This window comes from Mesorhizobium sp. LCM 4576, from assembly GCF_001854815.1.
Lineage (GTDB): Bacteria > Pseudomonadota > Alphaproteobacteria > Rhizobiales > Rhizobiaceae > Mesorhizobium > Mesorhizobium plurifarium.
The window spans coordinates 1-57,671 of record NZ_MDDT01000039.1 but is presented as its reverse complement, the minus strand read 5'-3'; the positions used below and the strand labels follow the sequence as shown (position 1 = coordinate 57,671).

The 57,671-nt window shown below is 64.0% G+C and carries 48 protein-coding genes and 1 pseudogene (1 of these 49 running past the window's edge); 22 read left to right on the top strand and 27 right to left on the bottom strand.

All coding sequences use genetic code 11. From position 1 onward, the window contains the following. Positions 1-851: the 3' portion of a LysR family transcriptional regulator gene (locus tag LCM4576_RS21665; protein ID WP_071034560.1), read on the top strand. 76 nt of this gene lie to the left of the window's left edge; 851 of the gene's 927 nt are visible here — the last part of the coding sequence; its start codon lies off the left edge, out of view; its stop codon occupies positions 849-851. Between the two features lie 6 nt (positions 852-857). On the opposite strand, the gene LCM4576_RS36565 is transcribed toward LCM4576_RS21665, so the two are convergent. After that, entirely contained in the window at positions 858-1,460 is a 603-nt protein-coding gene (locus LCM4576_RS36565) for a hypothetical protein (RefSeq protein WP_071034558.1), read from the bottom strand. A 115-nt stretch (positions 1,461-1,575) separates the two neighbouring features. On the opposite strand from LCM4576_RS36565, the gene LCM4576_RS21655 reads away from it, so the two are divergent. Together LCM4576_RS21655 and LCM4576_RS21650 are read left to right on the top strand one after the other, a co-directional pair. Beyond that, complete coding sequence (locus LCM4576_RS21655) at positions 1,576-1,809, top strand: DUF2093 domain-containing protein (protein ID WP_040986608.1); 234 nt, start codon at positions 1,576-1,578, stop codon at positions 1,807-1,809. A gap of 134 nt (positions 1,810-1,943) precedes the next feature. After that, positions 1,944-2,708, top strand: a complete 765-nt coding sequence (locus tag LCM4576_RS21650) for a glycosyltransferase family 92 protein (protein ID WP_157900524.1) — start codon at positions 1,944-1,946, stop codon at positions 2,706-2,708. A gap of 58 nt (positions 2,709-2,766) precedes the next feature. On the opposite strand, the gene lpxK is transcribed toward LCM4576_RS21650, so the two are convergent. The 7 genes from lpxK to epmA form a co-directional block, all read right to left on the bottom strand. Further along, positions 2,767-3,795, bottom strand: a complete 1,029-nt coding sequence (lpxK, locus tag LCM4576_RS21645; protein WP_071034556.1) for a tetraacyldisaccharide 4'-kinase — start codon at positions 3,793-3,795, stop codon at positions 2,767-2,769. Positions 3,796-3,869: 74 nt separating this feature from the next. Further along, on the bottom strand, positions 3,870-5,186 hold the full coding sequence (waaA, locus tag LCM4576_RS21640; RefSeq protein ID WP_071034554.1) for a lipid IV(A) 3-deoxy-D-manno-octulosonic acid transferase: 1,317 nt from the start codon (positions 5,184-5,186) through the stop codon (positions 3,870-3,872). After that, complete coding sequence (locus tag LCM4576_RS21635; protein ID WP_071034552.1) at positions 5,183-5,962, bottom strand: lysophospholipid acyltransferase family protein; 780 nt, start codon at positions 5,960-5,962, stop codon at positions 5,183-5,185. The genes waaA and LCM4576_RS21635 overlap by 4 nt, the downstream gene beginning before the upstream one ends. A gap of 5 nt (positions 5,963-5,967) precedes the next feature. After that, positions 5,968-6,213: a DUF4170 domain-containing protein gene (locus tag LCM4576_RS21630; RefSeq protein WP_071034551.1), complete on the bottom strand. Its 246-nt coding sequence runs from the start codon at positions 6,211-6,213 to the stop codon at positions 5,968-5,970. A 75-nt stretch (positions 6,214-6,288) separates the two neighbouring features. Continuing rightward, complete coding sequence (locus LCM4576_RS21625; protein WP_071034549.1) at positions 6,289-7,098, bottom strand: 3'(2'),5'-bisphosphate nucleotidase CysQ; 810 nt, start codon at positions 7,096-7,098, stop codon at positions 6,289-6,291. After that, a complete protein-coding gene (locus LCM4576_RS21620; protein ID WP_071034547.1) occupies positions 7,085-8,428 on the bottom strand; it encodes a TldD/PmbA family protein in 1,344 nt (447 codons plus the stop codon). Before LCM4576_RS21620 ends, LCM4576_RS21625 begins: the two co-directional genes overlap by 14 nt. Positions 8,429-8,617: 189 nt before the next feature. After that, on the bottom strand, positions 8,618-9,661 hold the full coding sequence (gene epmA, locus LCM4576_RS21615; protein ID WP_071034545.1) for an EF-P lysine aminoacylase EpmA: 1,044 nt from the start codon (positions 9,659-9,661) through the stop codon (positions 8,618-8,620). Between the two features lie 129 nt (positions 9,662-9,790). Here epmA and efp point away from each other — a divergent pair, with 129 nt between their 5' ends. Further along, a complete protein-coding gene (gene efp / locus LCM4576_RS21610; RefSeq protein WP_071034617.1) occupies positions 9,791-10,360 on the top strand; it encodes an elongation factor P in 570 nt (189 codons plus the stop codon). 254 nt (positions 10,361-10,614) lie between these two features. Next, entirely contained in the window at positions 10,615-11,043 is a 429-nt protein-coding gene (locus tag LCM4576_RS21605) for a hypothetical protein (protein WP_071034543.1), read from the top strand. Positions 11,044-11,273: 230 nt separating this feature from the next. On the opposite strand, the gene LCM4576_RS21600 is transcribed toward LCM4576_RS21605, so the two are convergent. The 4 genes from LCM4576_RS21600 to LCM4576_RS21585 form a co-directional block, all read right to left on the bottom strand. Further along, a complete protein-coding gene (locus LCM4576_RS21600; RefSeq protein ID WP_040986622.1) occupies positions 11,274-11,561 on the bottom strand; it encodes a hypothetical protein in 288 nt (95 codons plus the stop codon). 114 nt (positions 11,562-11,675) lie between these two features. After that, entirely contained in the window at positions 11,676-13,256 is a 1,581-nt protein-coding gene (locus LCM4576_RS21595; protein ID WP_157901224.1) for a PAS domain S-box protein, read from the bottom strand. 272 nt (positions 13,257-13,528) lie between these two features. Then, complete coding sequence (locus LCM4576_RS21590) at positions 13,529-14,281, bottom strand: phytochelatin synthase family protein (protein WP_244510865.1); 753 nt, start codon at positions 14,279-14,281, stop codon at positions 13,529-13,531. A 113-nt stretch (positions 14,282-14,394) separates the two neighbouring features. Further along, complete coding sequence (locus LCM4576_RS21585) at positions 14,395-14,625, bottom strand: DUF1127 domain-containing protein (protein WP_071034539.1); 231 nt, start codon at positions 14,623-14,625, stop codon at positions 14,395-14,397. A 173-nt stretch (positions 14,626-14,798) separates the two neighbouring features. Here LCM4576_RS21585 and LCM4576_RS21580 point away from each other — a divergent pair, with 173 nt between their 5' ends. Both LCM4576_RS21580 and LCM4576_RS21575 read left to right on the top strand, forming a co-directional pair. Then, on the top strand, positions 14,799-16,793 hold the full coding sequence (locus tag LCM4576_RS21580) for a BTAD domain-containing putative transcriptional regulator (protein ID WP_071034538.1): 1,995 nt from the start codon (positions 14,799-14,801) through the stop codon (positions 16,791-16,793). Between the two features lie 73 nt (positions 16,794-16,866). Beyond that, positions 16,867-18,471: a winged helix-turn-helix domain-containing protein gene (locus tag LCM4576_RS21575; RefSeq protein WP_244510864.1), complete on the top strand. Its 1,605-nt coding sequence runs from the start codon at positions 16,867-16,869 to the stop codon at positions 18,469-18,471. Positions 18,472-18,548: 77 nt separating this feature from the next. Here LCM4576_RS21575 and LCM4576_RS21570 read toward each other — a convergent pair whose 3' ends face one another. Then, positions 18,549-19,214 carry a metalloregulator ArsR/SmtB family transcription factor gene (locus LCM4576_RS21570; protein ID WP_071034537.1) on the bottom strand — a complete coding sequence of 222 codons (666 nt, stop codon included), beginning with the start codon at positions 19,212-19,214 and terminating at the stop codon, positions 18,549-18,551. Positions 19,215-19,251: 37 nt separating this feature from the next. Between LCM4576_RS21570 and LCM4576_RS21565 the strand changes: the two genes are divergently transcribed. From LCM4576_RS21565 to LCM4576_RS21555, 3 genes are all read left to right on the top strand, one after another. Beyond that, positions 19,252-20,058 (top strand): MBL fold metallo-hydrolase, encoded by an 807-nt coding sequence (locus tag LCM4576_RS21565; RefSeq protein ID WP_244510863.1) that lies wholly within the window; start codon positions 19,252-19,254, stop codon positions 20,056-20,058. Then, positions 20,055-21,317 carry an MFS transporter gene (locus LCM4576_RS21560; protein ID WP_071034535.1) on the top strand — a complete coding sequence of 421 codons (1,263 nt, stop codon included), beginning with the start codon at positions 20,055-20,057 and terminating at the stop codon, positions 21,315-21,317. The genes LCM4576_RS21565 and LCM4576_RS21560 overlap by 4 nt, the downstream gene beginning before the upstream one ends. 106 nt (positions 21,318-21,423) lie before the next feature. Beyond that, positions 21,424-22,512 carry an acyltransferase family protein gene (locus LCM4576_RS21555; RefSeq protein WP_071034533.1) on the top strand — a complete coding sequence of 363 codons (1,089 nt, stop codon included), beginning with the start codon at positions 21,424-21,426 and terminating at the stop codon, positions 22,510-22,512. A gap of 25 nt (positions 22,513-22,537) precedes the next feature. Here the strand turns inward: LCM4576_RS21555 and LCM4576_RS21550 are convergent, their stop codons facing one another. After that, the gene (locus LCM4576_RS21550; protein WP_071034531.1) at positions 22,538-23,179 is read right to left on the bottom strand and encodes a DUF6923 family protein; all 642 of its coding nucleotides are present in this window, start codon (positions 23,177-23,179) and stop codon (positions 22,538-22,540) included. Between the two features lie 31 nt (positions 23,180-23,210). Beyond that, the gene (locus tag LCM4576_RS21545) at positions 23,211-24,431 is read right to left on the bottom strand and encodes a DNA-binding protein (protein ID WP_071034529.1); all 1,221 of its coding nucleotides are present in this window, start codon (positions 24,429-24,431) and stop codon (positions 23,211-23,213) included. A 121-nt stretch (positions 24,432-24,552) separates the two neighbouring features. Between LCM4576_RS21545 and LCM4576_RS21540 the strand changes: the two genes are divergently transcribed. After that, on the top strand, positions 24,553-25,302 hold the full coding sequence (locus LCM4576_RS21540) for a DUF899 family protein (RefSeq protein ID WP_071034527.1): 750 nt from the start codon (positions 24,553-24,555) through the stop codon (positions 25,300-25,302). Positions 25,303-25,446: 144 nt separating this feature from the next. Further along, positions 25,447-25,638, top strand: a pseudogene (locus LCM4576_RS34985) (hypothetical protein); the annotation flags it as partial. On the opposite strand, the gene LCM4576_RS21535 reads toward LCM4576_RS34985, so the two are convergent. Together LCM4576_RS21535 and LCM4576_RS21530 are read right to left on the bottom strand one after the other, a co-directional pair. Further along, on the bottom strand, positions 25,571-27,706 hold the full coding sequence (locus LCM4576_RS21535) for a response regulator (RefSeq protein WP_244510862.1): 2,136 nt from the start codon (positions 27,704-27,706) through the stop codon (positions 25,571-25,573). The pseudogene LCM4576_RS34985 and the gene LCM4576_RS21535 overlap by 68 nt on opposite strands. Positions 27,707-27,725: 19 nt before the next feature. Continuing rightward, the gene (locus tag LCM4576_RS21530; RefSeq protein ID WP_071034525.1) at positions 27,726-33,422 is read right to left on the bottom strand and encodes a HAMP domain-containing protein; all 5,697 of its coding nucleotides are present in this window, start codon (positions 33,420-33,422) and stop codon (positions 27,726-27,728) included. Positions 33,423-33,753: 331 nt separating this feature from the next. On the opposite strand from LCM4576_RS21530, the gene LCM4576_RS21525 reads away from it, so the two are divergent. Together LCM4576_RS21525 and LCM4576_RS21520 are read left to right on the top strand one after the other, a co-directional pair. Further along, positions 33,754-34,773 (top strand): aminopeptidase, encoded by a 1,020-nt coding sequence (locus LCM4576_RS21525; RefSeq protein ID WP_071034523.1) that lies wholly within the window; start codon positions 33,754-33,756, stop codon positions 34,771-34,773. A gap of 49 nt (positions 34,774-34,822) precedes the next feature. Beyond that, a complete protein-coding gene (locus LCM4576_RS21520; RefSeq protein ID WP_244510861.1) occupies positions 34,823-35,452 on the top strand; it encodes a class I SAM-dependent methyltransferase in 630 nt (209 codons plus the stop codon). A 25-nt stretch (positions 35,453-35,477) separates the two neighbouring features. Here LCM4576_RS21520 and LCM4576_RS21515 read toward each other — a convergent pair whose 3' ends face one another. Further along, on the bottom strand, positions 35,478-36,695 hold the full coding sequence (locus LCM4576_RS21515) for a cyanate transporter (protein WP_071034519.1): 1,218 nt from the start codon (positions 36,693-36,695) through the stop codon (positions 35,478-35,480). Positions 36,696-36,712: 17 nt separating this feature from the next. Next, positions 36,713-37,378 carry an ankyrin repeat domain-containing protein gene (locus LCM4576_RS21510; protein WP_083361457.1) on the bottom strand — a complete coding sequence of 222 codons (666 nt, stop codon included), beginning with the start codon at positions 37,376-37,378 and terminating at the stop codon, positions 36,713-36,715. Positions 37,379-37,523: 145 nt separating this feature from the next. On the opposite strand from LCM4576_RS21510, the gene LCM4576_RS21505 reads away from it, so the two are divergent. From LCM4576_RS21505 to LCM4576_RS21475, 7 genes are all read left to right on the top strand, one after another. After that, a complete protein-coding gene (locus LCM4576_RS21505; RefSeq protein WP_071034611.1) occupies positions 37,524-38,366 on the top strand; it encodes a LysR family transcriptional regulator in 843 nt (280 codons plus the stop codon). A 227-nt stretch (positions 38,367-38,593) separates the two neighbouring features. Beyond that, positions 38,594-39,604: a taurine ABC transporter substrate-binding protein gene (tauA, locus tag LCM4576_RS21500; RefSeq protein ID WP_041009698.1), complete on the top strand. Its 1,011-nt coding sequence runs from the start codon at positions 38,594-38,596 to the stop codon at positions 39,602-39,604. 58 nt (positions 39,605-39,662) lie between these two features. Further along, positions 39,663-40,457 carry a taurine ABC transporter ATP-binding protein gene (locus LCM4576_RS21495; RefSeq protein ID WP_040986655.1) on the top strand — a complete coding sequence of 265 codons (795 nt, stop codon included), beginning with the start codon at positions 39,663-39,665 and terminating at the stop codon, positions 40,455-40,457. Continuing rightward, positions 40,454-41,302: an ABC transporter permease subunit gene (locus LCM4576_RS21490; RefSeq protein WP_071034517.1), complete on the top strand. Its 849-nt coding sequence runs from the start codon at positions 40,454-40,456 to the stop codon at positions 41,300-41,302. Before LCM4576_RS21495 ends, LCM4576_RS21490 begins: the two co-directional genes overlap by 4 nt. A gap of 42 nt (positions 41,303-41,344) precedes the next feature. Then, the gene (ssuD, locus tag LCM4576_RS21485) at positions 41,345-42,505 is read left to right on the top strand and encodes an FMNH2-dependent alkanesulfonate monooxygenase (protein ID WP_040986659.1); all 1,161 of its coding nucleotides are present in this window, start codon (positions 41,345-41,347) and stop codon (positions 42,503-42,505) included. Positions 42,506-42,645: 140 nt separating this feature from the next. Then, complete coding sequence (locus LCM4576_RS21480; protein ID WP_071034515.1) at positions 42,646-44,106, top strand: phospholipase D-like domain-containing protein; 1,461 nt, start codon at positions 42,646-42,648, stop codon at positions 44,104-44,106. Positions 44,107-44,130: 24 nt separating this feature from the next. Further along, on the top strand, positions 44,131-44,940 hold the full coding sequence (locus LCM4576_RS21475) for an endonuclease/exonuclease/phosphatase family protein (protein ID WP_071034513.1): 810 nt from the start codon (positions 44,131-44,133) through the stop codon (positions 44,938-44,940). Between the two features lie 8 nt (positions 44,941-44,948). Here LCM4576_RS21475 and LCM4576_RS21470 read toward each other — a convergent pair whose 3' ends face one another. From LCM4576_RS21470 to LCM4576_RS21450, 5 genes are all read right to left on the bottom strand, one after another. Next, entirely contained in the window at positions 44,949-46,940 is a 1,992-nt protein-coding gene (locus LCM4576_RS21470; protein WP_071034511.1) for a glycoside hydrolase family 127 protein, read from the bottom strand. 19 nt (positions 46,941-46,959) lie between these two features. After that, positions 46,960-47,817: a carbohydrate ABC transporter permease gene (locus LCM4576_RS21465; protein WP_071034509.1), complete on the bottom strand. Its 858-nt coding sequence runs from the start codon at positions 47,815-47,817 to the stop codon at positions 46,960-46,962. Continuing rightward, entirely contained in the window at positions 47,817-48,737 is a 921-nt protein-coding gene (locus LCM4576_RS21460; RefSeq protein WP_071034507.1) for a carbohydrate ABC transporter permease, read from the bottom strand. The genes LCM4576_RS21465 and LCM4576_RS21460 overlap by 1 nt, the downstream gene beginning before the upstream one ends. A gap of 181 nt (positions 48,738-48,918) precedes the next feature. Beyond that, the gene (locus tag LCM4576_RS21455; RefSeq protein ID WP_071034506.1) at positions 48,919-50,166 is read right to left on the bottom strand and encodes a sugar ABC transporter substrate-binding protein; all 1,248 of its coding nucleotides are present in this window, start codon (positions 50,164-50,166) and stop codon (positions 48,919-48,921) included. Between the two features lie 69 nt (positions 50,167-50,235). Then, positions 50,236-51,285, bottom strand: a complete 1,050-nt coding sequence (locus LCM4576_RS21450; RefSeq protein WP_071034504.1) for a LacI family DNA-binding transcriptional regulator — start codon at positions 51,283-51,285, stop codon at positions 50,236-50,238. Positions 51,286-51,634: 349 nt separating this feature from the next. Here LCM4576_RS21450 and LCM4576_RS21445 point away from each other — a divergent pair, with 349 nt between their 5' ends. Then, positions 51,635-52,948 (top strand): outer membrane protein, encoded by a 1,314-nt coding sequence (locus LCM4576_RS21445; protein WP_071034502.1) that lies wholly within the window; start codon positions 51,635-51,637, stop codon positions 52,946-52,948. A gap of 134 nt (positions 52,949-53,082) precedes the next feature. Here the strand turns inward: LCM4576_RS21445 and LCM4576_RS21440 are convergent, their stop codons facing one another. From LCM4576_RS21440 to LCM4576_RS36560, 3 genes are all read right to left on the bottom strand, one after another. Then, entirely contained in the window at positions 53,083-54,384 is a 1,302-nt protein-coding gene (locus tag LCM4576_RS21440; protein ID WP_071034500.1) for an HlyD family type I secretion periplasmic adaptor subunit, read from the bottom strand. Between the two features lies 1 nt (position 54,385). Further along, complete coding sequence (locus LCM4576_RS21435) at positions 54,386-56,194, bottom strand: type I secretion system permease/ATPase (protein ID WP_071034609.1); 1,809 nt, start codon at positions 56,192-56,194, stop codon at positions 54,386-54,388. A gap of 330 nt (positions 56,195-56,524) precedes the next feature. Beyond that, on the bottom strand, positions 56,525-57,671 hold a 1,147-nt coding region (locus LCM4576_RS36560; RefSeq protein ID WP_198540289.1), incomplete at its 5' end, for a hypothetical protein.

Here is a 57,671-nt window from a genome sequence, read left to right as displayed (position 1 = left end):
TTTCGGCGGCGGCCGAAAAACTCAACCTCACGCATGGCGCGGTGAGCCGCCAGATCGCCAAGCTGGAGGACTGGCTTGGCTTGAAAGTGTTCGAGCGCAACGCGCGCGGCGTCACGCTGACGATCGAGGGCAACCGCCTGCATTTGCGGACCGCCGAGGCCTTCGCGCTGATCTCGTTCAACTCCGACCGCTGGGTCGAGCCGCGCGGCACCGCCGTGGTGCGGCTGGCCTCGATCCCGTCGGTCAGCGGGCTTTGGCTGATGCCGCGCATGGCAACGCTCGAGAACAGCCCGACCAAGCTGCGCATCGTGCTCGACGTCGACAACCGCCAGGCCGATCTCGCCGAYGAAGGCATCGATCTTTCGGTGCGCTGCGGACGCGGCCGCATCCCCGRCCGGGTCTCGGTGCAGCTTTTTGAGGAGCAGGTTTTTCCCATCGCCTCGCCGGAGCTCGCCAAGGAGATCGGGCGTGGCGATCCTGCCCGGCTGCTGAAGTTCCCGCTGATCAACGATTCCGACGCGTCCGCATGGCGCGCGTGGTTCGCCGCGCAAGACGTCGATTACCGTCCTCGTCCGCAGGACAGGCGTTTCGAGGACTATAATCTGGTGTTGGACGCGGCGGCGCACGGGTTGGGTGTCGCGCTGGCGCGCCCGCCGCTGACCGCAGACCAGCTTCAATCCGGGCGTATCGTCGGCGTCGATGAGCGCGTTGCGCTCAATCCGGTGTCCTATTGGATGGACCGCCCGGTCGGCCGGCCGCGCGCGGCCGCGGCGGACCTTGCCAGGCGCATTGCCGAACAGGCTGGGCTTGCTCCGGAAAAGCTCGAAGCTTTCCTTCAGGACGACGTCTAAACGCGATCAGCGGAGCAACAGAACCATGATCGTCGCGGTCACGGCCGAGACGATGGCCGTGACGACCGATATCGTCCAGAGCGATACCGCGACGGAATCGGAGCGCGGCGCATGGCCGGCCGGACGGACAGCGGCACCGCGCGGCTGCGGCGCATTGGCGTTGGCCGCGACCAGCATCGCGGCGGAAGCGACGGCCGGCGAAAATGTGGACAATGCCGGCGCAACCGCAGGCCTTGGCGTATTGTCGACGACCGCTGCCTGTTGTGAGGCAAAGCCGCGCCGAGCCTGATCGGTATCCGTCGCCGCCCTGCCCGTCGGGGGTCTAGCCGGCGCATCGTCGGCGGCGGCATCGGGCTCCATGATAGCCCGGTAAGCATCCTCGGCCTCGGAGGACGACAGGCGTTGCGATGCCAGGGCGGCAGGGCGCGGCTGCGCGCTTTGCAGCGACTGGGCCGCGATTTGCGCCGCCTGCCCCGTCGAGGGCGCCTGCGGCTGGACCAGCGTCTTGATCAAGGCCGCCACCGCCGGATCGGCCTTGGGCGACGGCACCGGCTGCGGGGTGAGCGCTTCACCGATCAGGGCGTTCAAGCGGGTCGAGGTGATGTCCATACCGGCTTCCGGAAACCATTTCGCAGCTCAGCCATACCGGATGAGCATTGCGTCAAGCTTGACGTTGCTTGCGATTTGTGGCGATTGAAACCCCGATGAACGCAAGCGTCCTTTCATGATGAACCGTTTCGAAGGCCCGGGCGGCAGGGAAGCCCGGATCCGCTATCTCGACGGCGACTTCCAGGTCACCAGTCCCGGCTCATTCGTGCGCTGCGCGGTAACGGGCGAGAACATTCCCCTCGACGAGCTCAAATATTGGAGCGTCGCCCGGCAGGAGCCCTATGTGAACGCGGCGGTCTCGCTTGCCCGCGAGATCGAGATGCACCCGGAATTGCGCAAGCGGGGATAGGCCATGCGAGCCCATGCGCCGTGGCAATCAAGCTTGTCAGCGCTTAGGGTACCGCATTGAAAAACTTCAGGAAATCTCTCAAGGCCTTTGTCCGCATGCCGCTAACCATGCGTGCGAGTTGGCGCGAGCGGGCAGTGTCTAAAGCCCCACGATTCAACCTGACGGCCTGCGCCATCTTCCGCGAGGAAGCGCCTTTCCTCGCCGAATGGATCAGATTCCACCAGAGCGTGGGATTTGAGCATTTCTATCTCTACAACAATTTCTCGACCGACGACTTCACGACCGTGTTGGAGCCGTTCATCCAGCAAGGGYTGGTCACGCTGGTCGATTGGCCCCGGCCGGTGGGGCAGTTGTCGGCCTATAAGGACTGTATCCGCAGGCACTGGCGTGAAGCACTGTGGATCGGGCTGTTCGATATCGACGAGTTTCTGTTCGCGCCCGATGGGCGTGACGTGCGCTCCGTCCTTGATGCTTATCGCGACCTGCCGGGCGTCTGTGTCTGGCAGGCCTTTTACGGCTCCTCCGGCCATGTCGAAAGGCCTGACGGTCCGCTGGTCGAAGCTTACACGATGCGAGCTGGACCCGACATCACGACAGCCAAGACAATCGTCAACCCGCGCATGGTCTACAAGCCGGGCGTCCATCTGTCGAAATTCCTGTCCGGCGAAGCGATGGATACCCATCGACGGATCATCGTCCCCGGCATGCCTCCCAAGCTCGATATATTGAGGATCAATCACTATTGGTCACGATCGCTCGCCGACCTCGACCAGAAAATCCGGCGCGGCGACGCCTCGACGTCCGCGCCGCGCGACAGGGATTGGCATTTCGATTTCGAAAGCAAGCTCAATGTCGAGCGCGACGAGGCGATCCTGAAAGCGATGCGGCGCGCGGGATAGGCGCGACCGCCTCGGGGAGCGGGACCGCCTCACACTTTTTGGCAGGCGTATCCGAAGCTCAGCCCCGCATCTTGCGCTGGCGCCAGGCGTCGAGCGTCTCGTCGACGATGCGTTCGGGCACATGATCGAGCTCGAACACGGCCTCGATGTCGAGCACGTCCAGTCGATCGAGGAAACCGGCAGGCGTGTCGCCATGACGCAGCCRCGCGGCGTCCTTTGCCGTGGTGACGAGGCGCAGCCCCTCCTGCCGGGCAAGCGTCAAGAGGTCGGCAAGCTCGTCCTGGGCGTAGACATGATGATCCGGAAAGGCACGCGACAGCGCGACTTCGCCGCCCGCGCCGCGCACCGTGTCGAAGAATTTCTCTGGATGGCCGATGCCGGCGAAGGCAAGGAAGCGGCCGCCCGCAAAGCGCGAGGGGTCAGCCGGCTCGACATGCGCCAGGAAGATCGGCCGCCCGGCGCGCGCCGCCTGGCGCACGACGCCGTCGGCAGCGGCCCCCTCGCCCATCTTCAGCAAGCCGCTGGTGAACACCAGTTGGTCGACGACCTTGGCGCGGAGCGGCCCGCCCGGGATGACACGACCGTTGCCGATGCCGAAGCGGGCGTCGACCACCACCAGCRCATAGTCGATATGGATGCGCGCCGACTGGAACCCGTCATCCATGATCAGGAAATCGCAGCCATGTTGCTCGATAAGCAGCTTCGCGCCGGCGGCGCGGTTCGCCGTCACCGCGACAGGCGCATGTTCGGCGAGCAACAGCGGCTCGTCGCCGACATGCTTGGCGGCGTCGTGATGCGCATCGACAACATGCGGCCTGGCGAACGAACCACCATGGCCGCGCGACAGGAAGCCTGGCGTAAGCTGCATGCGCCTGGCCTGCTTGGCCAAAGCGATGGCGACCGGCGTCTTGCCGCTGCCGCCGACGGTGAAATTGCCGACGCACAGCACGGGTGCTGCGACCTTCTCGCGCGGAGCATGGCGCATGCGGCGGCCGGCGACCAGCCCATAGACCGCCGAGGCCGGAGACAGCGCAAGCACGCGCCAGTCCGGCCTTTCCCACCAGAAGGGCGGCGCTTCGCTGGTCATCGCGTGGGTACCGCGCAACTGGATTTCGCGCATGGTCCTTTCCAAAAATCGGATCCGACTTTTGGGATCATGACCTAGCGCCCGTTTGCGCCTTTCAGGCGCGCCTTGACGACCAGCGGCTGGATATAGGGCTCCAGCGATTTCAGCGTGCGAGCGAGCGCGCCGCGCATCTCGTCGACGGTGGCAGCACCCGCCGCCATCATTTCGTGGCGCGCCGCCTCGTTGGTCAAAAGGAAATTGACGGCTCCGGTCAGCATATCGCGGTCGCGCACCAGCTTGGCGCCGCCGCTGTCGAGCAGGCGCTGATAGGCCTCGCGGAAGTTCTGCACGTTGCGGCCGGCCAGCACGGCGGTTTCGAGCATCGCCGGCTCGAGCGGGTTCTGGCCGCCTTCCGAGGTCAGCGAGCGGCCGACGAAAGCGATCTCGGTCAACCTCAGGTAAAGGCCCATTTCGCCGATCGTGTCGCCCAGAAGGATATCGGTATCGGCCGAGATGCGGTCGCCCTTGCTACGCCTTGCCACCGAAAGGCCCATGCCGGAAATCTGCGCGGCAAGCGCATCGGCGCGGTCGGGGTGGCGCGGCACGATGATGGTCAGGAGCCCATGATGGCGCCTGTGCAGGCTGGCATGGACCTCGGCGGCCACGACCTCCTCTCCGTCATGGGTCGAGATCGYCGCCCAGGTCGGGCGCTCGCCGACCTGGCGCTGCAAGGTGGCCAAGGCCCGCTCGTCGGCCGGCGGCGGGTTGGTGTCGACCTTGAGRTTGCCGGATACGGTGACCGGCCGGGCGCCGAGCGCGCGGAACCGCTCGCCGTCGACATCCGATTGGGCGATGACATGGGCAAGGTTTTCGAACAGCGCCTCGGCGACGCTAGAACGCTTCTTCCAGGACATGAAGGAGCGGTCCGACAGCCGGCCGTTGACCAGAACCTGCGGCACGTTGCGGGCGCCAAGCTCCAGGATGGTCATCGGCCAGATCTCCGATTCGGCGATGATTGCCAGTTCCGGCCGCCAGTGATCGAGGAAACGGCTAACCGCGGGYTTGAGGTCGAGCGGTACATATTGGTGGATGATGCGGCTGCCGAGGCGCTCTTCGRCGACCTTGGCCGAAGTCACCGTGCCGGTGGTCAGAACGATGTTGACGCCATAGTCGAGGATGCTTTCGACCAGCGGCAYCACTGCGATCGTCTCGCCGACGCTTGCAGCATGGATCCAGATCACCGGCCCTTCCGGCCGCGGTCGRCCGGCGACGCCGTAGCGCTCGCGCCGACGGACGCGATCCTCCTTGCCGCGCGAGGCGCGCCAGGCGACATAGGGTCCGATCAGCGGATAGGCGGCCGCCCCCGCGTAGCGGTAGGCGGTCAGGGCCGCACGCGCCCAACGCTCGCTCATTTGCCGCCATCCACGAGGCGATAGGCCTCGGCGGTCGCAGCGTTCAGCGAGGAGGTTACCTCCTGGCGCTTGCGCTCCATCTCGGCGTCGTCGGCATCGGCCGGCACGAAGACAGGCGAGCCTACGATGACCGCCGAGCGGCCGAAAGGCAGGTTGATGGTGGTCTTGTCCCAGCTCTTCTCCAGCACCTTACGGCGGCTGGTGGCGATGGCCGAGGGCAGGATCGGCCGGCCGGAAAGCTTTGCCAGAAGAACGATGCCAAGCCCGGCATCGCGCGGCGTGCCGTTCGGAATGTCGGCGATCATGGCGACGTTCTTGCCCGCGACGAGCGACTTCTTGAGCGCGATCAAGGCCTTGGCGCCGCCTTTGTCGAGATGCCTCGAACTGTTGCGGCCGCCGGAACCGCGCACCGCCTCGATGCCGAATTTCTCGAGCATCTGCGCCTGAAGCTCGGCATCGGCGCTGCGCGAGACCATGGCGACCAGCTTGCGGCCCTTGGGATAATAGGCAGGGGTCAGAAGATGCTGACCGTGCCAGAGGGCGATGATGCCGGGTTCGAGATGCGCATAGGCCCCGCCGGCAACCTGGGTCGAGCCCTCGACCAGCGGGCTGGTGAGCCGAATCAGCCGCAGGAACCAGGCGAAARGGCTGGCGATGAAGTTCTTGACGAAAGTCGACTGCGCCAAAGGCTCGCGGATGCGCCGCCATAGCGTGCGCGTTCCGCCGCGCCTGGCGGCGCGCCGCCTGGTCGCCCCTTTCACCGCTTCATGCTCCATCGACGTCAACCGCCGGCCTTCGATTCTGGATCGAGCAAACGGTGCAGATGAACAACGAAATAACGCATATGGGCATTGTCGACACTGGCCTGCGCCTTCGCCTTCCAAGCGGCGTGCGCCGATTGATAGTCGGGGTAGATTCCGACGATGTCGAGCGCGTCCAGGTCACGAAACTCGGTTCCACCCAGCTTTTTCAACTCGCCGCCAAACACGAGGTGCAACAGCTGTTTCTTTCCGTCTTCCGCGGCCATGCCGATCCTTCGCAGATTGATGAATTTAGTGAAACGTTTAGCCCAAAGCGGCCGATTTTGGAACTGCGGGTCGACTCACCCTTGGTCAATCTCCGCGATGACCCTGGCGAGCACGCCGAGCAGTTCACCGCTGCCGGCGGCGAGCGCGCCGTGATTGATCACCTCGCCGGCGTAGCGCGGCGGGTTGCCGACGCGGTCGAGCAATGCGCCGCCAGCCTCGGTGAGGATGAGATCGGCGGCGGCGATGTCCCAGTCATGTGCGTTCGGCTTGACGAAGGTCGCATCGAGCTTGCCGGCGGCGATCATCGCCAGCCGATAGGCGAGCGAAGGAATGTAGGCGGTCYGCCGCAGCCTGTCCTGCCAGGCTTGCGGCATCAGATCGACCAGCGGCTTGGGTCCGCCGATATCGACGCTTTCGCCCAGCGGGCGCACATGGATGCGCTTGTCGTTGAGATAGGCGCCCTCGCCCGGCAGYGCCCAATAGGTCTCGCCCTTGGCCGGGCATTCGAGGACGCCGGCGAGCGAGYGCCCCTCCTCGACCACGGCGACGCTGACGCACCAGGAATGCAAACCATCGAGAAAACCGCGCGTGCCGTCGATCGGGTCGACGACGAAGGTGCGGCGCGCCGACAGCCTGGCATGGTCATCGGCGGTCTCTTCCGACAACCAGCCGTAATCCGGACGCGCCCTGAGCAAGGTCTCGCGCAGATAGGCGTCCGCGGCATGGTCGGCCTCGCTGACCGRCGAGGTGCCGCCCTTCATCCACACCTGCKGGTTGTTGCCGAAATAGCGCATGGCGATGAGGCCGGCTTCGCGAGCGGCATCGCGCAGCAGAGCGAGGTCGTCGCGGGCCTCGCTCGAGGTCAGTTGGTCAGGCACCGGCAAGGGTCATCCCCTCGATCAGGATCGTCGGCGCCGCCGTGCCGAAATTGCGGTCGAGGTCGTTCGCCGGCACCATGTTGAGGAACATGGTCTTCAGGTTCGAGGCGATCGTCACCTCGGCCACCGGATAGGCCAGCGCGCCGTTCTCGATCCAGAAGCCGGAGGCGCCGCGGCTGTATTCGCCGGTCACCATGTCGACGCCCTGACCGAACACCTCGGTGACATAGAAGCCGCGCTTCAACGAGGCGATCAAGTCTTCCGGCGAACGCTCGCCGGGCTCGATGGCAAGGTTGGTCGAGGACGGCGAGACCGACGAGCCRCTGCGCGAGCCGCGTCCATTGGTGACGAGGCCGAGCTCGCGCGCGGCCGAGGTCGACAGGAACCAGTGGTTCAAGACGCCCTTCTCGACCATCAGCAGCTTGTCGCCCTCGACGCCTTCGCCGTCGAAGGGGCGCGAGGCCTGGCCGCGCCGCCGCAAAGGCTCGTCGGTGACGGTGATTGCGGCCGAAGCCACCTCTCTGCCCATCATGTCGCGCAGGAAGCTGGTCCTACGGGCGACCGCCGCGCCGTTTATGGCGCCGGCGAGATGGCCGGCTATGCCGCGCGCCACGCGCGGATCGAACACCACGTCGACCGGGCCGGTCGCAGCCTTGCGGGCTCCGAGACGACGCACCGCGCGTTCGCCGGCCTTGCGGCCGATGTCTTCCGGCGTGTCGAGATCGGCGAAATGCTGGCGCGAGGAGAATTCATAGTCGCGCTCCATGGCGGTTCCCTCACCCGCGATGACGCTGGTCGAGCGCGAGAAGCGCGAGGCGACATATTGGCCCACAAAGCCGTGCGAGGTGGCGAGAACCAGGCCGCCCAGGCCGGCGCCGGCGCTGCTGCCCGAGGAATTGGTGACGCCCTTGACCGCCAATGCAGCCGCTTCGGCGGCAAGGGCCGCCTCCTTCAGCTGGTCTGCAGACACCTCTGTCGGGTCGAAAAGGTCGAGATCGCGCAAATTGCGGGCAAGCAGCGCGGGGTCAGCAAGGCCCTGGAACGGATCCTCGGGCGAGACCTTGGCCATCGCCACCGCGCGCTCGGCGAGCGCCTTCGGATCGGAAGCGGCGGTCGCCGAGACGCTCGCCACACGCTGGCCGACGAAGACGCGCAGCGAGACGTCCTGGCTCTCYGACGATTCGGTGCTTTCGACCTTGCCCAACCGCACCGACACGCCGGCCGAGCGGCCGCGCACCGCCACCGCGTCGGCCCCGTCGGCGCCGGCGCGCTTGGCCGCCTCGACGAGCGCCGCGACGCGATCGGTCAATTTCGCTGCGTCGAGCTTATCGGTCATGCGGTTGTTCCTGTTTGTTCAAGCAGTCCATCAGAGCGAACCCTGCGTATGGATGCTGACGCACCATCATGGATGCCACGGGCACCATCTATTGTTCCACCGACGCTTGTGCAATGGTGGATGCGGCAATCTCAAGGCAATCGCCGTGGTTCGTGGCGGATGCTTTGCCGCAGCGGCAAGAAGGGAGCGCTACTCGGCCACCGGCGCCCAGATTACGTCATCGATCCTCGTTGCCCCCGTCGCCAGCATCACCAGCCGATCGAAGCCCAGCGCCGAGCCGCTTGCCTGCGGCATGAGGGCCAAAGCCGCGAGAAAATCCTCGTCCAGCGGATAGCGCTCGCCATAGACGCGCTCTTTCTCGTCCATCTCGGCGGCAAAGCGGCGGCGCTGCTCGGCGGCGTCGGTGAGCTCGCCGAAGGCATTGGCGAGCTCGACGCCGCAGCAATAGAGCTCGAAACGCTCGGCGACGCGCGGGTCCTCGGCGCTCGGGCGGGCGAGCGCCGCCTCGGAGATCGGATAGCCGTAGAGGATGGTGGCCCGGCCCTGCCCCAGTTGCGGCTCGACCTTTTCCACCATCACCCGGCTGAACAGGTCGGCCCAATTGTCGTCGGGCGCGGTGCGCAGGCCGGCTGCGACCAGCGCGGCGTGAAGCGCGTCGCGGTCGGTGCCGCCGTCGACTGAAACGGTCGCGAGCAGGTCGATGCCGGCATGGCGCGTAAAAGCCTCCGCCACGCTCAGCCGCTCCGGCTCAGCAAACGGATCGGCCTCGCGGCCGCGAAAACGGAAGCTTTTGGCGCCGGCCTTTTCCGCGGCGAGCGCCAGAAACTCGGCGCAGTCGTCCATCAAGCGCTCGTAAGTTTCGCCGACGCGATACCATTCGAGCATGGTGAACTCAGGGTGATGCAGCGGCCCGCGCTCGCGGTTGCGCCAGACCGGGCCGAGGCTGAAGATGCGCTCCTCGCCGGCGGCAAGCAACTTCTTGCAGGCGAATTCAGGCGAGGTGTGGAGATAGAGCGGCCGACGCGACGCGTCGGGTCCGATCGCCTCGGTGGCAAAGGCGGCGAGATGCGCCTCGTTGCCCGGCGAGACCTGCAGCGCCGAGGTCGTCACCTCGACGAAATCGCGCTCAGCGAACCAGCCGCGAAGCGCGGCGGCAGTGGCGTTGCGCGCCATCAGCCGGGGCCGGCGGTCGGCATGTATATCAGGCGTCCACCAGGGCGAAGCGGCGGTCATGGGCAGGAAAATCGCTGGGAAGGCTGGCGGTTCGGCGCAAGATGCGCTACGGCGCACGCGATGGCCGCCGTCGCCGCTTCGCGGAAATCGACGCTCGCAGGCCGAAAAACTCGAACGGGATCCAATATCGTGGTCAAGGTCATCGCCAGTTCCTTACGCAAAGGCAACGTCGTCGATAAGGACGGCAAGCTTTATGTCATCCTCTTTGCCGAAAACATCCACCCTGGCAAGGGCACTCCGGTGACCCAGCTCGACATGCGCCGCATCGGCGACGGGGTGAAGGTGTCGGAGCGCTACCGCACCACCGAAATGGTCGAGCGCGCCTATGTCGAGGAGCGCGAGCACACCTTCCTTTATTCCGACGGCGAAGGTTTTCACTTCATGAACCCGGAAAGCTACGACCAGGTCGTGGCTTCCGAAAGCGTGGTCGGCGACATGGCGCCCTATCTGCAGGAAGGCATGGCCGTGCAGCTCGCGCAGTTCAACGGCGTGCCGATCTCGTTGACGCTGCCGCAGCGCGCCACCTTCGAGGTGGTCGAGACCGAGYCGGTCACCAAGGGCCAGACGGCATCTTCCTCCTACAAGCCCGCCGTGCTCTCCAACGGCGTGCGCACCGCCGTGCCGCCGCACATCTCCGCCGGCACGCRCATCGTGGTGATGACCGCCGACGGTTCGTACGTCGAGCGCGCCAAGGACTGAGATTTACGGCAGCCTGGTTACCACGGCTCGCCTGCGACATGGCGGGCCTGCACACCTGCCTTTGAGCAGTATCCCCCCAAGGAACGGTCGTTGCTCTRCAGGCTCGCGTAGGCTCGACGATCCCGATCAACGCCCGGCTAAGCGCTCGTTGTCGATCGCATTGCAACGCACTGCGATCGCAGGCGTTTATTGATGGCAGAGCTGTGGCTGATGTGAGGACCAGCTTGATGGCGTGATAGGTCGGAGGCGATCAGGTGGCGAATTTCAAAGAAGCCGTTGAGCGCGGCAAGAAAGCTCCTCGCCAGCAAGAAGAGGATGCAGATGCCCCGATTGCGGATTTCGGCAAACAGGCCAAGGCTTGGCTGGACGACGTCGTTGTTACTTCGTTGGAAGCGGCCAAGGCAGAAGTGGCAGGCGAGATGAATATCGACATAGACGCCGCACCGCATGACCAAGACCAACTGCTGGCGCCATCTGTCCGGTTTCGGCTCTTCCTAAGGCCGGAATTGGAAAAGCCCGCCAAAAGGACGTTCACGGTCAACGTCCAGCTTAGCGGCGAGGTGTCGGTTTCTTCACCTGGCATGGTGGCTGAGAATGTAGGAAATATAGGGGACAGGTCTGGCGAAAGGTTTCGCAATTTGCTTGCCAAGCTGATCGAGGACGCTGCTAAAGGCTTGCGCTAACCCGGCTGCTACCTCCTGTGGACAGGCGGTCTCCATCTAAAACAGCACAGCACTGCCGAGGTGCAGGCGAGCTTAGCCGGTAAGGCAGGCGTCACGCGTGATCAAGCGTGCAAGTCGACAATCGGAACCTGTCGGGCCTCGCTCCTGTGYGAGGCCCAATTCCCGAGCAACAAATGTCTGCGCTATCCTTGGCCAGGCAATTGACGCACACCCGATGTGATGCGGGCTAATTAGCCGCCCATCTTCTTTGCCATGGCGCAAAATTCAGCATGCGATTTGTTGAGAGTCGTATCGCCGCAGTCTTTCAATACCGCGGTGCGCTCGTCTGGTTTCATCGCCATCCACGCCGTTTTAAAGTCGGCCTCACTTCTAAGAGTTTTCATGCCGGCGTCGGTGAAAAACGGCGTCATCTTGGCCGGATCGTCGAGCGCAGAGGTACCTGTTGTCGAGCCCGCCATCGCTGCCCCAGTCAGCATTGTGAAGGCTATCGCGTTCAGTGCAAGTAGCTTGAATTTCATTTTCGCATCCTCCTTACGGCCGTTTTAGGCATGTAGAAGAACGTTTGTTGGCTACGAGGGTTCCTACGGGCCCTTCGCGACGATGACGGGCTCAGCCGCTTGCAATTGGAACTGTTAGCGATGAACGATAGGGTGTGCTGCCCTTTCTTGAAGTCGGTCGCACTTTATTGCGGGCAACGTGCGGCCAGGCGAGTCAGGCGGAAAATCTTTGACCATCAATCGCCAACTCGAGACCACGCCGGCGGAATCCCACGTTCGGTCGAGGCGGCCGAGCTGACTTGCCACGGCGCGGACCAAGCGGGTGCCGAAACCCTCATTTATGGTTCCGTCCGGCGGCGGTCCGCCGATCTCTCGCCACCGGATAAGGACATCGTCATCCCGAATGGAGCAAGCAATTTCCACCGATCCAGCAGCCGCCGAGAGGCTACCGTATTTGGCAGCGTTGGTGGCGAATTCGTTCAGCAGGAGYGAAAGCGGCGTGATCGTTGCCGAGGGCACCGGCATATCGATGCCATTGATGACGACGCGGGGATGCCYGTCAGCCCCATGGCGGTACGGCGCGAGGATTGCGGCGATCAAGGCATGCAGGCCCGTCGCGACCTGGAGGGGGTGGCCAGTAGAGGGAAGCATCGTCAGCGCATGCGCCCGCGCCAGCGCGCCGAGGCGGTCAGAAACGATGGAGGCGAGCGCGGCCGGCGTTTCGGCGGCTGACGCGCTCAAATTGACAATGGTGCTTGCTATGGCGAAGAGGTTCTTCAYGCGGTGGTCCATCTCGCGAAGCAGCAGCTCCCGCTGCTCTTGCGCGCGCAGCCGCTCGAATATTCCGCGGGCAATTCTGGAGGAGCCGACAATTTTGCCCGATGCATCCGCGATAGGGGAAACCGTCAAAGAGATTGGTACCAAACTGCCGTCCTTGCGCAGGCGTGCGGTCTCGAAGTGCTCAACATGCTCACCATTGCGAATGCGGGACAGAATCTGCCGCTCCTCGTGTTGCCGGTCGAGCGGGATCAGCGAGATCACCGGGCGCCCGATAATCTCCCGTCGGCTGTAGCCGTAAAGGCGTTCGGCTCCGCTGTTCCAGTCTGTGATGATCCCTTCCAGATCGGTCGCGCTAATCGCATCATCCGAGGATTCGACAAGTGCGCTCAGGCGCGCTGCTGTCGTTTCCGCCCGGTTCCGCTCGATCGCAAATCCGAGCTGGCGGGCGATGGTCAACGCCAGTTCACGTTCACGATCAGTGAAGTGATGGGGTACTGGATAGTAGACCATGAACTTGCCGGCGAGCTCGCGGGAGCTGACAAGCGGGATAAAAGCCAGCGCTTCGATGCCTTCGCCAAGGACCGTCTCGATGAGTTGCGGAGATTCACCGCTGCAACGGATGTCCTCGACATAGATCGGCTCGGCATTGTGCTCACCGCGCGTCCACGGCGAATGGCCGTTAACCGCCTTGCGGTATTCTTCAGACAGTGAGCGCCACGCCACGAAGCTCATGACGCCCTGGCTGTCAAATCTCAGGATCGAGGCCCGTAACGAACCAAGCGCGTCACAAATAGCATCCAAGGCCGCGTYGTAGACCTCCGCAATGGCCTTGGCTCGATACAGTCGGTCGGTGAGGCGGAAGAGGACGGTCTGCTCCCGGGCAATATCGCCGTCGGTCAGCTCACGTTGGCCCAGCACTGTGGCCGCAACACTCATAGCCCCCTGCTGCATCGCCTGATCCCTGGGGCGCGGCTCAATAAGAGTCTGATCGAGTCCGCTTAGCGCAATACCGCGCGTCTATGGCCTATTGCCGTTCGACCGCCGAATACCGTCCACCCAACTATGCCGAATGATATGCGCTTTGCGTAGTTTCGCAATAGACCCGTCGCGTTCTGGCGCAGCGACTGCTGCGGACGAGGGGCCGCGAGGTGCCGCCGACTTCTGCAAGCGTATCCTCATGGGCGTTCTCCGCCTGAAGTTCAGCCGAACTACTCTCCCAAGGGCGACGATATCAGCACATATCCGCGGGTTTTGTTCTCATTGTCGCCGTCGACCGTGTTCATCGCTCCGAACAGGTCGGCCGTTGTCACCCAGACCGGCGGATATTTGTAGCGGGCGACATCGAGGATCAGGAACCTGTCCGCTTTCTCGTCGTAAGCCGCCAGCGGCGATATGTGCCCGCCCTTCTCCTGGCCTATCGCCTTGCGCAGATAGTTGACGATGACGAAATGTCCGGGTTTGGCGAGGAACGAACTGGCCTGGGTCCGGAACTGCTCAAGGCTGGCGTCCGACGCATGGCGGACCTCGGCCTTGATCGGCTGCGTGGAAAGAATGGCCCCGATCTGGTCGAGCGTCATTCCCTGCTTGTCCAGAACCTGGCGAGGAAGAATGGCTTCGGTGCGCTCGTTCAGAACATTGTCCTGCGTGAACGTCTTGTAGGGTTCGTATTCAGGCACCGAAGGCGCAGGAACATTGAGCGCGTTCAGCACCATGACGATGCTTGCCACGCCGCAATAGGCCTGCGTCTTTTGCGTGAGAAAGTTGCTCGCGAGAGGGAAATAGGCCTCTTTCGCCGCGCTCTCGACAAGAAAGCTCTCCCCGGATGGGGAACTGAATCCGGTCAGATTGTCTGGAAGCTTCAGCGTCTCGGAGAAGGCGCCGGGTGCAGCCAGGAGAAACGCCAGCAGGAGCGAATAAAAACGCGCAGACATCGTGACCCTCCGCCCGATTAATGAAGGCATCGAGGAATATATCAGCTTGTCGGTGCCGTGGCACGTTCGAGTTCGATGCCGCCTGCGCGCCTCCGAAGATTGGCAAAGCCGATCCCAACTCTTTTGTCTCTGGGTCCGCCGCCTTATCTCATCGACATCAAATCCGTGATCAGGCCGACCCTGACGGAGAATGTGGGCCTTGGAACATCGGCACAGCCGATGTCCTTCAACTCATAGGGCGTAAGGTCCGCCAGCGCCCTGCGTCCTGCAACGGCCTTTCGCCAGGCTGTGAAGGCATGGACCACTGCTGCCACTGCCCCAAGCAGCCGGTGTTTCGATGCGCGGATCTTCGCGTGAGCTTCCGTGTGGGCCATTGTTGCTCTCCCGTTCCAGGTTGGAGGGCCGAAGGTTGCCACGGGGGCGATTTGCTGGTGTTCAGGCAGGCGTTAATCGCCGAGGAAATGCCGCGGGGCCGCCGTGAAATCCGCGTTAAATCGACCGGCGAAGATGCTATTCTGTCGGCGCGTTCGAAATTCGGAGGGGCGTCGTGCGCATYCGGTTGCTTGGCGGTCTCGAAGTGTCTTCCGCAGACGGCCAGCCCGTTCGCTTCGCAATGCGCAAGTCCGCGCTGCTTTTCGCCGCCCTGGTCCTGGCGGGTTCCCGCGGCCACCGTCGCGAGCGGCTTTCTGAAGGATTTTGGCCAGGACGAGGCGAGGCGCAGTCGCGCAACAGCCTGCGTCAGGCACTGGCCGACATCAGGCGGCGGTTTCCCGCCGACGGCAGTGCGGCCATTTCCCTCGAGGGGGACCAGGAAACGGTCGCGCTGACCGCCGGCCCGGACGAGGCGGATATCTGGCTCTTCGAGCGAAAGCTCGCCGAGAGCGGGACGGCGGACCTCGCCTTCGCCGCCGAGCTCTACCGTGGCGACGTGCTCGCGGGCGAAGCCATTCCCGACGGCCTGGATGAGTGGTTCGGCCCGTATCAGGTGGGATACCGGCAGAAGGCGCTGCAACTGGTGGAGCGCCTGAGCCTCGCGCTGCCCGAAGCCGGAACCGCGGATGCAGCGGCCTGCGAACGGCTCGCGGAAAGGCTGCTCGCCGCGGACCCGACCGCGGAGGCAGCGCATCGGGCGCTGATGCGGGTCCACGTCGCCCGGGGCCACGAAAATGCGGCCTTGCGCCAGTTGGAATCCTGCCGCGCGCTGCTGAGGAAGCTTCTGGACGTCGAGCCGGAGGCCCAGACGAACGCGCTGGCGGCTTCGCTGCAGTCGCGGGAACGGCATCACCAGGTAAAGCCGGCCCACGACACCGTCCTGCCGCCGCAGCCTGTCTCCGTCCCGGYAAGGCCACATGACCAGCCCTCGGTGGCGGTGATGCCCTTCGACAATCTTGGCGGGGCGGACGATGAGTATTTTGCCGACGGCGTCGTCGAGGAGACAACGGCCGCGCTTTCGCGCGTCCGCGACTTCTTCGTCATCGCGCGCCAATCCGCCTTCACCTACAAGGGACGTTTCGTCGACGTGCGCCAGGTCGGCAAGGAACTCGGCGTGAACTACGTCGTCGAAGGCACGGTACGGCGAGGCGGTGACCGACTTCGCATTTCAGTACAACTGGTCGATGCCGAGACGCGGGCGCAGTTATGGTCCGAGCGCTACGAGGGCGCGATCGAGGACATTTTCGAGTTTCAGGACAGGATCGCGGCGCAAGTGGCCGGCGCCATCCATCCGGCCATCCGAGGCGCCGAGATCGAGTTGGCCAAGCGCAAGCCGCCGACCAGCCTACGAGCCTACGACCTCGTCATGCGCGCCTATCCGAACATTTGGGGCCGCCGCAAGGACACCAACGACCAGGCGATAGAGTTGCTCAAGAAAGCGACCGCGGTCGACCCTGCCTATGGCCGTGCCCATGCGCTCTTGGCATGGTGCCACGCCTCGAACGCAGCGTATCTGTGGGSCGAGCAGCCGGAAAGCGAGCTGGAAAAGGCGCGCGCGGCGGTCGAGACCGCGGGCTCGATYGGCGACGATCCCACCGCTTTGGCCGCCGCCGGTTCGGCATTGAGCATGTGCGGCGACCAGGAGCGCGCCGCCACCTTCATCGAAAGGGCGCTAGCGCTCGATCCGAACAATGCATGGGCCTGGGCGCGCCAGGGCTGGATCGCGACCTACACGGGCGAGGCTGCCCGCGCGCCGGAGCGGTTCCAGCGGGCGATGGCGCTGAGCCCGATGGATCCCTTCGCATTCAACATGAGACTGGGAATGGCCACCGCCATGGCCAAGACAGGTTCCCTTTCCCAAGCTGTTGCGATTGCCCGTGAGGTCATTGCCGCCCATCCCGACATCATCATGTCCTATCGATACCTCGCCGCATGGTCGGCGATGATCGGCGACATCGAGACTGCCCGCTGGGCTGCGCAAAAACTGCTTACGGCCCAGCCGGGCTTCACGATCGAACGATACCGATCTCTGCCTATTCTTCGAAGCACACCGGAATGGGCGGACCAGGTGGCCGAAGCCTTGAAGCTGGCAGGATTGCCGGAGCGCTGACGTCACTCTCGATCGGCCATCTCCACCGGCAGGCCGGCGGCTTTCCATTGYCGTCCTCGAGACGGCGCACGCTATGGCCAAGCGAGCGCARCCATCGCCGGACAAAGCCTGGGCTGAGGCGTTGCAGTTCTCAAACCCCTTTTCCGAAAACTTTCCCAGCGTCTACTATGCGTACATGCAAGGGACTCGCATCGCTTTTGGTCCGTTCGTGCTCGACCCCGATACCGGGACGCTCCTTAACAAGGAGGTCCCGATCGCTGTCGGGCATCGTGGACTGACGCTGCTTGCCGCGCTTACGGCACGGCCCGGCGAGATCCTGACCAAGGCCGAGCTGATGGACGCTGCCTGGCCGGGCATCGCCGTTGAGGAAGGCAACCTTACCGTCCAGATCGCGACACTAAGAAAGGCTCTCGGTCCGGCTGACAACGGCGGTGAGTGGATCGCCACCGTGCCGCGCGTCGGCTACCGCTTCACCGGGACTGTCGAGCCGGCGGCGAGCRCACCCTCCAGACCGGTACCACCGTCCGGCAAGCCATCGATCGCAGTGCTGCCTTTTGCCAATCTGRGCGGCGATCAGGACCAGCAATATCTCAGCGACGGCATAACCGAGGACATAATCACGGAGCTGGCCAGGTTTCGCTMCCTGCTCGTCATCGCGCGCAACTCATCTTTTCAGTTTCGCCATCCGGCATTGGATATCTCCGAAGTTCATCGCAAGCTCGGAGTCCGCTACCTCGTCGAAGGCAGCATACGAAAGCTCGGYGATCGCATTCGCATCACCACACAATTGATTGACGCCGCCACCGGCACCCACCTGTGGGCCCAACGGTACGACCGGGCCCTCAACGACATCTTCGCCTTGCAAGACGAAGTTGCCGCGCTTATCGCCTCAATGGTCGAAGGCCAAACGGAGGCCGACTCGGCAAGCCGCTYCAAGCGCAAGCCTCCCGCCGATTGGGATGCATATGACTTTTACCTGCAGGGGCGCGCRCATTTCCATCGCTATGAACTGGACAAGTCCGAGCCCCTGTTCGTTCGGTGTGTCGAGCTCGATTCGACATTCGCTCAGGGCCRTGCCTTCCTCGCACAGGCCCTCGTTGGCAGGTTTTGGTACGACAACGATCCCCGCACGCTGCAGAAGGCCTGGGACTCGGCACGAGCAGCGCTCGCTCTCGATAGGAGCGACGGCGTCTGTCACCAGAGCATGGGGCTGGTGCTTACGCATATGCGTCAGCATAGCGATGCCGGAATGCATTTCGAGCGAGCACGCTCGCTGAACCCGCTGGACGTGAATATCGCAGGAGATTACGCAAGCTGGCTCAATTATGGCGGACGGGCCGAGACGGCGCTCAACGTGCTGGAATGYGCGCTGCTGCGCGACCCGTTACCTCCGATATGGTTCTGGGAGGTGAAGGGCAGCTCGCTCTTCCTGCTTGGAAGGTACTCGGAAGCCGTCGGCTCGTATCAGAAGGCCGGGGATCATTTCTTCACTCATGCCTTCCTCGCGGCGACTTACGCGCATATGGGCGAGATGGAGAAGGCGCGTGCTGAAGTCGAGGCAGCGCTGACGAGGAAACACGATGTAACTGTTCGGCTGATCTCAGGTCTGCCGTTCGCCGACCCGGTCGCTCACGAGCTTTTCACGTCAGGCTTCAGAAAAGCCGGTTTTCCCGCGTGAATGCCACCGCCGTCGCGCTCGGCCTCAAGGCCAACTGGAAGCAGTTCGCTGCTGGCGCTCGGCATCATATCCCGTAGTCAGGCAGCCACTTCCACCGGCAGGCCGGCGGCTCTCCATTCCGGCATGCCGTCCTCAAGGCGGCGCGCGAGATGCCCCAGAGAGCGCAGCGCGGCGACAGCCTCGAAGGACATCACGCACCAGGGGCCGCGGCAATAGGCGACGACTTCCCTGCCCGCGCCGGCCCTGCTGGACCACGCCTTGATTTCGCTCAACGGAACATTGATCGCGCCGGGCACATGGCCGAGCGCGAACTCGTCCGTCGGGCGGACGTCGATCAGCGTCACCAACCCATCGCGCATCAGCGCCTGCAGCTCATCGCGCGTGACCGGGCGCATGTCGTCGCGCGCGTCGAAATAGCCGCGCACGATGCGATCGACCTCGGCAAGGCGTCGTTCAGCAACGCCGCGCACAGCGGCGAAGGCCGACAGCACGCTCGCATCGGCGAGCGAATAATGCACGAACTTGCCGTCGCGCTCGGCCGAGACGATGCCGGCGCGGCGCAGCGCCTGCAGGTGCTGCGAGACGTTGGCGACCGGCTGGCCGAGCTTCGCCGCGAGCGCCTCGACGCTGCGCGCGCCCTGCGCCAGATGCTCGATCATCTCCAGGCGCAGCGGATGGCCGAGCGCCTTGGCGACGATCGCGAACTGCTCGTAGAGCGCCTGTTTCGGATTGCGGATTGACATCGCTCTTCCAGTAAAGCACCGTCATTCAATAGAGTAATTGAATGACGGTTTAGGCCTTAGCTGTCAAGCCGCGCGGCTCGCTGGGCGCAGCCGCCCGTTCGGAGGAAAAGCGCTGATTCTCAGGCAGTTCCTGCACACCGATCCTGTCGCAGCCTCCTATCTGTTCGGCTGCGGCGGCAAGGCTTCAGCGGCGGTCGTCGATCCGGTCGGCGACATCGCGCCGTATGTCGAGACGGCGCGCGCAACCGGCATGCGCATCCTCTATGTCGTCGACACGCATATCCATGCCGACCACATCTCGGCCGGACGGAAGCTCGCGGAGGCAACCGGGGCCGAATACGTGCTGTTCGAGGGCGCCGAAACGAACTTTCCGTTCAGGCGCGTGAAGGACGGCGAGGTGCTGGAGCTCGGCAATGTCACGGCGACCGTCCTGCACACGCCGGGCCATACGCCGGAGCATTTGAGTCTTCTGGTCACCGACCGCACGCGGTCGCTGGAGCCCTGGTTCGTGCTCACCGGTCACACGCTGATGGTCGGCGACCTCGGCCGCACCGAGCTTGCTTCGAGCGCCGAGGATGGGGCTCGCGCACTATTCGCCAGCGTGCGCCGTCTGAAGGAACTGCCCGGCCATATCGAGGTGCTGCCGGGCGCCTATTCGGGCTCGGTCTGCGGGCGATCGCTGAGCGGCAAGCCGACATCGACCATCGGCTTCGAGCGCCGCTTCAACAAGGCGTTCCGCATCGAGGACGAGAGCGAGTTCGTCGCCGCTATGACCGCCGACATCCCTCCCCCRCCGCCGGACGCCGCCCGGAACCGGGCCGCGAACGCCGGGGCAAAGTCTTGAGCGCAGCGGCGTCCGCCGTCGCGCTCGGCCTCAAGGCCAACTGGAAGCAGTTTTCGCTTCTGGTGCTGATCAACGCCTTCGTCGGCGGCATGGTCGGCATCGAACGGACCGTCGTGCCTCTGATCGGCGCGGAGGAGTTCGGCGTCGCTTCGACCACGCTGGTCGTCTCCTTCATCGTCAGCTTCGGCGTGGTCAAGGCTTGCGCCAACCTCGTGTCCGGCCAGCTTGCCGACACATGGGGCCGCAAGCGCGTGCTGATCCTCGGCTGGCTGTTCGGCCTGCCGGTGCCGTTCATGATCATTTGGGCGCCGAGCTGGGGCTGGATCGTCGCCGCCAACGCGCTGCTCGGCATCAACCAGGGGTTCGCCTGGTCGATGACGGTGATCATGAAGGTCGACCTGGTCGGGCCGAAGTCGCGCGGGCTCGCGGTCGGCCTCAACGAGTTCGCCGGCTATCTCGCCGTCGGCGTCACCGCATTCCTCACCGGCTACCTCGCCAGCCGATACGGTCTGCGCCCGGTGCCGATCTATCTCGGCGTCGGCTACGCGGTCCTCGGCGCCRCTCTGTCGATCCTGCTCGTGCGCGACACGCGCGAGCATGTGCGGCTGGAGCTGGCGGACCATCCAAAACAAGCATCGCCGCTCGGCTTCCGCGAGATCTTCATGCTGACCTCGTTCGGGGACCGCAACCTGTTCGCCGCCTCGCAGGCCGGCCTGGTCAACAACCTGAACGATGGCATGAGTTGGGGCCTGTTTCCCCTCTTCTTCGCCGCCAATGGGCTCGGTGTCGAACGCATCGGCATCCTCAAGGCGGCCTATCCGGCGGTATGGGGCATCTTCCAAGTGGCGACCGGGCCGTTGAGCGACCGCTGGGGCCGCAAGGGCCTGATCGTCGCCGGCATGTGGGTGCAGGCGGCAGGACTTCTTACCACCGCCATGACGCGCGATTTCGGCTGGTGGCTGCTGGCCAGCCTTTTGCTCGGCCTCGGCACGGCAATGGTCTATCCGAGTCTGATCGCCGCGGTATCGGACGCCTCGCACCCCTCCTGGCGGGCGCGCTCGCTCAGCGTCTACCGCTTCTGGCGCGATCTCGGCTATGCGATCGGCGCCCTGTCCGCCGGCCTGATAGCCGATTTCTTCGGCTTCGCCGCGGCGATCGGGGCAATCGCGGCGCTGACCTTCCTGTCGGGCGCGGTCGTCGCGGTGGCGATGCACGAGGCGCGTGTCGCCGCCCTGCCTCCGGCGCCCGGCGATGGTTAACGCCGGCCCCTAACAAGGTTTCCGTTTACGATATCGTAAGCTTGTTGCTGCGAGGCATCCGCTGGTCCGCTACAATCGCGGCAGTTGAAATTCCTCGAGATCGAGCATGAGCAACCCGAACCGCATGCCGTGGGTGGATACGGCAAAGGGCCTTTCCATCATCCTGGTGGTGATGATGTATTCGGCTTACAACACCGGCGAATACACCGGCGGCGTCGGCTTCCTGCATTATGTCATCGGCTTCGCCACGCCGTTCCGCATGCCGGAATTCTTCCTGATCTCGGGCCTGTTCCTGTCGCAGGTGATCGACCGGCCGTGGCGGCGCTATGTCGACCGGCGCGTCGTCCACTATCTCTATTTCTACGTGCTTTGGGCTATCATCTCGATCGGGCTGAAGATCGGCATCTTCAGCCGTGACCCCGCCGGCATGCTGCACGATCTCGCGATGGCCGTCGTCCAGCCCTACGGCGTGTTGTGGTTCATCTACATGCTGGCGGTTTTCGGGGTCGTCATCCGCGTGCTGCGCGAATTCAAAGTGYCGCATTGGATCGTCATCTTGGCTGCCGCCGCGCTGCAGATGTGGGCGCCGAARCCCGACAGCTACGCCCTCGAGCAGTTCGCGGCTTATTTCGTGTTCTTCTATCTCGGTTTCTTGCTGGCGCCGCTGATCTTCCGGCTGGTCGAATGGACGCAGGCTCGTCCGGCAATCGCCGTTGCCGGCCTGCTCGCCTGGGCGCTTGTCAACGGCCTGCTCGTCTATTCGCCGGGCTACGTCGTGCAGCCGGTCGGCATGCAGATGGGCCTGGCGGCATGGCCACCGCTGCATCTGGCGCTGGCCGTCGCCGGCGCGGTGGCGCTTTGCGTTGCCGGCGGTTTCCTGTCGAAATTCACTTCCATGGAATGGCTGCGCTGGCTCGGCGAGCATTCGCTGGTCGTCTATGTCRCCTTCACCATACCGATGTCGATCTTCCGCGGTGTCATGCTGGCAAGCGGCCTGCTGACCGACACCGGTCTGCTGAGCCTCGCGGTGCTGCTCGTCTCGGTCATCAGCCCGGTGGTGCTCTATTTTATCGTCAAGCGCATCGGCTTCGGCACCTTCCTGTTCAAGCGGCCGGCATGGGCACATGTCGACGGGCCGAACGCCRCCAAGGCTTCCAACAAGCCCATGACGCGGCCGGCGCGCGAGGCGGTCTAACCGGGTCGCCCCTTCCACCAATCCGCTACTTGCCGCCGCTATGTTCGGGACGCCGCGCGGCCTTGATCTTGCCGCTGCTGCCGCCACCGCAGAAGAAGCAGCCGCCACCGTCGGATTCCAGCCCCGACACGCCGGAGGGCATCGCCACTTCCTGCAGCACGTCGCCTGTGTCGGGATCGACGCGCACCAGATCGCCCTCCTCGCCCTCCCAGGTGGCATGCCAGAGCTCGCCATCGACCCAGGTGACGCCGGTGACGACGCGCTTCGATTCGATCGTACGGATCACCTTGCCCGTTTCGGGATCGATCTGATGGATCTTATGCGCCCGGTATTCGCCGACCCAGAGCGAACCCTCGGCCCAGGCCATTCCTGAGTCACCCCCATTGCCGGGGGCAGGAATGGTCGCGACGACTTTGCCGATCTTCGGGTCGACCTTGTGGATGCGATCCTCGGCAATCTGGTAGAGATACTCACCGTCGAAGGCAGTCCCGGCATGCGATGCGACATCGATTGTACGCACGATCATGCCGCTTTCGGGATCGAGCGCGTTCAGCTTGTCGCCACTGGCGAACCAGACATTTTTACCGTCATAGGTGACGCCGTTGACGCGCTCGACGCCGGGGAATGGTCCGTATTCACGCAGGATCTCGGCAGCGGCTCGTTTCATTTTCGATCTCCATTCGAACAATGGCCGCAGACTAGTCGGTCGGCAGCGGACCCGGGAGTAACAACACAGTCGGGAATCCGGTCACCGGCGGCATCATCCAGCGGCGTGCCCGACCCCGGCCGACCGCCTGAACCTTGTTCCGTGCCGACAGCTCCTCCAGCGCCCTTTGCACGGTGCGCGCGCTGGCGCCAAGCGCGATCGCCAGCGCCGAGCTCGACCAGGCCTCGCCATCGGTCAGGAAAGCCAGCACCGCGCCGTGCTCCTCTTCGACCGGCGGCGCCAGCACGACGACCTCGGCGGCTTTCAGCGGCGCGAGCTCGAACCCGGCGGCCGTGGCGTTGATCTCGGCCAGTCCGGCGAGCTCGGCGCGCAGCCGTCCCATCTCGACCCTCAGCCGCGCGCGGTGCGATTCATCGGCATGCCTGGCCCGGAAGGCGCGCTTCAGCAGCTCCTCGCGCGAGGCGTCCGTCGGCCATGCCTCGGCAAGCGCGCGCGCCAGCGCGAACAGCACCGGCCTTGTCGCCAGCGAAACGACCGCATCGGCTTCGCGCACGACATTGCGGCATGCATCGATCACGAGCGCGCCCGAACTCAGCAGCGCCTCGACCTCGTCGAGCAGCAGCGCCTTCTCCGCGCCGCGCGCGATCAACCGGCCGACCGGCGTGTTCAATACCAGGGATGCTGCTTCGACTTCGGTCTTCAATGCCGGGATGTTAGCTTCGTAAGCGGCCAGCGATGCCCGGCCGAACGCGGAGCGCGCCGCCTTCGTCCTGAGGCGCCGGACCGCGATGCCGGCCGCGGCCAGCTCATGCGCGACACGCGCCACCGGGGGCAGCGGCGCCGGGTCGAAGTCCGCCAGCAACCGCTCGRCCTCGTCGAGCCGACCGATCAGGATGAGCCGGCGCGCCTCGAGGCTGCCGGCATAGGCGGCGTTCAGCCGGTCGCCGTGCGATTGAAGCGTCGCCCTTGCGGCTCGCAGCGCCTTCTCCGGCCAGCCGAGGTCGCGCGAGACGAGCGCGATCTCGGCCTCCGCGACGACGCAGCGCGCACGCGCCACCGCTTCCTTCGGGCTGAAGGCGCGGGCGGCGTCCTTCAGCAGCGCCTTGGCCTTGGCGAAGTCGCCGAGCTGCGCCATCGCGATGCCGCGCAGCGCCAGCGCCGGCGCATCGTCGCGCAGCGCGACGCGCTTCAAGGCGCCGAGCGGATCACCCGCGGCAAGCGCGCGGCCGGCGGCGTTGATCAGCGAGTCCATGCCGTCCCCTCAAGGGCCGCCGGTTCAAATCGCGTCACACTTGTAACTCTCACCATCACCGGGCGCGGCCCTATGTCTGTCCTCGTCACCCCCAACCAAACGCAAGAACGGGACAAGAGCAATGACCCAACACATGAAGACACCGCCGGTCGTTTCGCAGGAAGCGTGGGAAGGCGCCTATGAAGAGATGCTCGTGAAGGAAAAGGCGCTTACCCGCGCCCGCGATGYCTTGGCCGCCGAACGCCGCCGCATGCCGTGGATGGAAGTCAAGAAGGACTATGTCTTCGAAGGCCCGAACGGCAAGGCGAGCCTGCTCGACCTCTTCGAAGGCCRCCGCCAGCTCGTCGTCTACCGCGCCTTCTTCGAGCCCGGCGTCTTTGGCTGGCCCGAACATGCCTGTCGCGGCTRCTCGCTCGGCGCAGACCAGGTCGGCAACCTCGCCCATCTCAACGCCCGCGACACCACGCTCGCCTATGCCTCGCGGGCGCCGCAGGCCGACATCCAGCGGCTGAAGGAGCGCATGGACTGGAAGATGCCCTGGTACACCATCACCGACAGCTGGGATAAGGATTTCGGCGTCGACGAATGGCATGGCCACAACGTCTTCATCCATGACGGCAAGCGCATCTTCCGCACCTATTTCGTCAACAACCGCGGCGACGAGGCGTTCGGCACCGTCTGGAGCTATCTCGATGTCACGCCGCTCGGCCGCCAGGAGGTGTGGGAGGATTCGCCCGAAGGCTATCCGCAGACCCAGACCTACAAATGGTGGAACTGGCACGACAATTACGAGGAAGGCGCCGCCCCCGACCAGAGATGGGTCGAGGTATCGGACGCCGGCGAAGCGGCGTTCCGCAACAAGAACGCCTGAGCCTGAAGCGACTCCGGCGGCGCGCGCCGCCGGAGCCGATCTCGCCACGCACCCTTCCCTCTCGGACGCCTGAGAACTCAATCACTCCAGACGGTGGACACCATGAGCATCGACAATCCCGCCCCTCGCCTGAGCGGCTTCGGCCTCGCCGACTGGCTTTGCCTCGCCGCGGCGCCCACCTTCGCGGCGATGGCGCTGCTGACGGCTGCCTATGGCAGCCACGACATGATGTGCATGTCGGGCGCCACGGTCCTCAGCGGCATGGCGCCTATGTATCTGTTGATGGCGGCGTTCCATCTTGCGCCGTGGCTGCGGCTGGTGGCAGGGCGGAAGTGAGCTTGACAACGGCCCGGTCTGCCTCAGGGRCTGCCATTCCCCGTCTCGCCATCAGTATTGACTCGACAAGCTCCTGATCTTTGTAAGGTTTCGCGAGCAAAAGAACATCTGCCGGCAGATCGCCGATTGCCTCGGTTTCGGCATAGCCCGTAATGATGAGGGCGGGCCAATCCGCCCTGAGATTGCGCGCAAATCGAATCACGTCCAGGCCTGAAACGAGCGGCATGGCGAAATCGGTGACGATCACGTCGAAATCCTGCGGGGCCTTCTCGATCCTGGCCAGCGCCTCGGCACCGCCGGCGGCGCATGTCACATGGAAGCCGCTTTGCCTCAACGACGCAGCCGTCAACTCGCGCAGCGCATCACCGTCGTCGACCAATAGTATAGACGGCAGAGCGCCATTGCCGTCAATGCGGGGCTGGCTGATCTGTCCCTGCTCGATCGATCGGGCTGGCTGCTTCAACGATCTTGGCAGCCACAGCTGCATCGCCGTGCCTCGCTCGACAACGCTCTCGATCCGAAGCGTGCCGCCAGACTGCTTTGCAAAGCCGTAGACGGTACTCAAGCCAAGGCCGGTCCCCTTGCCGACGGGTTTCGTCGTGAAAAAGGGCTCTATGACCTTCGCCACGAGATCGGCCGGAATACCCGAACCGGTGTCGATGACCGAGATGACGACATAGTCGCCCGCGCCCAGTTCGTCGGAGTTGCTGTGGGTGGTGTGATTTTCGGCGCGTATGGTGATCGAACCTCCCGTAGGCATCGCGTCGCGCGCGTTGAAAACCAAATTCATGAGAGCGARTTCGAGTTGGCCTGCGTCCACCAGCACAGGCCAAACCGAATTGTCGATTTGCCATTCGAAGCGAACCAGACCTCCGAGCACTGGCGCCACGAGCCCGTTCAGCGGCTCGACCAGGGTTGCCAGTTGCAAAGGTTCGGGCTTCAGATGCTGACGCCGGGAGAAGGCGAGCATGCGATTGACCAATTCGGCGCCTTGTTTGGCCGAGCGCCTTGTTAGGTCGAGCACCTTCTTCGCCTGCTCGTCGAGCGCGGTGCTGCGCTCGAGCAGCCCGAGCCCGCTGAGGATTGCCGCAAGCAGGTTGTTGAAATCATGGGCAAGTCCGCCTGTAAGCTTGCCGATGGCGTCAAGGCGCTGCGCTTGGAGCAGCCTGTCTTCAAGCTCGCGCCGCTCGGTTATGTCGAGCAGCGTTCCGACGATTTCTTGCGTGTTCTCCACGGGATTATGCGAGATGACGCCCTGGTCCAGGAAGCTTCGGTATTTGCCATCCGCGCACTGCCATCGGAATTCGCAGCTGTAGGCGCCGGCCGCTTTGGCGCCAAGCAGGGCGGCCTCGACGTCCGGCAAGTCGTCCGGATRCACACGGCTCAGGCCAAAGCCAGGCTCGGACGTCAGCCGCTCGGGAGAAAATCCGGTCAACCGCTCGATCCCGCTGGTGACGAAGCGGGCATCAAACGGCGGTTCGAGCGATCGAGCATGAAAGCAAACCGGAACCGATTGCAGTATGGCTTCCTGGCGCTGCTCCGCGGCACGCAAGGCTCGCTCCGCCTGAAGCCTTGACTTTTGCGCCTCCAGCGCCTGCTCCAGCAGCGTCTGCTCCACGATTGCCTTGCGCTGGATTTCCAGGGTCTTCTCGTGCAATTCGATGAACACGGCCACCTTGGAACGCAGCATGGCTGAATCGAACGGCTTAAAGACGAAATCGACCGCACCGGCATCGTAGCCGCGCAGCATATGCGCTTCTTCCTTGTTGATCGCGGTCAGGAAGATGATCGGAGTCCGCCTCGACTGCTCTCTTTGGCGGATCAACGAGGCCGTCTCGTATCCGTCCAATCCCGGCATTAGCACGTCCAGAAGAATTACGGCGAACTCTTCCTTCAAAAGGAACCGCAACGCCTCCTCGCCGGACTGTGCGCAGACAACCTCGCCCACTCCAGCCAAGACTTCGCTGATCGCCAGGAGATTGCGATCRTCATCATCAACGGCGAGGATGCGCGCGCCTTGCRCTACCTCTGACAGGGCCGCACGATGTTCGGTTTTGGTCTTCAGCATCCTTTGCATTGGCGACCCGTCACATGGYCGCCACAAGCTTCTCTGCCGGCTGGGCGTGCTGTCGCGATCGACCGATCCAGACCCGGAGCAGCGCGAGCAGAAGGTCGAGGTCCACAGGCTTTGCTATGTAATCCGAAGCACCGGCATCAAGGCACTTTTGCCGGTCGCCCTTCATTGCCTTGGCAGTCACCGAGATAAGGGGGACGTGCGCGATCGATGGCATGCCGCGTATCTGCCGCATCGTCTCATAGCCGTCCATCTCAGGCATCATGATGTCGATGAGCGCGACATCCATGTCTGGATTTTGCTCGAGCAGCGCGATGCCATCGCGACCACGCTCGGCATGCAAAACCTGGATACCATATGTTTCGAGCACGCTGGTCAGCGAATAGATGTTGCGGATGTCRTCGTCGACGATGAGGACTTTGGCGCCGGCAAGGTCGGTCTTGTCCGATCGTTGGGAGGTCGCGGCCCCATTGGTGTGACTGTCTCGCGGCAGGGTTGCCGACATCAGCAGCGCCAACTGGCCAAAATTCTCGGCACGGGCAACGTCCGCCAATTCCGGCTTGAGCCCGATCAGTTGCTCCAGAGCCTCCGGATAGGGTGCGAAGAACACGAGCTTGGATGACAGGCTCTCGAGCGAGGCCGCGATCTCCTCAATCATCTTGGCGTTGTCCTTGCCCGACCTCCCAAAGCCCAGCACAATCGCGTCATAGATATCGAAGTCTATTCCCCGACCATTTGCAGCGATCCGACCGACAGGTGTGACGGAAGTGACGCCATCGCGGATCCCTTCGACCAGGGCAAGCCGCCGCTCGKGATCGGCATCCACGATCAGGACATTGCGCTGGATGCGCAACTGGCTCGATTGAATGTCCTCGAACACCTTCATGAGGTCGTCAGATGACACAGGCTTGGTCGAGACGCTGGCGGCGCCATTGCGCAACAGGCCCGCCGTATCTTCCGCACCCGAGATGACATGGATCGGGATGCCGGCGGTCTTGGGATCGTGCCGCAAAAGATCGAACAGCACCCAGCCATCGATATCCGAAAGACCGAGGTCCAGCGTGATCGCATCCGGCACCAGCTTCCTGGCGAGCGCTACTGTCCCGGAGCCTGCGGTGGACAAGACGCCCTTGAGGCCCGCCGAGCGCGCCATGCCCAGCAGCAGTCCTGCAAAGGTGGGATCGTCCTCTACGATAAGCACGACCCTGTCTTCGGGCGAGAGGGCATCGCGATCGTCGATCAATTCCGGGACGGAAACACCAGCCGCCGGAGCCACCACCTCCTGTTCGACAATCACGGGCTGCGGAACCGCTCTCGGACCCTCCATGGGGATTACGAGCGTGAATGTCGATCCCTTGCCTGGCGTGCTCTCCACCCTCAGTTCGCCTCCGAGCAGCCGCGCGATTTCACGGCTGATCGACAGGCCGAGCCCGGTGCCGCCATATTTGCGGCTGGTGGTGCCGTCGGCCTGCTGGAAAGCCTCGAAGATCAACTTCTGCTTATCATCGGGAATGCCGATACCGGTATCGGTGACCGCGATAGCGAGCGCCTTCGGCGCCTGGGCACCGTTGCGCCGCGCGGTCTTCTCCGGCCTGAAGGTGAGGCTGACGTTACCGGTCGACGTGAATTTGAACGCGTTCGACAACAGATTGAGCACGATTTGCTGCAGCCGCTTCTCGTCGGTGCGCACTGTCTCCGGAAGTCCCGGGTCAAGTTCTATCGTGAAGCCCAGTCCCTTGTCGGCGGCCAACTGACGGAACGTGCGTTCCATGTGCTGGCGCAGATGCGCCAGCGGCATGTCATTGATCTCGACGGAAACGGTGCCGGACTCGATCTTCGACAGGTCGAGGATGTCGTTGATGAGACTGAGCAGGTCAGTACCGGCCGAGTTGATGGTGCGGGCAAACTCGACCTGCTTGTCGTTGAGATTTCCCTGCTGGTTGCTGGCCAACAGATTCGAGAGAATGAGCAGCGAGTTCAGTGGCGTGCGGAGCTCGTGGCTCATATTGGCCAGGAATTCGGATTTGTACTTGGAGGTCAGGGCGAGCTGTTCGGCCTTCTCCTCAAGTGCTCGCCGCGCCATTTCGATTTCCAGGTTCTTGTTCTCCACCTGCTTCTTTTCGTTTTCGAGCAGCTGCGCCTTTTCCTGCAACTCCTCGTTGGTGGCGTGCAGTTCCTCCTGCTTCTTGGTTAGTTCCGTCTGGCGTGCTTGCAATTCCGAGGTCAGCAGTTGCGACTGTTTGAGCAACCCTTCAGTGCGCATCGTCGCCGCGATCGTGTTGAGCACGATGCCGACCGATTCCATCAGTTGGTTGAGGAACGACTGGTGCGTGTCGCGGAACTCGCTGAAGGAGGCAAGCTCGATCACGGCCTTGACTTCCTCTTCGAAGAGCGCGGGCAGGATGATGACGTTGGCCGGTGTGGCGTTGCCGAGGCCCGATGTGATGCGCAGGAAGTCCGGCGGCACATTGTCGAGGACGATCGCGCGCTTGTCGGCGGCGCTTTGGCCGATCAAGCMCTCGCGCCAATCAAGACGCTGTTTCATCGCCGACTTGCTTTCAGCCCCGTAGGACGCGGCGAGCTCGAGATAGGACTCGTCTTCTTCCCGGTTGGTCACATAGAAGACGCCGTATTGCGCATTCACCAGCGGCGCCAGCTCGGACATGATCAGGCGCGACACCGTCGCCAGATCGCGCTCGCCTTGCAACATGCGCGAGAACCGCGCCAGATTGGTCTTCAGCCAATCCTGCTCGGCGTTCTTGAGCGTCTGATCCTTGAGGTTGCGGATCATCTCGTTGATGTTGTCCTTGAGTGCCGCCACTTCGCCTGACGCCTGGACGCTGATGGATCGTGTCAGATCACCCTTGGTCACTGCCGTCGACACTTCGGCGATAGCTCGCACCTGCGTGGTGAGGTTGGCTGCCAGCTGATTGACATTGTCGGTCAGGTCGCGCCATAGCCCTGCCGCGCCCGGCACGCGAGCCTGGCCGCCGAGCTTGCCTTCGATGCCGACCTCGCGCGCGACGTTTGTCACCTGGTCGGCAAAGGTGGCGAGCGTCTCGATCATGCCATTTATGGTATCGGCCAGCGAGGCGATCTCGCCCTTGGCATCGACGGTGAGCTTGCGGCGCAGATTTCCCTGCGCCACCGCGGTCACGACATCCGCGATACCGCGCACTTGGTTCGTCAGGTTGGTGGCCATCAGGTTGACGTTGTCCGTCAGATCCTTCCAGGTGCCGGCAACACCCTCGACGCGGGCCTGGCCGCCGAGTTTGCCCTCGGTACCGACCTCGCGCGCCACGCGCGTCACCTCCCCGGCGAAGGAGTTCAGCTGATCGACCATGGTGTTGATCGTCGACTTCAGCTCCAGGATCTCGCCTTTGACATCCACGGTGATCTTTTTCGACAGATCGCCGCGTGCGACGGCGGTGGTCACTTCAGCGATGTTACGCACCTGGCCGGTGAGGTTTTCGGCCATGGAATTCACGTTGTCGGTGAGGTCCTTCCATGTGCCCGCAACACCTCGGACTTGGGCCTGGCCGCCCAATTTGCCCTCGGTGCCAACCTCGCGTGCGACACGCGTCACCTCGCCGGCGAAGGAGTTGAGCTGGTCGACCATGGTGTTGATGGTGGATTTCAGCTCCAGGATCTCGCCTTTGACGTCGACGGTGATCTTCTTGGAAAGGTCGCCAAGGGYGACAGCCGTCGTCACCTCGGCGATATTGCGCACCTGGCCGGTCAAATTCGCGGCCATGGCATTCACATTGTCGGTCAGATCCTTCCACGTGCCGGCCACGCCGCGAACCTGTGCTTGCCCACCCAGCTTGCCGTCGGAGCCGACCTCGCGCGCGACGCGCGTCACTTCCGAGGCAAACGAATTGAGCTGGTCGACCATCGTGTTGATGACGTCCTTGATCTGCAGGATCTCGCCCAAGGCATCGACCGTGATCTTCTGCGTCAAGTCGCCAGTGGCGATCGCGGTCGCGACCTTGGAGACGTCACGCAGTTGCACGGTGAGATTGCCGGCCATTGCGTTCACATTGTCGGTCAAATCCTTCCAGGTGCCGCCAACGCCTTCCACATGWGCCTGCCCGCCAAGCTTGCCTTCCGAGCCGACTTCACGCGCCACGCGCGTCACTTCCGAAGCGAAGGAGTTGAGCTGATCCACCATCGTGTTGACGGTGTCTTTCAGTTCCAGGATTTCGCCCTTGACGTCGACCGTGATCTTCTTCGACAGGTCGCCGCGCGCGACGGCGGTGGTCACTTCGGCGATATTGCGCACCTGGCCTGTAAGATTGGCAGCCATCAGGTTGACACTGTCGGTCAGGTCCTTCCAGGTGCCGCCGACGCCCTTCACGTCGGCCTGGCCGCCAAGCTTGCCCTCGGTGCCGACTTCGCGGGCAACGCGCGTCACCTCCGACGCAAAGGAATTGAGCTGGTCCACCATGGTGTTGATGGTGTCCTTGAGCTCCAATATCTCGCCCTGAACGGCCACGGTGATCTTCTTCGACAGATCGCCAGACGCGACCGCCGTCGTCACTTCGGCGATGTTGCGAACCTGTCCGGTCAGGTTCTCGGCCATCGAGTTCACATTATCCGTCAGATCCTTCCAGGTGCCCGCGACACCACGTACCTGGGCCTGGCCTCCCAGCTTGCCCTCGGAACCGACCTCACGCGCCACGCGGGTCACCTCGGAGGCGAACGAGTTGAGCTGGTCCACCATCGTGTTGATGGTGTTCTTCAGCTCGAGAATTTCGCCCTTCACATCGACGGTGATCTTCTTCGAAAGGTCGCCGAGCGCGACGGCTGTCGTGACCTCGGCGATGTTGCGGACCTGACCGGTCAGGTTCTCGGCCATCGAATTGACGTTATCGGTAAGGTCTTTCCAGGTGCCGCCGACGCCTTCGACGCGCGCCTGACCGCCGAGCTTGCCTTCGGTGCCGACCTCGCGCGCCACGCGCGTCACTTCCGAGGCGAACGAATTGAGCTGGTCCACCATCGTGTTGATGGTGTTCTTGAGCTCCAGGATTTCGCCTTTCACGTCGACGGTGATTTTCTTCGACAGGTCGCCCGAGGCGACGGCCGTGGTGACTTCGGCGATATTGCGGACCTGTCCGGTGAGGTTGGTCGCCATGGCGTTGACGTTGTCGGTCAGGTCTTTCCAGGTGCCGGCCACGCCCTTCACCCGCGCCTGGCCACCGAGCTTGCCTTCGGTGCCCACCTCGCGGGCAACGCGCGTCACCTCCGAAGCGAAGGACCCCAACTGCCCGACCATGGTGTTGACGACCTTGCCGATGCGGAGAAACTCGCCTCGCAGAGGCCGGCCGTCGATCTCCACCATCATGGTTTGCGACAGGTCACCCTTGGCAACCGCACCAATGACGCGAGCCACCTCGGTGGTCGGCTGAACCATGTCCTCGATCAGATCGTTGACGGAGCGGACGCTTGTTTCCCAGCTGCCCGTGGCATTGCGCACGTGGCCGCGCTCACCGATCCGCCCGTCCTTGCCGACCACCCTRCTCAGCCGCTCGAACTCGCGCGTGACCTGATCGTTGATCTCCACGATCTGGTTGAAGGTGTCTGCGATATCGGAATCGAGGCCTTCATAGACATTGTCGATACGCACAGAGAAATCGCCCCGGCGGAAGGCCTTGAGCGCGTTCAAAATCTGGCGGCGGTCCAATTGCGGCTTGGATCTCAACGTACTCACAGCGCCCCCTCACAGCCCCGGCTGATAGCGATAAAGACTGTCGTGAATGAAAAACGTCCCCTTGCGGGCACACTCCCGCGAGAGGCACAACGCGCGAGCCGTACTTCGGTTCCATTTAGACGGGCGGTAACCTGTCCATGAGCGCCGCATGGCGCATGATCCGACGCCGGCTCGTCAAATCGACAGTAGGCAGCAGCGTTCTCTGGTCTTGACGAAGCAGGTCCGCCTGTTTGAGACATGAGGAGCATGGGAACATTTGCTCCCGAGGAGAAGAGCAGGCGGTGGGCAGGCTTTGAAGCGCATTTTTCGATTGCTCGCCGCTGCAGTCCTGATGTCCGGCGTGGCCGGATGCACCAGCATTTCCTATTATGCGCAGTCGTTGGAGGGCCATGTCGAGATCATGGYCGCGCGGAAGAATGTTGCGACGCTGATCCATAATCCGTCGACGCCGGAACCATTGCGCGCCAAGTTGACCTCGGCCAGCGCCATACGCCGCTTTGCCACGGAAGAACTGGCGCTGCCCGACAACAGCAGCTACCGCAGCTATGTCGATGTCGGCCGCAATGATGTGACCCTGGCGGTCTTCGCCGCGCCGCAATTCTCGCTCGCGCCGGTAACATGGTGCTTTCCGGTCTTCGGATGCGTTCCCTACAAAGGCTATTTCTCGCGCAAGGACGCGCTCGAAAATGCCGCTCAACTGCAACGACAGGGGCTGGACGTCTATGTGACGGGCATTACGGCGTATTCCACGCTCGGCTGGTTCAGCGACCCGTTGCTCAGCACCATGCTGCGCCAGAACGACACCTACCTCGCAAGCCTTGTTTTCCACGAGCTGGCGCACCAGAAAGTCTATGTGAACGGCGACTCCGCGTTCAACGAGGCTTTCGCGGTTTCCGTCGAAACCACCGGTACAAGGAAATGSCTGCGCGCCACCGGCAATCGCGCCGGATTGCGCAGCTACGAAATCGACCACAAGCRCAAGGCCGATTTTCTCGGACTGATCGCGAAGACCCGGGACGAGCTGCGACAGGTCTATGGAAGCCCGCGCGGTCCGGAGCAGATGGCGGCCGCCAAGGCAGCCACGATCGACAGGCTGCGGACGCGCTACCGACAAATGCGCGACCGGCGATGGGCCGGATACCGCGGCTACGACGCCTGGTTCGACAGCCCGATCAACAACGCAAAGCTTGCCGCGACTGCCGTCTACGGCGAAGAGGTTCCAGCGTTCCTTCGCTTGTTCGACTTATGCGCGCGCGACTATCCGAGGTTCTACGCATCCGTTCGACGGATCGGAAATCTGCCCGCCACCTCCCGGGCCGAAGCGCTCAAGACCGTGGCTGCGTGTAATTGACCTTGTAAGGAATTCCGGGGGCCGTGGGCAAATGTTGGACAATTATGAGGTGGACAGGTTCGGTGTGATCCACCAGATCGACTTCACGCCGATCAAATACGACAAGAAATATATTTCCTACTATGAGGACCTGAGCGACCGGACCATCAAGCTCGGCTATCAGCGGCTTGGCTGGGTGCTCGGCATCACCGGTGAGGTTCCTCGCTCGGTGCTGGAAATCGGATATGGTACCGGGACGTTCATCGAAGCCGCCAAGATAACCGGCGTCGCCGATTGCGCCGGCTGCGATATCGCCGAGTTCCCGCTGCCCAAGGGTGTCCGCTTCGTCGATTGGAATCAGGCGCTCGCCGGCTCATGGGATCTTGTCGCCATGTTCGACGTGCTCGAGCACATCCCGGACCTGAGCTTCCTCTCGCGCCTTCAGGCTCGCCACCTGGCCGTCGCCGTCCCTTATTGCCGCTGGCGCGAGCTCGGCACCGACGGCGACGCGTGGTTCGCCAAGTGGCGCATGCGCCTGCCCAACGAGCACCTGCACCATTTCGACCGCGACTCGCTGGTGGCGCTGCTCGCAGCCGGCGGCTTCGAATGCGTGACGCTGAACTGCTTCGAGGACGGGATCCGGCTACGGCCGGGCGAAACGGGTCCGAACATCCTGTCGGGCTTCTTCAGGAAGCTTTAGGCGGGTTCCGGCTGGTGAGCCTGCATCACGCCGCGACCGGTTCAGGTGTCCGTAACTTCATTGCCGGCGCATAACTGCCGGGCGCAAGGCGGAAAGTCAGCACGGTGACGATCGATATGCAGCCGAGATGCAGCAGCCAGCCGGCGCGAAAACCGCCGGTCATGTCGTGCAGCACCGCGACGATCCAGGGCGGTATCGCGGCGACGAGGRAGCCGCCGCCTTGCATCATGGCCGACAGCGCGCCGGCTTCCGCCGGGTCCGGCAGATGTTCGAGCGCGACGATCATGGTGAGCGAGAAGGAGCCGCCGAGCCCCGCTCCCAGCAGCAGCGCGAGGATGAAGGGCGCGGTCCCGGGCTGCAGGATCAACCCGGCAAAACCAGCGCCCTGCATGGCCAAGGTCAGCCAGAGCCACGGCCGGCGGTCGGCACTCTTGCCGGCAAGGGCCGGCAGCAGCAGGGCCGAGAGCGCCTGCCCTACGGCCATGACCGCCAGCAGGCCGCCGCTTGAGCCGCTCGTCCAGCCCTGTTCCTGATAGTAAGGCGCAAGCCATGCCACCGCGGTCGAGTAGCCGCCATTGACGAGGCCGAAGCAAGCCATCAGCAGCCAGGTGCGCGGCCGCTTGAGAAGGGCCGCCGCCGCGTTCATGCCTTGCGGGCGGACGGCGTCGCGCGGCAAGCAGGCCAAGGCGAGCACCGCTGCGATCAATGCCGGYAACGCCATCCAGGCGAGCCCGAAATGCCAGTCGCCCGAGGCCGTGGCGATCAGCGGCGCGAGCTGCGCGCCAACCGCGCCGCCGCCCATCAGCATCGATGAATAAAGCCCCATCACGAGGCTGACATGGCCGGGGAACTGCCGCTTGACGATGCCGGGGAACACAGCCTGAACGACGGCCGCCCCCAGGCCGAGCAAGGCGGCGGTACCTATCATCCCGAAACCGGTCGACACGAAGAGGCGCAGGAAGGACGCGAGGGCGAGGATGGCCAGCGCCGCGATGACCGCCCGGCTGGCACCAATCAGCGCCTGCAGGGAAGGACCGRCAAAGGCAAGGATCCCCATCAGCAGTATCGGCACCAGCGTCAGCAGCGCGACGCCCTGGGTGCCGAGACCGGTCTCGGCACGCACGCCCGCCGCCAGCGGACCGATGCCGGTGATGAACGGCCTGAGGTTGAGCCCGACCAGGGCGACCATGGCAAGCATGAGAACGCGGCTGGAAGTCGCCTCGATGCCCTTTTGTCCGTTCATGGCACCGCCCATTCTTCTCAGCTTGCGCCAGCGGCCGTGAGGAGCTTCTCGATCTCCTTGAAGCCGCGGTCCCGCGCATGCCGCAGCGGCGTCACGCCATCGCCGTCGGCGAGATCGACGTCGGCTCCGGCCTTGATCAGCACTTCGACGATCTTTTGGTGGCGCTCGCCGCCGTCGCCGAGAATGATCGCCTCGAGCAGCGCGGTCCAACCGAGCTTGTTGACATGGTCGACATCGACACCGGCCTCGAGCAGCGTGCGCACGGTCTCGACATGGCCGCGCTCCGACGCCGGGATGAGGGCGGTGCCGCCATAGCGGTTGATGCTCTTGAGATCGGCGCCATGCGCGAGCGTCAGCTTGAGGATTTCGAGATGCCCACGCGCCCCGGCGTAGAGGTAAGGACTGTCMTCGATATTGTCCTTGGCGTTGACGTTCGCACCGGCAGCGATCAGCGCCTTGGCGGCTGCTATCTTGTTCTCGTGCGTGGCGACAAGGAGCGGCGTGGCGCCGGTGCCGTCGCGCGCATCGATCGCGGCGCCCTGCGACAAAAGCCTGCCGATGGCGCCCACGTCGTCGGYGGCGGCCGCTGCATGCAAAGGGGTGGTGCGCATGGTTTCTCCTGAGGCGATCGCCGAAACGGAAGCGAGCGCCAGCAAGGCAAAAGCAAAAAAGAGACGACGCATTCCTGGCTCCTGCGGTAGCGGCCACGCATGGCCTTGTCCGCGCTTCCAGATAGGGCCGCGCATCTACATTTAGAAATTAAATATATGCATCCACCGCATTATGATTTTAAATGACCGATACCGATGCACCGACGAAACGGAAAAGATGCTCGATCCGCGCCTTCTGCGTTCCTTCATCGCGATTGCCGACGCCGGCAGCTTCACGCAGGCCGCGGAGCGGCTCAACATGACGCAATCGACGATCAGCCAGCAGCTTGCCCGGCTGGAGGACGCGGTCGGCCAAAGTCTGGTCGATCGCGACACGAGGCCGATCCAGCCGACGGCCGCGGGCGAACGCCTGCTAGGCTATGCGCGGCGCATCCTTGCCTTGCAGCATGAGGCGGAAACGGCGCTTGGCGATCCGGCCGGCACCGCGCCGGTGCGGATCGGCGTGCCCGAGGATATCGTCAATTCGCAGATGGCGGAGGTGTTCGGCGGCTTCGCCAAGAACAACCGCGCGGCGCGGCTGGACGTCACCGCCGGCCTGAGCCGGGACCTTGCCCGGCGTTACCGCGCCGGCGAGTTCGACATCGTGGTGGTCAAGGAAGCGGTGGCCGAGCCCGACTGCCGGGCGAGCTTTCCCGAACCCCTGGCGTGGTTCGAAAGCGCTGACCGTCAATCCGATTGGGCCGATCCGGTGCCGCTCGTCGCCTTTCCGCCCGGCGGCCTCTATCGCGAGGCCATGTTCGAGCGGATCGAACGCGAACAACGGCGCTGGTACATCGCCTTCTCCGGCAGCAGCCTGCGCAACGTGCTGATCGGCGTGGAGGCCGGGCTCGGCCTCTCGTTGCTGCCCAAAAGCGCGGTGGCCGGGCGTCATGTCCGGTCCYATGCGGCGTTCGGCGCCGAACCCTCGATGGCGGTCTCGATCTATGCCTGGGAAAAAACGGGACCGATCGCGGAACTGGCCGATCGGATGACCGCGGTTCTTGCCGCCAGACAGTCGTAACGCCACGCTTCGGCCTCGCAGCCGGCGGGCCTCTGCGAGGCACGACCTGTGCCTGCGTAGAATGACCCTGCGGGATCACCTCGCATTTCAGCTCAATTCTTTTTCATCGCGGATCGCCCTTTCGGAATATCATTTCTGTCTAATTCTATCGGGTTAGTCGACTTTAATTCGCGGCCCACTGGTGGCTGCAATCGAGGCAGTGCCCTCCGTTCAAAGGATTAAAGCCCATGCGAAAATTGATTTCCGCCGCCCTTTTCGGGCTTGCCCTGGCGTCCGCGCACACCGCGGCGAACGCCGCGGACGACAAGAAAGTCGTCATCGCCTACCAGACCGGCGCCAACCCCTACAATCTCGGCATCGCCAATGGCGACCTTGCCAAGAAGACCGGGTGGAACATCGAATTCCGCCGCTTCAATTCCGGCGCCGACATCTTCGCCGCCATCGCATCCGGCGATGTGCAGATCGGCGATGTCGGGTCGAGCCCGTTCTCGGCTGCCGTCAGCAAGGGTATCGACGTGAAAGCGTTCTACATCTCGTCGGTCTCGCGTGACGGCGAGGCCCTGGTGGTGCGGCCCGAAATCAAGTCGCCGGCGGATCTGCGCGGCAAGAAGCTCGCCGCGGCGCCGGTCTCGACCGACCATTATCAGCTTCTGGCCGTGCTCAAGCAGGAAGGCATTTCCGAAAAGGAAACCCAGGTCATCGCCATTCCGCAGCCCGAGATCGTCGCAGCCTGGAAGCGCGGCGACATCGACGGGGGCTTCGTCTGGGATCCGGCGCTGTCCGAACTCAAGAAGAACGGCAAGGTCTTGCTTACCGCCGGCCAGGTCGCCGATCGCGGCGCGCCGACCTTCAGCGCRCTGGTCGTCACAGGCGCGTTCGCCAAGGCCAATCCGGAGTTCCTCGGCCAGTATGTGCGGCTGATCGACGGCTACAACCAGGCCTATCTGAGCAACCCGGCCGCCTGGGGCCCGGACTCCGAGAGCGCCAAGGCGATCGCGAAATTGCAGGGCGGCACGGCGGCCGAGAATTCGGAACAGCTGAAGACGACCGTGGTCCCGCCGCTCGACGAACAGGTTTCCGACAAATGGCTGGGGGGCGGCGAAAAGAGCGCGGTCGCGAAAATCCTCAAGGACACCGCGAGCTTCCTGAAGGACCAGCACAAGATCACCTCGATCAAGGACAGCTACGCGGCCTTCGCCGATCCGCAATACGCGGAAGTGGCCAAGGCCTCGAACTAGCAATCCCTGAAGAAACGCGATTTGGCCGGCGCGCCGGCCAAATCGCCCGGAGGCCACCATGCTTCGAATCCGCGATGCCAGTGTCACTTTTCCGGCTTCCGACGGCCAGGACGTGCATGCGCTCGATCACGTCTCGCTCGATATCGCTCCCGCTTCCATCGTTGTCGCGGTCGGTGCTTCCGGCTGCGGCAAGTCGACATTGCTGAACGCGATCGCCGGCTTCCTGCCGCTCTCCGAAGGCACCATCACGCTCGACGGACAGGAGATCGTGGCGCCAGGCGGCGATCGCGGCGTCGTGTTCCAGAAGGACACCCTGCTGCCTTGGGCCAATGTGCTGGACAACGTCGCGCTTGGCCTGAAGTACCGGGGCGTGCCGCGAGGCGAACGCCATGAGCGGTCCAGGCACCTTTTGGAACTGGTCGGCCTCGCCGATTTCGCCGAAAAGCCGCCATATGAACTGTCCGGCGGCATGCGCCAGCGGGTCGGCATCGCCCGGGCGCTGGCCACCGATCCGAAAATCCTTTTGATGGACGAACCGTTCGGCGCCCTCGACAGCCTGACGCGCGAGACGATGCAACAGTTGCTGGCCTCGGTCTGGGCCAAGACCGGCAAGCAGATCCTGTTCATCACCCACTCGATCGAGGAAGCGCTTACGCTCGGGACGACCATCGTCGTGATGTCGCCCCGGCCGGGCCGCATCGTCGCCCGCTTCGACGCCGACTTCGTGCGCGACTTCGCCGAAAGCGGCGACATCGGGCCGATCCAGTCTCACCGGCGTTTCATCGAATTGCGGCAGGAAATCCGCTCGCTCATCCACCAGCCGGAAGGCGCCCGCACAGGAACCTTGCAATGACGTTTGCCGCCAATTCCCCAACCTCGTTCCAGCCCGCGACGGCTCAGCGGAAGCCCTCTCTCCAACCGCGCCGGGCCGCATCGACAAGCACGTTCGGTATCAGCCTCGTCACGCTGGCGGGGCTGATCGCCTTGTGGTTCCTCGCCGCGCGTTTCGGCTGGGCGTCGCCGCTTTTCCTGCCGTCGCCGGCCGATGTGCTGACCCAGTTCACCGCCGTCGCGGCCGACGGCTATGCCAACGGCACGCTGCTCGACCACACGCTGGCAAGCCTCGGCCGCATAGGCGCGGCGCTCGGCGTCGGCATTTTCGTGGGCATTCCGCTCGGCCTGCTCATGGGGCTCAACCGCTGGGTCAAAGGCATCTTCAGCGTGCCGATCGATCTCTATTGGGGCCTGCCGCCGCTGGCCTATTTGCCTCTGCTGATCATCTGGCTCGGCATCGGCGAGACTTCCAAGATCGTTCTCCTGTCGCTGTCGACCTTCGCGCCCATCTGCTTTGCTGCACAGGCGGGTGTCCGTTCCGTGCCRGTCGAACGCATCAACGCGGCGCTGTCCCTCGGCGCCAGCCGGCTGCAGCTCTTCACCAGCATCGTCCTACCGTCCGCACTGCCGGAAATCCTGACTGGCCTGAAGATCRCCATCGGCGCCGGATTGTCGACACTGGTCGCGGCCGAGCTGATCGCGGCCCAGTCCGGCCTCGGCTACATGATCATGTCGGCGGCCAATTTCCTCGCGACCGATGTCGTGTTCGTCGGCCTCATCGTCATCGCCGCRCTTGCCTTCGCCTTCACCAGCGGCATGCGCTGGCTGGAACATCGCCTCATCCCCTGGAAAGGCAAGCTCTGAGGCTTGCTTCCCGGATTCCGCAATCGCTGAAGGAACTATCCGATGTCCGGCAACAACGCCCGTCCGCTCGATCTCTACTGGTATCTGCCGACCCATGGCGACGGCCCCTATCTCGGCACCGACGAGCGCCACCGGCCGGCGACCTTCGGCTATCTCAAGGAGATCGCCCAGGCCGCCGACCGGCTTGGCTTCAAGGGCGTGCTTCTGCCCACGGGCACACGGTGCGAGGACGCCTGGATCGTGGCCGCCGGGCTGATCCCGCTCACCGAACGGCTGAAGTTCCTGGTGGCRCTCCGGCCGGGCAGCGGGACTCCGGCGCTGTTCGCGCGCCACGCGGCCACGCTGGACCGCATTTCCGGCGGCCGGGTGCTGCTCAACGTCGTCACCGGGGCTGATCCGGCCGACCTAGCGGGCGACGGCAATAAGCTCGCTCATGACGAGCGCTATGCGCAGACAGACGAGTTCCTGACCATCTGGCGGCGGATCCTTTCCGGTGAGCCGGCCGATTTCGAGGGCAAGTACCTCTCGGCGCACGGCACCGACATCTCTTTCCCGCCCATTCAGCAACCGCATCCGCCGCTCTGGTTCGGAGGCTCTTCCGATGCCGGCATCGCGATCGCCGCCAAGCATGTGGACGCCTATCTGAGCTGGGGCGAACCGGTGGACCAGCTCGCCGAAAAAATCGGTCGCGTGAAAAAAGCGGCGGCGGCGCAAGGCCGCACGATCCGCTTCGGCCTGCGCATCCATTTGATCGTGCGCGAAACCGAGGACGAGGCCTGGGCCGCCGCCGACCGGCTGATCAGCCATGTCACCGACGACCTGATCGCCGAAGCCCAGAACGGCTTCGTCAACATCTCGGAATCGGTTGGGCAGAAGCGTATGTCGGCTTTGCATCAGGGCCGGCGCGACAAGCTGGTCATCGGTCCGAATCTGTGGGCCGGGCCCGGGCTGGTGCGCGGCGGCGCCGGAACCGCGCTCGTCGGCAATCCCGACAATGTCGCGGCGCGAATCCGCGAGTATCAGGAGATCGGCATCGAAACGATCATCGCGTCCGCCTACCCGCATCTGGAAGAGGTCTTCAACGTCGCCGAACTGCTTTTCCCCAAACTCGGGCTGAGCGGGGAATCCGCCCCGGCGGAACGCAGCTGGGACGTCGAGTTCGGACGCGGCACCCGCCCGAAGGTCGCTGCGTCCGCCCCGTGACATTCTTCACGCGGCAGGCAAGGAAAATGGCGCGTGCCGTCGAGGTACAGGCGGCGCATTGCCGTGCTGGCGCCCATTTGCCGGAATAGCCTTGACCGTCCGCATTGCCTTCTGCGCCGGCCCGCACAATAGTCGGGCCGATGTTCGAGGCGATTGCGAGTCACTGGTCGACGCTTATCCTGGTCCTCTCGCTGGCGATGGCGGCGGTGGGCATCGTGCACGCCATCATGACGAAGGAAGACGTGCGCGCCGCCACCGGCTGGGTGGGCGTGATGCTCTTGTCGCCTTTCCTCGGCGCGATCATCTACGCGATCGCCGGCATCAACCRCATCCGCCGCGCGACGATCAGCGCCATGCGGCCGGTCTCGCCCGAGGCCGCCGCTGCCAGGCATGACCGCGACGTCGCGCTGGAAGCCTTGATCAACGCCGAATACGGGCAACGMTTCACCGGGCTGAAGACGCTCGGCGACAGGGTGGCGCGGCGTCCGCTCACCTCCGGAAACACCATCGCGGTGCTAAAGACCGGCGACGAGGCGTATGCGGYGATGTGCCGGGCAATTGACGCCGCGCAAAGAAGCGTCCTTCTGGAAACCTATATCTTCGACAATGACGCGGTCGGAGCGCTTTTCGTCCAGTCGCTCGGCAACGCCGTCAAGCGCGGCGTCACCGTGCGGGTGCTGATCGACGCCGTCGGCGTGCGCTACTCGGTGCCCAGTATTCTGAAACAACTGAAGGAGGCCGACGTCACCGTCGATCTCTTCAACGGCAACATCGTCATGGGCCTGAGACTTCCCTATGCCAATCTCAGGACCCACAGGAAGATCCTGATCGTCGACGGCACGGTGGCGTTCACGGGAGGCATGAACATCCGCAAGGGATTCTCAGCCGAATTCGCCGGTTCAGACAGTTCGCGCGATACCCATTTCGAGGTCACCGGGCCGGTGGTGGCCGATCTGTTCGCGGTTGCCGCCGAGGACTGGCGCTTTGCCGGCAACGAGGCCTTGAAGGACGGGCCCTGGCAGGTCGAACGCGCCGCGCCGCCGCCCGGGCAGCCGATGCTGGTGCGCGCGGTCGCGACCGGGCCGGACGCGTCCAACGAAACCAATCTCAAGCTGCTGATGGGCGCGTTTTCGGTGGCGCGCAAATCGATCCGCATCATGTCGCCCTATTTCCTGCCGGACCGGGAGTTCATCAGCGCGCTGACCACGGCCGGCCGGCGCGGCGTCGAAATCGACATCGTGGTGCCGGCGGTGAACAACCTTTTCCTCGTCGACCATGCGATGACGGCGCAGTTCGACCAGGTTTTGAAGCACTATTGCCGGGTCTGGCGCCACGAAGGTTCGTTCGATCATTCGAAGCTGATGGCGATCGACGGCGTGTGGGCCTATGTCGGCTCCTCCAACCTGGACGCCCGTTCGCTGAGGCTGAATTTCGAGATCGACATGGAAGTCCTGGATCAAAACTTCGCCGCCGAGATTGACGCCCGCATCGAGGCGGCCATCTCCACCGCGCAGCCGGTGACGCTGCAGACGCTGAAGGAAAGACCCTTCATTGTCCGCGTCTTCGACCGTTTGCTGTGGCTGGGATCGCCCTATCTTTAGAGCAGGAAATCGAGCAGCAGGATCATGGAGATAGACGACATCAAAGGACGCAGCCTGCCGGAGACCGTGCTGTTGTCGATCCGCGCCAGAAATGCGCGCAAGGCGAAGGCGACGCCGCGCAAGCGCGTCAACGGCGCCGAGATCGTCGTTGCCTCCTACAACGTCCATAAATGCATTGGCACGGACCGCAGGTTCGACCCCGACAGGACGGCACGCGTCATCCGCGAAATCAGCCCCGACGTGATCGCCCTGCAGGAAGCAGACAACCGCTTCGGCGACCGCGCCGGGCTGCTCGACCTTGCCCGGCTGGAACTGGAAACGGGGCTGGTGCCGGTGCCGGTCACCGGCAACGGCAAGGGACACGGCTGGCGCGGCAACGTGCTCCTGTTCAAGCGCGGCACCGTGCGAGACGTCCACCAGCTCAAGCTGCCGGGGCTGGAGCCGCGCGGCGCGCTGGTCGCCGAAATCGATCTCGACGAGAAACGGTCGCTGCGCGTGATTGCCGCCCATCTCGGCCTTTTGCGCCGCTCGCGCTCCGAGCAGGCCCGCGTCGTCCTCGACATCATGAGCAGCGCCGACGAGAGGCCGACGCTCTTGCTCGGCGACCTCAACGAATGGCGGCTCGGCAACCGCTCGGCGCTGAACACGCTGCACACGACCTTCGGGCCTACGCCGCCGGCGGTGCCCACCTTCCCGTCGGGCCTGCCGGTGCTGGCGCTCGACCGCATCATGGGCAACCGACACGATCTGGTTTCAGGCGTCGAGGCGCATGACACGCCGCTGTCGCGCGTCGCCTCCGACCACCTGCCGCTGACGGCTTACGTGCATCTGTAGCCGGAGCCCTACCCTTCCCTCAGCCACACGAGCATCTCGCCGGGTTCGCGGTTGTCCCAGGCAAAGTACGGGATTGCCCTGACTGTCGTCTCCTCCGCTGCCGGCGGCTCTGATCGATAGAGATCGTGGCCCCATTTTTCYGTCTCGGCCCTGCTGCCTATGGCCGAGAGGGTGACGATGCCGCCGAGCAGGTTCGGCTCCTTGCGGGCCTCGAGCCTTGCTTCGCGCGGCAAGGCGATGCGGTGCAGCCCRCCGCCATTGTCGGTCTCCTCGACGCAGTAGATCAGCGGGCCGCGCGCAAGCGCGACGCGGCCGATGTCCTGGCGCACCTGCGGGTTGGCGAAGAGGCGCGCCGTCGACATTTCGAGGTCGAGCTCGACCTTGTCGCCCTGGCRCCATTCGCGGCGGATCGCGGCATAGCCGTCGGCCGTCGCCGCTTCGAGATCGACGAGCTTGCCGTTGACCCGAAGTGCCGCCTTGCGGCACCAGGACGGCACGCGCAAATGAAGCGTGAACGCAACCGGCGCCTCCGGCCCGACCTCGATCGCGACCGCGCCATCCCACGGATAGTTGCTGGTCTGGACGAGGGCAACCTGTCGGCCGGCGATCTCGAAGCGCGCGGTCGAGTCGCCATAGAGATGGACCGCCAGCGCATCGTCGGCGAGGCCGTAGAAATAGCTGCCGATCGAGGCCACCATGCGACCGATATTGGGCGGGCAGCACGGGCAGCGGTGCCACTTCCAGCGATGATGGCCGCCGCGGCTCTCCAGCGGGTTCTCGTAGAAAAACAGCGAGCCGTCGAGCGAGAGACCCGAGATCGAGCCGTTGTAGAGCGCCCGCTCCATCATGTCGGCATAGCGGGCGTTCGGACCCATGCCGAGCATGCGGCTTGCCCAGAACACCAGGCCGACCGAGGCGCAGGTCTCGGCATAGGCTGTCTCGTTGGGCAGGTCGTAATCACTGGTGAAGCCTTCATTGTGCGCCGACGGCCCGAGRCCGCCGGTGACGTAGAGGCTCTTGGTCATGAGATCGTCCCAGAGCCGGTCGAGCGCTACGCGCAGCGTGTCGTCGCCATATTCCGTCGCGATGTCGGCCATGCCGGAATAGAGATACATGGCGCGCACCGCGTGGCCGACGACCTTGTCCTGCTCGCGCACCGGCTTGTGCGACTGGTTATATTCGTAGGTCTTGAAGTGATAGGCCTTCGGATCGGCGCCGCGGGCGCGCGCTTCCTCATCGAAATAATGCGGCTGCTGGCCGCGCTGGTCGATGAAGTACTTCGCGAGTTCCATGTACTTCTTCTCGCCGGTGGCCCGCGCCAGCTTGACCAGCGCCAGCTCGATCTCCTCATGGCCGCAGTAACCCTTTTTCTTGCCGGGTTCGGGGCCRAACATCGAGGCGATGTGGTCGGCATAGCGGCACATGATGTCGAGCAGCTTGCGCTTTCCCGTCGCCTGGTAATAGGCGACCGCGCCCTCGATCAGATGGCCGGCGCAGTAGAGCTCGTGGCAGTCGCGCAGGTTCGTCCAGCGCAGGCCGGGCTGGATGCGCTGATACCAGCTGGAGAGATAGCCATCCTCCTGCTGCAGTTTTTCATACATCTCGATGACGGCGTCGATCTTCTTTTCCAACTCCGAGTTGCGGCGGCGATAGAGCGAATAGGCGGCGGTCTCGATCGTCTTGCCCCAGTCGGAATCCCAGAACATCTGGGTCGTCACCGTCGAGCCGGTGAACTCGGCGCCCTGCTCGCCGGCCTCGTCGGGCGATGGCGAATGGAACGGGATGACGACGCCCGGCGACGGCCGGTCCGGATCGACCTGCTCCAGCATGCGCGCCTCGACGCAGCGATCGTAGAGAATGCCGGCGGTCTTGGCGGCGACCGCGTCGACCCGGTCGCCCCAGAAGCCGCGCATATCGACCTGCGGCACGGGCAACGGCCGGAAGGCGAGCTTCGGCCTGGCGGAGGTGCCGGTCTCGTTGGCGGGCTGCGATGCGGTCATGAGGTTCACTCCATTCGAATTACTTGACGGCCCCGGCCATGAGGCCGCGGATGTAGAAGCGCTGCAGCGCCAGGAAGAGGATCAGGCAGGGCACCATCATCACCGTGACGCCCGCCTGCACCGCGCCCCAGTCGATGGCGCCGAAGCGGCCTGACTGAAGTGCCGTCATCATCACCGGCAAGGTGAATTTGGACTGGTCGGTCATCAGCACGAGCGCGGCCAGGAATTCGTTCCAGGCGCCGAGGAAGGCGAACAGCGCGATGGTGACGACACCCGGCCAGACAAGCGGCAGCATCACCTTGATGAGCATGGTGACGTTGTTGGCGCCGTCCATGCGCGCGGCCTCCTCGATCTCGCGCGGCACGGCGTCGAAAGCGTTGCGCATCATGAAGATCGAGAACGGCAGCTGCAGCGTGACATAGACGCAGACCAAACCCGTCAGCGTGTTGTGCAGGCCGAGCCTCGTCAGCACCAGGAAGATCGGCGTCAGGATCGACTGGAACGGGATCATGATCGTCGACAGGATAAGGACGAAGAAGAAATCCCGGAACGGAAAGCGGAAGCGCGAGAAGCCGTAGCCGGCGAGCACGCTGACCAGCACCGAGAGCAGCACCGTCATCACCGAGACATAGATGCTGTTCTGCGCCGAGGCCCGGAGCCCGTCGCCGAAGGAGTTCAGCGTCTCGTAATTCTCGATGGAGAAGCCGGTGGTTGGCCAGGGCGGCAGCGGCGGCTGACGCRCCTCCTGCGCCGGCTTGAAGGTCGACAGCACCGTCCACACGATCGGCGCCAGGAACAGCACCGAGGCGATGATGCCGGTGGAATGCCTGGCGAGGCTGAAGGCCGCCTTGCGGTTCTGCGACATCGCCTCGGCCATCAGTCGAGCCCCTCGGGCTTGCGCAGCAGCCAGAGCTGGATGAGGCTCAGCGCCACCAGGATGACCAAGAGCACCATCGAAAGCGCCGCVCCGTAGCCGAGCTTGAACGAGACGAAGGACTGGTTGAAGATCCAGTAGACCGCCGTCAGCGTCTGGTTGCGCGGGCCGCCGCGCAGGATGATGTAGAACTGGTCGAAGGCGAGGATCGAGCCCGCCACCGACAGGATCAGCGCCAAGGCCAGCGTGCGGCGCATCAGCGGCAGCGTGATCGCCCGGAACCTGGCGAACGGGCCGGCGCCATCGATGACGGCGGCCTCCTGCAAATCCTGCGGTATCGACTGCAGGCCCGTCATCAGGATGATCATGGTGAAGCCGGYGACCTTCCACACCACCATGGCGATGATCGACCAGAAGGCCGGCTGGAAGGTCGCCAGAAGATTGACCTTCTTTTCGGTCAGGYCGAGGTCGTAGGCGGCGGGGCTGAACAGGCCGGAATCGACGTTGAGCAGCCAGGACCACAGCAGGCTGGCCGAAGCGAAGCCGACCACCGCCGGCATGAAGAAGGCGGTGCGGTAGAGGTTGGTGAAGGGGCGCGGCCTTTCGATGAAGATCGCCAGCGGAAAGGCGACGGCGAAGATCGCRATGGTGACGACCACCGTGTAGTAGAAGGTGAATYTCAGCGCATTCCAGAAGCGCGTGTCGCGCAGGATGGCGACATAATTGTCTAGGCCGACGAAGGAATGCTCGCCCATCAGCGGCCAGTTGTTGAGCGACATCCACGCCGTCATGCCGAGCGGGACGACGAAGAAGACGGTGACGAAGGCGACCGCCGGAAGGACATAGAGCAGGCCGATCCATTGCCGCAGGCTGGTGGCGGTGCGTGTTCGGGCGGGCGCGGAGGTGACGGCGATGGAAGCCATTTCGTTTTCATCCGTTGGGCGCGGCGYCCCCCTCCCCCTTGAGGGGAGGGTCCGGCCGCAGGCCGGGGGTGGGGTCCTCCGCGACGCACTCGACGGGGAGATAGCGTCGAGCACTGCCGCGGGCGACCCCACCCGGACCTGCGGTCCGACCTCCCCTCAAGGGGGAGGTTAAGGCAGGCGCTTACTTGTTCGGCGCCTGGTCGATGATCGACTGCATGGTCTCCTGGGCGTTCTTGATGGCGCCGTCGACGTCGTCGCCGAAGAACACCTCGTTGATCATCTGCGTCCACGGACCGTTGGCGGAGTTGATCAGGTCGTTGAACACCACCGAATAAGGCGTCCTGCCCTTGGCCATCGCCTCGGCCGCCACCTGGTAGCGCGGGTCGAGATCCTTCAGCGCGTCCTTGGCGATGTCGTTGCGCACCGGCAGGCTGCCATATTTGGCGAGGATGGTCTGGCCTTCGAGCGAATAGGCGAAGTCGAGGAACTCCTTCACCACGGCGATCTTCTTGGTGCCCTTGGTGACGACGAAATTGTCGCCGCCGGCGAAGGAGGACCAGCCGCCATCCTTGCCCGGCAGGAAGGTGATGCCGTAGTCGACGTCGGGGTACTGCGTGTTGAGCGCGCCGATGGCGAAGGCGCCGGACGGCGACAGGCCGATCTTGCCGCCGGCGAAGGCGGCGAAGAAATTGGCGCCGGTGTCGGTCTGCGCGCCCTCGGGCACCAGGCCTTTCTTGACYATCGAGCGGTAGAGGTCGATCGCGCCGCGCAGCTGCGGGCTGTCGAGCGTCGCCTTCGAACCGTCCTCCGACAGGATGTCTCCGCCCGAGGCCCAGATCAGCGGCGTGAAGGTGAAGATGTTGCAGCCGCCGCAATTGCCGGAGAAGTAGAAGCCCTTGATATCGCCGCCGAGCGCGTTGACCTTTTCGGCGTCGGCCTCGATCTCGGCCCAGTTGGCCGGCCCCTTCTCCGGGTCAAGCCCCGCCTRCTTGAACAGCTTCTTGTTCCAGATCAGCACCGAGGCGTCGGCCGAGAACGGCAAGCCGTAGATGYGGTCCTTATAGGTGCCGGTCTTCACATGCGCCGGCGAGAGGCTCGAAAAATAGGGCAAGGATTTCGCCCAGTCGGTGATGTCCTCCAGCTGGCCGGCGGCGGCGAAGGACGGCGTGTAGATCAGGTCGAGYGAGAGCGCGTCGGGCGCGGTGCCGCCGGCGGCGGCGGCACCATATTTCGGGATGATCTCGGCATTGGGAATGATGTCGAGCTTGATCTGGTCCTTGTTCGCCTTGTTGAAGGCGTCGACGATGCGCGRCATGAAGTTCGAGCCGTCGGCGCGCACCCAGATGTTGGCGGTCTCGGCGGCCGCCGCCTGCATGCCGCCGCCGATGACGGAAGCGGCAAGCATCAGCTTGGCAAGCATGGTCTTCATGTTATTCCTCCTCATGGTTCTCCTCCCGGTTTTGGCCGCGCCGCCCGGCGGACGCGTGGCCTTGTTGCTTCATCCTGGCGGACTGCCGCATGACTGACGCACCACCAGCCGGCACGGCAGTTTCCTGATGCCCGGCGCGGCCGGCTGACCGTCGACGAGCGACAGCAGGGCCAGCCCGGCTTCGCGGCCGAGGCTCGCCAAGTTCATGTCGACGGAGGTGAGCGGCGGGCGCGTCGCCTCGGCCACGATCTCCCAATTATCGAAGCCGATGACGCCGACATCGTCGGGCACGCGGATGCCGCGCTCGCGCAGCGCATCGATGACGCCGCGCGCGATCTGGTCGTTGCCGCAGAAGATGGCATCCGGCTGACCTCCCCTGCCCGCCTTGCCGAACAGTTTCTMGACTGCCTCGTGCCCCCAGCCTTCCGACCAGGCGCCGAGCAGCGGCTCGCTCGTAGTCAGGCCGTTCTCCTTCAGGACACCGCGCCAGGCCTCGGCCCGCGTATGCACCACCGCGAAGCCAGCCGGGCCGGTGACATGGGCGATGCGCCGGCGCCCGAGCCGCAAAAAATGCTCGACCGCCAGCCGCGCGCCGCCGGCATCGTCGGAGACGAGGCCGACCGCGCCGGGATCCGGCTGGGTGAAGGCGTAGACGACCGGGATGCGCAAATTGGAGAGATCGACCGGCAGGTGGCGGTCGATGCGTTTTCCCGTGGCGACGATGCCGTCGACGCGCTTGTCGAGCATGGCCTCGACATGCAGCTGGCCGAGCCGCTGATCGTCCTCGACATTGCACAGGAACACCGAGACGCCCTTGTCGACCAGCGCATCCGAAACCCCGGCCATCAGCGGCAGCGAGAAGCGGCCATAGGTATCGTTGGTGAGCAGCCCGACGGTGAAGGAGCGTTTTCTGAGCAGGCTCTGCGCCAGGCTGTTCGGCCGGAAGCCGAGCAGCCGCGCCGTCTCGCGGATGCGCTCGCGCGTCTCCGCCGTCATGCGCCCCTGCCCGTTCAGCGCCTTGGACGCCGTCGCCACGCTGACGCCGGCGGCCGCCGCCACCTCGCGCAGGGTGACGGGCGGCTTGGCAAAGACAGGCGCTGATTCGGCGTCTGAAACCATTTCCGGCGCAGGACCTCCCAAATTGAGAAAACCTTTTCTCACAGGAGCCTGCTTATTCGGACCGGGGGACGGATATCGAAACGGCGGCTTGGGAAAAGGTTTTCTCAAAGGGAGAGTAGACTGAAGGCTGACATCGCGCAAGGGTCATTTCCTGCGACTGGTCCAGCGTCAGGCAAGTGGCCGGACCAGCCGTGCCGGCCTTCCGCGGCTCACCGACCTTTTCTGGGTGCATCGCCGGAATTGCGCCTGCCGCTACGGTAGTTTGCCTATCGGTGTGGCATTTCTGCCACCACAAATTTCAACAACCCTTGCTAGAACATCGCCGGGTTTTAACTTGGGGTTATGAGCTATGTTTCTTCGTCTTTCCGCGAAATCCGTTCTGCTGGGCGCCGTTTCGGCCGTCGCTTTGATGTCGGCTGCGCATGCCGCCGACGTCGTCCAGGAGCAGGCGGCTCCCGGCTTCAACTGGAGCGGCGTCTATGTCGGCTTCGGYGTCGGCGCCGGCGCCAATGTTCACAAGCTCAGCAGCGATTTTGCGCCCGGYGTTTCGCTTAACGGCATCGGAGGCGAAGGCATCTTCGGCCAGGCGACCGTCGGCTACGACTATATGGTCTCGCAGCGCTTCCTGCTCGGTGGCTTGATCGACGCGCATGTCGGCACGATCAAGACTTCGCTTGACCTTGCCGGGCTGAGCGCTGACATCAAGGAAACGTATGGGTTCGACGTCGGCGTGCGCGCCGGTTACCTGCTGACGCCGAGCACGCTGGGCTACGTCCTGGGCGGCTACGCCTGGCAGAAGTACAAGCTCGACACCAATGCCGGCTTCGGGTTCGATTGGGACCAGGGCGGCTACTTCGTCGGCGCAGGTGTCGAAACGGCGATCAACAGCAACTGGACTCTTAAGGGCGAGTATCGCTACACGCGCTTCAGCACCAACGACAGCTTGCTCTCGGATGCCGGGCTGAATGCTCCGGACGGTGCGCTCAACCTCGATACGTCACGCCATACCTTCGRGGTTGCTGCCAGCTACCGCTTCAACGCCAATGACGGCGGGGCGGCCAGCTTCGAGACGCCTTCCTACAACTGGACCGGCTTCTATGTCGGCGGTGGGCTCGGCGCCGGAGCGGTCGTGCATCAGATCGAGATTCCGCCACTGGGCGGAGCCAAGTTCAACGGCCTCGGCGGCGAAGGCGTGTTCGGCGAGGCCAGCATCGGCTACGACCAGGAYATGGGCAGTTGGGTGGTCGGCGGCCTGGTCGACGCGCGTCTCTCCGGCATCAAGTCGAAGCTTGATCTGGGTGGCATCCTGGGCGGTATCGACTCGATTAGCCTCAACGCCGACTATGGTTTCGACGTACTCGGCCGTATCGGCATGAAGGTCAACGAAGCCACTCTGGCCTATGCGCTCGCAGGCTATAGCTGGCAGCACTTCAAGCTCGATGCTCCGGCACCGCTCGATGTCGACTGGGGCTCCAGCGGCTTCTCGGTAGGCGCAGGTCTGGAAACGGCCCTGTCGGACAAGATGACGGTCGGCATCGAATACCGCTACTCGCAGTTCGAAAAGGAAGACTTCTCGGATGCATTCCCGATCCCGAGCGGTCTCGCGACGGCGACCCCGTCCTTCCACACCGTGCGCATCGACGCCAAGTACAAGTTCAACTAAGCAAAGGCCTCCAGCCAAAGCCGCAAGCCCGCCATTCGGCGGGCTTTTCTTTTACGGGTCGCCGGAACGGCGGCGATCCGAAATCGAAGTGTGCCCCTGCAAGGATCGGCGCTGCTCGCTGAAGCTCAGGGTTCTTACTGTCTGAAGGCCCGGCTGATCTGATCCTGCAGCGGCTTGACCAGATAAGACATCACCGAACGATCCTCGGTCTTGATGAAGGATTCCACCGGCATGCCGGGAACCAGCTTGACCTCGCCGAGCCGCGCGACCTCCGCGGCGGTCGTCGTGATGCGCACCGTGTAATAGCTGACGCCCGTGCGCTGGTCCGTGGTTATGTCGGGCGAGGTCCGCTCAACCACGCCGTTAATCTGCGGCGTCGTGCGTTGGTTGAAGGCCGAGAAGCGCAGCGAGGCAGGTTGGCCGACCCACAGCTGGTCGATGTCGCTCGGCGCGATCCTGGCTTCCACGGCAAGGCTGTCATTGTCGGGCACGACCTGCATGATCGTCTGGCCCGGTGTCACCACGCCGCCGATCGTGTAGGCGATCGACTGCTGAACCACACCATCTTGCGGGGCGCGAATATCGACCCGCTTCAACTGGTCCTCGGCGGCGACCTTACGCTCCAGAAGCTCGCCCATCTGACCGTCAACGTCACGCAGATCCTTGTTCACCTCGGTGCTGAGATCGAGATCGATCTGGATGATCTGCAGCTTGATCTCGGCGATCCGCCCCTGCGCCTGCGCCTGGGCCGCGATAAGCTGGCCACGCTCGCCGTCGAGGCGCGTGGCCTCTCGCTCGGTCTGTGTCAGCCGGTCGATAGAGATGAGCTTCTTGGCCCAAAGCGTTCGCACCGAAGCGAGCTCCTTCTGCACAAGCTCGATTTCCTTGCTCTTTGCCTCCGCTTGCGCCGTGTTGCCCGCGATCTCCTTCTCAAGTTGAGCGATGCGTTCACCGAGCTGGCTTTTCTGGCCGGCGCGGGACGTGCGCCGCGTCTCGAAATGCTGCTTTTCGCCGGCAATCGCCTCGGCGACGTCGGGATCGGCGCTCCGGTCCAAGAGTTCGTTCGGAAAGATGATGGCGTCGCTTCCCCGACGCTCCGATTCGAGCCGGGCCTTGCGCGCGGAAAGCTGGTCGAGCGCCTTATTCACCACACCGAGATTGGCCGCTGGCATGGTGCGGTCGAGGCGCAGCAGAAGGTCACCGGCTTTCACGCGATCACCGTCGCGGGCGTCAATCTCAGCGACAATGCCACCGGTCGAATGCTGCACGTCCTTGACGTGGGAATCGACGACGAGCGTGCCGGGGGCGATGACCGCGCCGGCAATCTCGGTGGCCGAAGCCCAGCCGCCGACACCGCCGGCAAGCAGTAGCACGACACCGACGCCAAGTCGCGTGTAGAAGCGGATGGATAAATGGGAGACACCAGGCGTGGCCATGTCAGCGTCCCGCCTCGGTTCCGTCGGCTACAGCAAGATGAGGGCCTTCCGAAGCCACTCTCAGTTGCGGACCGCCGGCCGGCACCGGCCGCAGCGTCGGGAACATCTTGGCGAAAACCTCCTCCTTCGGGCCGAAGGCATGGACACGCCCCTGGTTCATGGCCAGCACGAAATCAACGGCTGTCAGCACGTTCGGCCGATGCGCGACGATGACGACAACCCCGCCTCGCTCGCGGACACCCAACATCGCTTTGATCAGCGCCTGCTCGCCGTCCATGTCGAGATTGGAATTCGGCTCGTCCAGCACCACGAGGAAAGGATCGCGATAGAGCGCGCGGGCCAGCGCGATGCGCTGGCGCTGGCCGGCCGAGAGCGCTTCGCCGTGGTCGCCGATCTCGGTTTCGTAGCCCTCGCGAAAACCGACGATGAGGTCATGCGCGCCCGCTGCCTTCGCCGCGGCGATGATCGCGCCGGCATCGGCGTCAGGTTCAAAGCGAGCGATGTTCTCCGCCACCGTCCCGGCAAAGAGTTCGACATCCTGGGGCAGATATCCGATGTGGCGGCCGCGCTCCGCCTGAGACCATTGATCGAGGTCAGCGCCGTCCAGCTTGATGCGCCCGGCGACCGGAAACCAGGCTCCGACAAGCGCGCGCACCAGCGTAGACTTTCCCGACCCGCTCGGTCCGATGATGCCGACGCCGTGGCCTGCCTCCAGAGCGAAGTTTGCGTCGTGAACTAGCAGTCTCTGCGTGCCCGGGGCGCCGACCGAGACGTTTTGCATGCCGACATTYGCACTGGGCGGCGGCAGCAACATCGGCTCGGTTTCAGCCGGCAGCGCCGCCAGCACCCTATTCAGCCGCTGCCAGCCCTGGCGCGCGGTGACGAAGCCCTTCCAATTGGCAATCGCAAGATCGACCGGAGCCAGCGCGCGGCCGCTGAGGATCGAGGCGGTGATGATGATACCCGCCGTCGCCTGCCCCTCGATGACCAGCCAAGCACCGAGGCCGAGCATAGAGGACTGCAGCAGCATTCGCAGAACCTTCGATATTGCGCCGAAGCCGCCGGCCACATCGCTCACCTTGCGTTGCTCTGCAACGTATTCAAGGTTGGCATTTTCCCACCGAGCGGCGAGCCCGCCAGTCATGCCCATTGCGGCAACGACCTCGGCGTTGCGGCTTCCAGCCGAGATCAGCCCATTGCGCCGAATACCGGTCAAAGTTCCGGACGATACAGGCTTTCGCGTCAATCGCTCGGCAACCACGGTCAGAGCCACCAACACGATGGCCCMAAGCAGCGCTGTCACGCCAAGCAACCAGTGGAACATGAAGATGATGACAAGATAGAGCGGCAGCCAAGGCAAATCGAAAAGCGCCGTCGGCCCCATGCCGGACAGGAAAGCCCGCACGCTGTCGAGGTCGCGCATCGGCTGCAGGCTATCGCCCCCGCGCCCGTTTTTCRGCGGCAACTGCAGCATCGACGTATAGACACGGCGGCCCAGCGCTTCGTCCAAGGCCCCRCCGATGCGCACGAGTACCCGACCGCGCACGAAATCGAGAATGCCTTGGCCGCAATAGAGGATGACCAACAACATGGTGATGCCGACGAGTGTCGGCAGGCTTCGGCTTGGCAACACGCGGTCATAGACCTCGAGCATGTAAAGCGAGCCGGCAAGCATCAACACATTGAGCACGCCGCTGAACACCCCTACCGCGAGGAAAGCCGATCGGCAGGAGCGAAGGGCGTCGGCGAGCTCGGAGCGCGCAGATTGCGCTCGCCGGCCTACCGGCTTTGCCGGCCGCTTGCCGCCCATCGCCGCATTGGTTGGCCTGGCGACATCACCGATGCTGCTGTCCGGCGCGGGCCGGCGCGCCCGAAACAAAGCCAAGCCGCCGAAGCCCACCATCGCCACGCCAACGAGCGTCTCCCCTAACGATCGGGGCAGGCCTGGCGAAAGCCAGCCGGCGCCGCCAAAAAGGAGCAGCAGAGCGCAAGCAACAAGGATCAGGCCGATGAACCTTACCTTTGCCTGCGCTGAACCAGATGCTGCCTTGGCTACCATTGTCGAAGCGACACTGAACAAAAGACTCCGGTCATCCAGCCTGCCAGTCGCACATCATGACTCGACAGGCCGACCGCCGCCTCAGCCACCGTCATTGGCGTAGACATGCAGTATCGCCCCTTCGAAAGTCATGCCGGTATTGTTGTAGAAATCGAGTTCCTGATGGATCAGGTTTCCGGCAAGCTCKGGCCCTGCAGTGGCATTCTCGTCCTCCAGCCCCACGTTCCAGGCTGCGCTGCTCGCCTTCACCGCGATTCCACCGCCCCAAGCCTCGAAATGAGACGAAGATGTCCCGCCATTCGTAACCTGCAGCCAGTCGATCGCCTGGTCGAGATATTTCTGAGGGCTGTTGGGATCGGTGGAGGCGTCGCCGATCGGATTCCCGGCCAAATAATTGAGCCAGGTGGCTACCGTATCGCGGGCAAGGACGAAGCGTGTGTCCTGCAGGTCCTTGGTCGACGCGTTGATCACCTTGAGCGCATCGGCGTAGGAGATGAAGAACGTGTCCTCACCCGGACCCGTCTTTCCATCAAGGTTGTAATCTCCGATCAAGAGGCCGGCTTTATCGGAACCATTTTTGTTTCCGTCGTTGTTGGAATCGACTTGATACAGAAGTTCGTGGGTGGYGAAGTTCGGGCCTGTTTTACCGACGCCGTCAAYGCCATCCCAGAAAGTCTTRCCGAGATTGGTCCAGAAGCCCGGCGTGYGCACGCCGGGACCTGCGAATGATTGGACCGTCGCTGTATCATGGGCGGACACGTCATTGGTGCTGTCGTCGTCATGGGCATGCACTACGACCGTGTTGGTTCGGGAATCGGCGTTGGGAAGCAAGTTGAACGAGCTATCTGCTGTGAAAACCCAGGTCTCATCACTATCGACGAGATAGTTGCCGTTGGAGTCGCCACTCACATAGTGCGAGCCGTAACTCTGCCCGGCGACCGAGAAGCCATCCAACAGGTTGATATCGTCGCCTGTATTCGCCGTCCCATTGTCGTCGATCAGTGAGGTCAACGTTAGCGGATCGAACGCGCCGGCTGCGCTCGTGTTGGTTATCTCATAGTGATAGGTGACGTTCTGCGCTCCCGACTGGACCGTCTCCGAAGAATGGAAGATGCCATCATGATCTGCATCGACGGTCTTCTCGATGGCGACCGACGGCGCGACGTCCTTCACCGTTACGGTCGCGTCGTCGCTTGCCGGCGGCGCGGCGGTGCCCTCGTCATCCTGG

Coding starts and splice junctions, on each gene's coding strand:
- LCM4576_RS36565 (WP_071034558.1), bottom strand. CDS start 1,460: ATGGACATCACCTCGACCCGCTTGAACGCCCTGATCGGTGAAGCGCTC.
- LCM4576_RS21655 (WP_040986608.1), top strand. CDS start 1,576: ATGATGAACCGTTTCGAAGGCCCGGGCGGCAGGGAAGCCCGGATCCGC.
- LCM4576_RS21630 (WP_071034551.1), bottom strand. CDS start 6,213: ATGGCCGCGGAAGACGGAAAGAAACAGCTGTTGCACCTCGTGTTTGGC.
- epmA (WP_071034545.1), bottom strand. CDS start 9,661: ATGACCGCCGCTTCGCCCTGGTGGACGCCTGATATACATGCCGACCGC.
- LCM4576_RS21600 (WP_040986622.1), bottom strand. CDS start 11,561: ATGAAATTCAAGCTACTTGCACTGAACGCGATAGCCTTCACAATGCTG.
- LCM4576_RS21590 (WP_244510865.1), bottom strand. CDS start 14,281: ATGCCTTCATTAATCGGGCGGAGGGTCACGATGTCTGCGCGTTTTTAT.
- LCM4576_RS21585 (WP_071034539.1), bottom strand. CDS start 14,625: ATGGCCCACACGGAAGCTCACGCGAAGATCCGCGCATCGAAACACCGG.
- LCM4576_RS21570 (WP_071034537.1), bottom strand. CDS start 19,214: ATGTCAATCCGCAATCCGAAACAGGCGCTCTACGAGCAGTTCGCGATC.
- LCM4576_RS21550 (WP_071034531.1), bottom strand. CDS start 23,179: ATGAAACGAGCCGCTGCCGAGATCCTGCGTGAATACGGACCATTCCCC.
- LCM4576_RS21495 (WP_040986655.1), top strand. CDS start 39,663: ATGCTTCGAATCCGCGATGCCAGTGTCACTTTTCCGGCTTCCGACGGC.
- LCM4576_RS21475 (WP_071034513.1), top strand. CDS start 44,131: ATGGAGATAGACGACATCAAAGGACGCAGCCTGCCGGAGACCGTGCTG.
- LCM4576_RS21440 (WP_071034500.1), bottom strand. CDS start 54,384: ATGGCCACGCCTGGTGTCTCCCATTTATCCATCCGCTTCTACACGCGA.